The 47320-nt window shown below is 70.9% G+C and carries 40 protein-coding genes, 1 tRNA gene and 2 pseudogenes; 21 read left to right on the top strand and 22 right to left on the bottom strand.

Translation table 11 applies throughout. The features are described from left to right. The coding region (locus B9S57_RS19695) for a lysine N(6)-hydroxylase/L-ornithine N(5)-oxygenase family protein (protein WP_258036465.1) at positions 1-1279 on the top strand (1279 nt) is incomplete at its 5' end. A gap of 24 nt (positions 1280-1303) precedes the next feature. Here the strand turns inward: B9S57_RS19695 and B9S57_RS35600 are convergent. Next, complete coding sequence (locus B9S57_RS35600) at positions 1304-1831, bottom strand: hypothetical protein (protein WP_146057773.1); 528 nt, start codon at positions 1829-1831, stop codon at positions 1304-1306. A gap of 129 nt (positions 1832-1960) precedes the next feature. Between B9S57_RS35600 and B9S57_RS36255 the strand changes: the two genes are divergently transcribed. Then, positions 1961-2575 carry a S8 family serine peptidase gene (locus tag B9S57_RS36255; protein WP_308457408.1) on the top strand — a complete coding sequence of 205 codons (615 nt, stop codon included), beginning with the start codon at positions 1961-1963 and terminating at the stop codon, positions 2573-2575. A 122-nt stretch (positions 2576-2697) separates the two neighbouring features. Here the strand turns inward: B9S57_RS36255 and B9S57_RS19705 are convergent, their stop codons facing one another. Next, positions 2698-4509, bottom strand: a complete 1812-nt coding sequence (locus B9S57_RS19705; protein ID WP_103516875.1) for a bifunctional UDP-sugar hydrolase/5'-nucleotidase — start codon at positions 4507-4509, stop codon at positions 2698-2700. A 249-nt stretch (positions 4510-4758) separates the two neighbouring features. On the opposite strand from B9S57_RS19705, the gene pyk reads away from it, so the two are divergent. Then, entirely contained in the window at positions 4759-6192 is a 1434-nt protein-coding gene (gene pyk / locus B9S57_RS19710; RefSeq protein ID WP_103516876.1) for a pyruvate kinase, read from the top strand. A gap of 6 nt (positions 6193-6198) precedes the next feature. On the opposite strand, the gene B9S57_RS19715 is transcribed toward pyk, so the two are convergent. Then, a complete protein-coding gene (locus tag B9S57_RS19715) occupies positions 6199-6978 on the bottom strand; it encodes a hypothetical protein (protein ID WP_103516877.1) in 780 nt (259 codons plus the stop codon). A 110-nt stretch (positions 6979-7088) separates the two neighbouring features. Then, positions 7089-7161: transfer RNA gene (locus B9S57_RS19720), tRNA-Leu, on the bottom strand. A gap of 100 nt (positions 7162-7261) precedes the next feature. On the opposite strand from B9S57_RS19720, the gene B9S57_RS19725 reads away from it, so the two are divergent. Then, entirely contained in the window at positions 7262-7918 is a 657-nt protein-coding gene (locus tag B9S57_RS19725) for an ANTAR domain-containing response regulator (protein WP_103516878.1), read from the top strand. A gap of 74 nt (positions 7919-7992) precedes the next feature. Here the strand turns inward: B9S57_RS19725 and B9S57_RS19730 are convergent, their stop codons facing one another. From B9S57_RS19730 to B9S57_RS19760, 7 genes are all read right to left on the bottom strand, one after another. Beyond that, the gene (locus tag B9S57_RS19730) at positions 7993-8709 is read right to left on the bottom strand and encodes an ABC transporter ATP-binding protein (protein ID WP_103516879.1); all 717 of its coding nucleotides are present in this window, start codon (positions 8707-8709) and stop codon (positions 7993-7995) included. Beyond that, positions 8706-9611 carry an ABC transporter ATP-binding protein gene (locus tag B9S57_RS19735; protein WP_103516907.1) on the bottom strand — a complete coding sequence of 302 codons (906 nt, stop codon included), beginning with the start codon at positions 9609-9611 and terminating at the stop codon, positions 8706-8708. Before B9S57_RS19735 ends, B9S57_RS19730 begins: the two co-directional genes overlap by 4 nt. Before the next feature lie 5 nt (positions 9612-9616). Continuing rightward, complete coding sequence (locus B9S57_RS19740) at positions 9617-11335, bottom strand: branched-chain amino acid ABC transporter permease (protein ID WP_103516880.1); 1719 nt, start codon at positions 11333-11335, stop codon at positions 9617-9619. Positions 11336-11340: 5 nt separating this feature from the next. After that, a complete protein-coding gene (locus tag B9S57_RS19745) occupies positions 11341-12273 on the bottom strand; it encodes a branched-chain amino acid ABC transporter permease (protein WP_103516881.1) in 933 nt (310 codons plus the stop codon). Between the two features lie 109 nt (positions 12274-12382). Continuing rightward, positions 12383-13618, bottom strand: coding sequence for a branched-chain amino acid ABC transporter substrate-binding protein (locus tag B9S57_RS19750; protein ID WP_103516882.1), 1236 nt, complete (start codon positions 13616-13618; stop codon positions 12383-12385). A gap of 593 nt (positions 13619-14211) precedes the next feature. Continuing rightward, on the bottom strand, positions 14212-14682 hold the full coding sequence (locus B9S57_RS19755) for a PaaI family thioesterase (RefSeq protein WP_103516883.1): 471 nt from the start codon (positions 14680-14682) through the stop codon (positions 14212-14214). Between the two features lie 73 nt (positions 14683-14755). After that, complete coding sequence (locus B9S57_RS19760; protein ID WP_103516884.1) at positions 14756-17041, bottom strand: FdhF/YdeP family oxidoreductase; 2286 nt, start codon at positions 17039-17041, stop codon at positions 14756-14758. A gap of 237 nt (positions 17042-17278) precedes the next feature. Here B9S57_RS19760 and polA point away from each other — a divergent pair, with 237 nt between their 5' ends. Then, entirely contained in the window at positions 17279-19990 is a 2712-nt protein-coding gene (gene polA, locus B9S57_RS19765) for a DNA polymerase I (RefSeq protein WP_103516885.1), read from the top strand. 105 nt (positions 19991-20095) lie between these two features. Here the strand turns inward: polA and B9S57_RS19770 are convergent, their stop codons facing one another. Beyond that, positions 20096-20968 (bottom strand): DUF4184 family protein, encoded by an 873-nt coding sequence (locus B9S57_RS19770; RefSeq protein ID WP_103516886.1) that lies wholly within the window; start codon positions 20966-20968, stop codon positions 20096-20098. Positions 20969-21152: 184 nt separating this feature from the next. On the opposite strand from B9S57_RS19770, the gene B9S57_RS19775 reads away from it, so the two are divergent. Then, positions 21153-22856, top strand: coding sequence for a lytic transglycosylase domain-containing protein (locus tag B9S57_RS19775; protein WP_103516887.1), 1704 nt, complete (start codon positions 21153-21155; stop codon positions 22854-22856). Between the two features lie 153 nt (positions 22857-23009). Here B9S57_RS19775 and B9S57_RS19780 read toward each other — a convergent pair whose 3' ends face one another. Continuing rightward, positions 23010-23987: a hypothetical protein gene (locus tag B9S57_RS19780; protein WP_103516888.1), complete on the bottom strand. Its 978-nt coding sequence runs from the start codon at positions 23985-23987 to the stop codon at positions 23010-23012. 17 nt (positions 23988-24004) lie between these two features. Next, on the bottom strand, positions 24005-24304 hold the full coding sequence (locus B9S57_RS19785) for a hypothetical protein (protein ID WP_258036466.1): 300 nt from the start codon (positions 24302-24304) through the stop codon (positions 24005-24007). Between the two features lie 478 nt (positions 24305-24782). On the opposite strand from B9S57_RS19785, the gene B9S57_RS19790 reads away from it, so the two are divergent. After that, complete coding sequence (locus tag B9S57_RS19790) at positions 24783-25247, top strand: hypothetical protein (protein ID WP_103516890.1); 465 nt, start codon at positions 24783-24785, stop codon at positions 25245-25247. Between the two features lie 117 nt (positions 25248-25364). On the opposite strand, the gene hrpB is transcribed toward B9S57_RS19790, so the two are convergent. Then, on the bottom strand, positions 25365-27899 hold the full coding sequence (hrpB, locus tag B9S57_RS19795; RefSeq protein WP_103516891.1) for an ATP-dependent helicase HrpB: 2535 nt from the start codon (positions 27897-27899) through the stop codon (positions 25365-25367). Positions 27900-27955: 56 nt separating this feature from the next. Continuing rightward, entirely contained in the window at positions 27956-28780 is an 825-nt protein-coding gene (locus B9S57_RS19800; RefSeq protein WP_103516892.1) for a class I SAM-dependent methyltransferase, read from the bottom strand. Positions 28781-29176: 396 nt separating this feature from the next. Here B9S57_RS19800 and rpsA point away from each other — a divergent pair, with 396 nt between their 5' ends. Continuing rightward, complete coding sequence (rpsA, locus tag B9S57_RS19805; protein WP_103516893.1) at positions 29177-30691, top strand: 30S ribosomal protein S1; 1515 nt, start codon at positions 29177-29179, stop codon at positions 30689-30691. 127 nt (positions 30692-30818) lie between these two features. Here the strand turns inward: rpsA and B9S57_RS19810 are convergent. Next, positions 30819-31041: pseudogene (locus B9S57_RS19810) on the bottom strand (sheath polysaccharide-degrading enzyme); the annotation flags it as partial. 412 nt (positions 31042-31453) lie between these two features. Between B9S57_RS19810 and B9S57_RS19815 the strand changes: the two are divergent. The 3 genes from B9S57_RS19815 (at position 31454) to B9S57_RS19825 (ending at position 33479) form a co-directional block, all read left to right on the top strand. After that, complete coding sequence (locus B9S57_RS19815) at positions 31454-32392, top strand: PAC2 family protein (protein ID WP_258036467.1); 939 nt, start codon at positions 31454-31456, stop codon at positions 32390-32392. Between the two features lie 43 nt (positions 32393-32435). Continuing rightward, positions 32436-33038 carry a dephospho-CoA kinase gene (coaE, locus tag B9S57_RS19820; RefSeq protein ID WP_103516895.1) on the top strand — a complete coding sequence of 201 codons (603 nt, stop codon included), beginning with the start codon at positions 32436-32438 and terminating at the stop codon, positions 33036-33038. 72 nt (positions 33039-33110) lie between these two features. Beyond that, entirely contained in the window at positions 33111-33479 is a 369-nt protein-coding gene (locus tag B9S57_RS19825; RefSeq protein WP_103516896.1) for a tetratricopeptide repeat protein, read from the top strand. Between the two features lie 56 nt (positions 33480-33535). Here the strand turns inward: B9S57_RS19825 and B9S57_RS19830 are convergent, their stop codons facing one another. After that, on the bottom strand, positions 33536-33853 hold the full coding sequence (locus B9S57_RS19830; RefSeq protein ID WP_103516908.1) for a DUF6343 family protein: 318 nt from the start codon (positions 33851-33853) through the stop codon (positions 33536-33538). A gap of 106 nt (positions 33854-33959) precedes the next feature. Here B9S57_RS19830 and B9S57_RS19835 point away from each other — a divergent pair, with 106 nt between their 5' ends. The 3 genes and pseudogenes from B9S57_RS19835 (at position 33960) to B9S57_RS19845 (ending at position 36054) form a co-directional block, all read left to right on the top strand. Further along, positions 33960-35081, top strand: a complete 1122-nt coding sequence (locus B9S57_RS19835; RefSeq protein WP_103516897.1) for an ADP-ribosylglycohydrolase family protein — start codon at positions 33960-33962, stop codon at positions 35079-35081. A 65-nt stretch (positions 35082-35146) separates the two neighbouring features. After that, a pseudogene (locus B9S57_RS19840) lies at positions 35147-35434 on the top strand (SAM-dependent methyltransferase); the annotation flags it as partial. A gap of 146 nt (positions 35435-35580) precedes the next feature. Continuing rightward, positions 35581-36054 (top strand): DoxX family protein, encoded by a 474-nt coding sequence (locus B9S57_RS19845; protein WP_258036469.1) that lies wholly within the window; start codon positions 35581-35583, stop codon positions 36052-36054. On the opposite strand, the gene B9S57_RS19850 is transcribed toward B9S57_RS19845, so the two are convergent. Further along, a complete protein-coding gene (locus B9S57_RS19850; RefSeq protein WP_103516898.1) occupies positions 36048-36404 on the bottom strand; it encodes a hypothetical protein in 357 nt (118 codons plus the stop codon). The genes B9S57_RS19845 and B9S57_RS19850 overlap by 7 nt on opposite strands. A gap of 220 nt (positions 36405-36624) precedes the next feature. Here B9S57_RS19850 and B9S57_RS19855 point away from each other — a divergent pair, with 220 nt between their 5' ends. From B9S57_RS19855 to B9S57_RS34900, 4 genes are all read left to right on the top strand, one after another. Then, complete coding sequence (locus B9S57_RS19855; protein ID WP_181011410.1) at positions 36625-37671, top strand: slipin family protein; 1047 nt, start codon at positions 36625-36627, stop codon at positions 37669-37671. Between the two features lie 116 nt (positions 37672-37787). Then, the gene (locus B9S57_RS19860; protein WP_258036470.1) at positions 37788-40742 is read left to right on the top strand and encodes a DEAD/DEAH box helicase; all 2955 of its coding nucleotides are present in this window, start codon (positions 37788-37790) and stop codon (positions 40740-40742) included. After that, positions 40739-42016, top strand: coding sequence for an SWIM zinc finger family protein (locus tag B9S57_RS19865; RefSeq protein WP_103516899.1), 1278 nt, complete (start codon positions 40739-40741; stop codon positions 42014-42016). Before B9S57_RS19860 ends, B9S57_RS19865 begins: the two co-directional genes overlap by 4 nt. Before the next feature lie 72 nt (positions 42017-42088). Further along, on the top strand, positions 42089-42241 hold the full coding sequence (locus B9S57_RS34900) for a hypothetical protein (protein ID WP_219818574.1): 153 nt from the start codon (positions 42089-42091) through the stop codon (positions 42239-42241). A 282-nt stretch (positions 42242-42523) separates the two neighbouring features. Here the strand turns inward: B9S57_RS34900 and B9S57_RS19880 are convergent, their stop codons facing one another. The 3 genes from B9S57_RS19880 to B9S57_RS19890 all read right to left on the bottom strand — a co-directional run bounded on the left by B9S57_RS19880 (position 42524) and on the right by B9S57_RS19890 (position 44975). Next, positions 42524-43024 (bottom strand): DUF3574 domain-containing protein, encoded by a 501-nt coding sequence (locus tag B9S57_RS19880; RefSeq protein WP_103516901.1) that lies wholly within the window; start codon positions 43022-43024, stop codon positions 42524-42526. Between the two features lie 113 nt (positions 43025-43137). Next, on the bottom strand, positions 43138-43767 hold the full coding sequence (locus B9S57_RS19885) for a C39 family peptidase (RefSeq protein ID WP_103516902.1): 630 nt from the start codon (positions 43765-43767) through the stop codon (positions 43138-43140). Beyond that, a complete protein-coding gene (locus tag B9S57_RS19890; protein ID WP_103516903.1) occupies positions 43764-44975 on the bottom strand; it encodes a pyridoxal phosphate-dependent aminotransferase in 1212 nt (403 codons plus the stop codon). Before B9S57_RS19890 ends, B9S57_RS19885 begins: the two co-directional genes overlap by 4 nt. A gap of 67 nt (positions 44976-45042) precedes the next feature. On the opposite strand from B9S57_RS19890, the gene B9S57_RS19895 reads away from it, so the two are divergent. The 3 genes from B9S57_RS19895 to B9S57_RS19905 all read left to right on the top strand — a co-directional run bounded on the left by B9S57_RS19895 (position 45043) and on the right by B9S57_RS19905 (position 47172). After that, positions 45043-45741, top strand: a complete 699-nt coding sequence (locus B9S57_RS19895; protein WP_103516904.1) for a helix-turn-helix domain-containing protein — start codon at positions 45043-45045, stop codon at positions 45739-45741. Between the two features lie 64 nt (positions 45742-45805). Continuing rightward, entirely contained in the window at positions 45806-46357 is a 552-nt protein-coding gene (locus tag B9S57_RS19900) for a cupin domain-containing protein (protein WP_103516905.1), read from the top strand. Positions 46358-46509: 152 nt separating this feature from the next. Continuing rightward, positions 46510-47172 (top strand): uridine kinase, encoded by a 663-nt coding sequence (locus B9S57_RS19905; RefSeq protein ID WP_103516906.1) that lies wholly within the window; start codon positions 46510-46512, stop codon positions 47170-47172. The last annotated feature ends 148 nt before the right edge of the window (positions 47173-47320 follow it).

Consider the following 47320-nt stretch of genomic DNA (forward strand, 5'->3'; position numbering starts at 1 on the left):
CGCCTTCCACTGGCACCCCGGCCTCCTCATCGACGGCGCCACCCTCCAAGTCCCCTTCCTCGCCGACCTCACCACCCTCGCCGACCCCACCAGCCCCTGGACCTTCCTCAACTACCTCCGCACCCGCGACCGCCTCTACCCCTTCTACTTCGCCGAGCAATTCCACATCCACCGCGCCGAATACGACGCCTACTGCCGGTGGGTCAGCGAACAACTCCCCACCATCCACTTCAACCACCGCGTCGACGCCATCACCTGGAACACCGACCGCTCCCACTTCGAGGTCGACCACACCCGGCTCGGCCCCGACGGCGAAGCCCAGGCACCCGGCCGCACCCACACCCGCCACATCGCCCTCGGCGTCGGCACCGCACCCTTCATCCCCGAACCCCTCCGCCCCCTCGCCGAAGCCCCCGGCGTCCCCGTCATCCACTCCGCCGACTACCTCCACCACCGCGAAGAACTCCTCAAGGCCGACCACATCACCGTCATCGGCTCCGGCCAGTCAGGCGCCGAGATCTTCCTCGACCTCCTCCGCGCCCGCCCCGTAGGCATCGAGAAGATCCACTGGCTCGCCCGCACCCAGGCATTCGCACCCATGGAGTACTCAAAACTCGGCCTCGAACACTTCACCCCCGACTACACCCACTACTTCCACGCACTCCCCGAACACGTACGCGACACCCTCGTCCCCCAGCAGTGGCAACTCCACAAAGGCATCGACACCGACACCATCTCCGCCATCCACGACGAGCTCTACCGCCGCACCCTCAACGGCGGCTGGCCCGACGCCACCCTCACCCCCGGCGTCGGCGTCCGCACCGCAGGCCGCCTCTCCGGCAACGGCAACCGCATCGAACTCCACCTCGAACACACCCAACAGGCCACCCGCAGCCGCCTCACCACCGACGCCGTCGTCCTCGCCACCGGCTACCGCGAACGCCCCCTCGACACCCTCCTCACCGGCATCGCCCCCCACATCCGCCGCGACACCCAAGGACGCCCCCGCATCCACACCGACTTCCGCCTCGACCTCGACCCCACCCTCACCGGAAACATCTACGTACAGAACGCCGAACGCCACACCCACGGAGTCGGCGCCCCCGACCTCGGCCTCGCCGCCTGGCGCAGCGCCACCATCCTCAACAACCTCACCGGCACCGACCCCTACCCCCTCCCGCAGCGCACCGCCTTCACCACCTTCGGCCTCACCCCCCACACCGCCCCCGGAATCCCCTCGCAGGGCGCCACCCACACCCCGCTCACCCGGGCGAACTGACCGGCCCGAACACGCGAAGGGCGATCACCCACCTCCCCCGGAGGGAGGACGACGACCGCCCCTCGCACACCGCCCCCACACGCCGCCGGCCGGAGTCGGGCCCAACCGTGGTGACGCGCATGCCACCCCCAGCTGTATCCGGGTGCTCACACCAGCACGAAGGATCAACGCCTGGACGCGCCGTTGCACCGTGCGCGAGGAGAGCCCCAACTGGCCGGCCACCGCCGAGTCCGTAAGGCCGGCGAGCAACAGCCGCAGAATGCTCGAGTCCATCGCGTCAAGGCCGAGCCCGGTGGCACCGTAAGGCCTGCCCTGCTCCCACACGACCTCGAAGAGCGACCGAGCGATATTCACCAGACCGTCGCGCAACACCAGACTCGGGCTCACATCCGCACCCCGGCCCCGCAGAGGAAGCATCGCCACCTCACCATCACAGATGATCAACTTGAGCGGCACGTCCTTCACCGTGCGGACCTGCACGCCCTCCTCCAACGACTCGTTCAACTGCCCGATCATCTCCGGCGAGCTGAGGAACCGCTGGTCGATCACCACCCGCGAGCTCCGCACGGCAAGACCGCGACCGACGAGGGCGACGAACAGGAGACGAACCTCCCCTACGAGGACTTCGGCCGCGCCCCTCCCTGCCGCCCACCGGCACCTTCCCGGTGGTCCCGCTCCCTCGTGCGATCCGCTTCCCGCGGGCTCCCTCACCGGCAAGGCTCGTGGGGACCCGGCAACGAACTGGAGTTCAAACCCGACATCGCGGCTCCCGGCGGCTACATCCTCTCGTCCATGCCCCCGGACGCCGGCCCGTACGGCGTCATGTCCGGAACATCCATGGCCTCACCCCACGTCGCAGGCGTCGCAGCCCTCCTCCTCCAGCGCGACCCCCGACTGACCCCCGCCCGCGTACGATCCGTCCTCCAGGCGACCGCGACCCCCCTCGGCCTGACCGGAGACCCGGAACACGGCCCCGAACCCGTCGCACACCAAGGCTCGGGCCGTGTCGACGCCATGGCCGCCCTGCGCGCCGTGGACGGAGAACAGCCCTACGCCACCACCGCCGAACTGGCCCAAACGCGGCCGGACGGTCGCCACCCCCTACGACGAGCGCTGGGTCTCACGGAACGCCGGCGCGGGGACCGGGATGGACTTCCACGCCTGGGACGGCGCCCGCACGAACGGCACACCGGCACCTACCGGCTACGCCTGGTCTTCGACAAGGCCCTGGGTGACAAGGACCACGCGCCGCCCACGCAGACCTGGACCTCGCCGGAGGCGACACTCGTGCGCTGATCCCGCACGAGACCCTCGAACGGCCCACCGACCGGAAACGCCCCGGCTTCCGGAGCCCGTCGCACGACGTGCTCCGGAAGCCCGCGGCGCGGAGGCCCGCGGCGCGGAGGCCCGCGCCGGCCTCAGAAGACCGGCACTCCCTCACGCGTCAGACGCCAGTCCACCGACGCGAACTCCGCCGGATCCACCGAACCCTTCGCCTGCACCCACCCGATGATCGTGTTCCGGATCTCATCGGAATTCGCCCACAGCTGCTTCGCACCCGGCACATGCGGGAAATTACCCCCACCACTCGCCCGGTAGTTGTTCACCGCGAACACGAACCGCGCAGCCGGATCCACCGGTGCCCCATCGAACGACAACCCGACGATCCGAGAACCCACCGGCTTCGCGATATCGATGTCGTACGTGACCCCCGACACCACGTCATAGTTGTAATCCGGAATGTTCTCCGCATTCGTCAAATTCGACGTGTCCACCGGCGCACCCGCAGCCGTCCGCACGTAGTACCTCGCCGAATACTCCAGATAGTCCTTCAACTGCGCACCCGTCAGAAGCCTCGCCTCCAACGTGTTCTCGAACGGATACAACCCCGCGGCATCCTTGATCGTCACCTCACCCGCGGGAATCGCCGCCGAACGCGAGAAACACGCCGCCTGCGACAGCACCGGCAACGCCGCGTACTCCCCGCCCGCCAGCGCCTCCTCCACCGTCTCCGTCTGAACCAGGTTGATCAGATCGATCACCGGCTCGTCCTTCCACGGCGCGTCCGCCGTCGACATCGCCGCCACGGACGTACCGATCACCTGGTTCACGTACGCCACCACCTTGGTGTGCTCGTCACCGAGCATCGACGTGATCCGCGGGTCCTCCTCCACCGTGTTCGAGTTCAGCACCGAGGCGCCGACCTTCTCGACCGCCCAGCGGCCCTTCTCCCACACCAGGTCGAAGTCGAACAGTGTCAGCCGCTGCCCCCACTTCAACGGCTCCGAGAGGACGACCCGCTTCCCCGTCTCCTTGTTCGTCACGAAGTACTCAGGGATCTCCGAGTGCGCGTGACCCACCAGGATCGCGTCGATCCCCGGCACCTGCTCCGCCACCAGACCCGCCGCGTTCTCCACGTACGGCAACTGGTCCCCGTACGACGACGTACCCGACGAACCCGAATGCGCCGACACCACCACCACATCCGCACCCATCGAACGAAGCTTCGGCACCCACTTCGCCGCCTGCTCCTCAAGACCCGGGAACACCATCCTCCCGCCCACGTTCGCCTTGTCCCAGATCGCGATCCCGGGATTCGTCAACCCCAGCACCGCCACCCGCACATCGCGACCGTGCGGCGTACGCACCCGCTTGATCACATACGGCGCGAACGCCGGACGCAACGTCTTCGCGTCCAGCGCATTCGCCCCCAGGAGTGGGAAGTCGCACTGCTCCTCGAACTTCCGCAACACCGGAATCCCGTAGTTGAACTCATGGTTGCCGAGCGCCGCGGCGTCGTAACCGATCTTGTTCATCGCCTGGGCCATCGGATGCACCGGACCACGCTTCGCCGTGATCGGATCGATCTTCGCGTAGTAGTACGACAACTGCGTGCCCTGGATCGTGTCACCGGCGTCGATCAGCAACGTGTTCCGGCGGCCCCGGTCCTCCCGGATCTGATCCACCAACGTCGAGATCTTCGCCAGACCCACGTCGTTGTGCGCCGAGTCGTCGAACTCCTTGTCCGTGAAGTAGTCCCAGTTGAAGACGTTCCCATGCAGGTCCGTCGTCCCCATCACCGTGAACGAGTACCGCTTCGACGGACGGCCGTGCCCGTGTCCCTTCGACTCCGAGGCCGCCGCGGGCCCGGCACCGACCCCTCCGGCCAGCGCCACCCCGGCCCCCGCAACGGCCGAACTGCCCAGAAAGGTCCTACGGTTCAACGGCATCCTTGACTCCTCGCTCGATCGAACAACGCGCGTAGATTCTGGCCCAGCCGACCCCACCCGCAACACCCCACACAGGTTTCGATCCGGTGACCGGCAGCCCCCCGACACCCGACGGCACACCAGGGGCGTGCGCTCATCGGAGCACGCCGCCGCACAATTCAACAGTTAGCAATATCCCTTCACCCAGAGGCCGTTGAACAGTCATGCGCGGACAATTACCTACTCATAGGTAAGGTCTAGGCTCGAACCATGCGCCGAGCGAAAATCGTTTGTACCCTGGGACCCGCAACCGACACATACGAGCAGATCAAGGCACTCGTCGAAGCGGGAATGGACATCGCCCGCCTCAACCTCAGCCACGGCACCTACGCCGAACACGAACAGCGCTACCACCAGGTACGCAAAGCCTCCGAAGAAACCGGCCGCAGCGTCGGAATCCTCGCCGATCTTCAAGGCCCGAAGATCCGCCTCGGCCGCTTCGCCGAAGGTCCCGTACTCCTTGAACGCGGCGACGACTTCACCATCACCGTCGAACCCATGGAAGGCGACCGCACCACCTGCGGCACCACCTACGAAGGACTCGCCGCCGACGTCACCACCGGCGAACGCATCCTCATCGACGACGGCCGCGTCACCCTCGAAGTCACCGAGGTCGACGGACCCCGCGTCCACACCACCGTCATCGAAGGCGGCATGGTCTCCGACCACAAGGGACTCAACCTCCCCGGAGTCGCCGTCTCCGTCCCCGCACTCTCCGACAAGGACATCGCGGACCTCCGCTGGGCCCTGCGCACCGGCACCGACGTCATCGCCCTCTCCTTCGTACGGACCGGACGCGACATCGACGACGTCCACCGCATCATGGACGAGGAGGACCGCCGCCTCCCCGTCATCGCCAAGGTCGAGAAGCCCCAGGCCGTCGAGAACATCGACGACATCGTCGCCGCCTTCGACGGCATCATGGTCGCCCGCGGCGACCTCGGCGTCGAAATGCCCCTGGAACAGGTCCCGATCGTCCAGAAGCGCGCCATCAAGCTCGCCAAGCGCAACGCCAAGCCCGTCATCGTCGCCACCCAGATGCTCGACTCGATGATCGACAACTCCCGCCCCACCCGCGCCGAGGCCTCCGACGTCGCCAACGCCGTCATCGACGGCACCGACGCCGTGATGCTCTCCGGCGAGACCAGCGTCGGCAAATACCCCGTCGAGACGGTCCGCACCATGGCCCGCATCGTCGAGGCCGCCGAGGAGGACATCCTCGCCAAGGGCCTCCCGCCCCTCACCGACCGCAACAAGCCCCGCACCCAGGGCGGCGCGGTGGCCCGCGCGGCAGCCGAGATGGGCGACTTCCTCGGAGCCAAGTTCCTCGTCGCCTTCACCCAGAGCGGCGACACGGTCAAACGCCTCTCCCGCTACCGCTCCCCGATCCCGCTCCTGGCCTTCACCCCGGACGAGGCGACCCGCGCGCAGCTGAACCTGACCTGGGGCGTCGAGACGTTCCTCGGGCCGTCTGTGGAGTCCACGGACGCGATGGTGGCCCAGGTGGACGAGGAGCTGCTGCGGATCGGCCGCTGCCAGAAGGGCGACATCGTGGTCATCACGGCCGGCTCCCCGCCCGGCGTCGCGGGCTCGACGAACCTGGTACGGGTGCACCGCATCGGCGAGGACGACAGCCCGAAGTAACGGTCGTCAGTACTTCGGCCCGACGTGAGCGTCCATGAGGGCTACGGACGCCCGTCGGGCTACGGAGATGTTGTACTCCTTGCCTGCGCGGGTGCAGTGCGTCCACTCGATACCGAGCTTGTTCAGGGTGTCGGTGTAGATCCGGCGGATGTCGTCGGAGACGTTGGTGAACCAGTACCGGGGGTACTCGTATCGCTTCCGCTCGCCGCCGACGGTGCGAGTGGTCCAGTTCATGCTCCGGCAGCCGTCGGAGTGGATGAGGCCTCGGACGAGATTCCAAGGGTGGGCATCGACTATCTCCTGCTGCCAGGGCTCCAGGGTGATGGGGCGCTCGTGCTTCTTCCCTGGTCCGTGTTGAGGGAAGACGCATACCCAGTGCTTCGTGAAGGACTTGACCTCCACGCACCCCCCTCTGTGCCGCCGTCCAGTGCGAGGCAGAGGCATCACGCTGCGCATGGCTGCTTCGGCCTCATCGACCAATCCGGGCCATCCCTCGCCACAGAAGATCGATAAGTGGTGCTGTTTGGGCTTGGAGGTGATGTGTCCGTCGCCCAAGTAGAGGCCCAGCAGATAGGCGTATGCGCCGCGATCCACAGGCCGGTCGGTGCAGGCGGGGCAATCGGTCGGTTGTGTGTACTGGACTCCCCGCTGCTTGCGGTCCTCGTGCAGCCACCAGCCGACCGTTCCGCGAGGCACATCGAAAAGTTCTGCGACTGCTCGATTGGTGATCCCGCCCCTGAGGAGGGCGAGCGCTTCGTCGCGAATGGATGGGTTGTGCTGTTCCATGCACCGAGTGTCCGGTGGCATTCGTTGGCACGAACCAGATTCGAAGATGCGTTCACCGGCAAGGGTGAAGATCGCCAATATGCAGATCAACCTTGGAAAGGAAGGGAAAGTGCCCCGAGTCGGATTCGAACCGACGCTGAATGGGTTTTGAATCCATCGCCTCTTCCGCTGGGCTACCGGGGCTCCTTCGAAACGAAGGGTGCGGAAGACCCTCCGTGCCTCAAACATACCGTAACTAGGTAGGCTCTTGGGAGCAGCACCCCTGTCTTGATCAAGGAGCCCCGTGACCACCCCCGAGTCGCCCCAGCCCGTAGACGCCGTCGACGACGACAAGTCGCACGTCCCGCCGCTGACGACCCGCGTCGTCATCGCCGAGGACGAGGCCCTCATCCGCCTCGACCTCAAAGAGATGCTGGAGGAGGAGGGCTACTCGGTCGTCGGCGAGGCCGGGGACGGGCAGCAGGCCGTCGAGCTGGCCAGGGAGCACCGCCCCGACCTCGTGATCCTCGATGTGAAGATGCCCGTCCTGGACGGGATCTCCGCCGCCGAGAAGATCACCGAGGAGTCCATCGCCCCGGTTCTGATGCTGACGGCGTTCTCGCAGCGGGACCTGGTCGAGCGGGCCCGGGACGCCGGGGCGATGGCGTATCTGGTGAAGCCGTTCAGCAAGAGCGACGTGGTTCCGGCCATCGAGATGGCCGTGTCCCGGTTCGCGGAGCTGAAGGCGCTGGAGAGCGAGATCGCGGACCTGTCGCAGCGGCTGGAGACCCGGAAGCTGGTGGACCGGGCGAAGAGCATCCTGCAGACGGACTACGGCCTTTCCGAGCCGGCCGCGTTCCGCTGGATCCAGAAGACGTCGATGGACCGGCGGATGTCGATGCAGCAGCTGGCCGAGGCGCTGATCGAGGACGCCGACGAGAAGAAGAAGGCCGCCGAGTAGGCAGCCGCACAGGAGAAGGGCCCGCTCCCGGGACATCCCGGGAGCGGGCCCTTCTCGTGGGGCGTGGGTGGTGCTCAGTCCTCGCCGAGGTAGGCCTTGCGGACCGATTCGTCGTGGAGCAGGTCGGCGCCGGTGCCGGAGAGGACGACCCTGCCGACCTCCATGACGTGGCCCTGGTCCGCGAGGGAGAGGGCGGCCTGGGCGTTCTGCTCGACGAGGAGGATCGTCGTGCCGGACGCCTTGAGCTCGACGATGGTCTCCATGATCTTCTGCATCATGATCGGCGAGAGGCCCATGGAGGGTTCGTCGAGCATGAGGAGCTTGGGCTGGGACATGAGGGCGCGTCCCATGGCGAGCATCTGCTGTTCGCCTCCGGAGAGGGTTCCGGCGGCCTGCTTGCGGCGTTCCCCGAGGATGGGGAAGAGGTCGTAGGCGCGCTGGATGTCCTTCTCGATGCCCGCCTTGTCGGTGCGGAGGAAGGCGCCGAGGCGGAGGTTCTCCGTGATGGTGAGGCGGGGGAAGATGTGGCGGCCCTCGGGGGAGTGGGCGAGGCCGAGTGACACGATCTTGTGTGCGGGGATGCCGGTGAGGGGCTTCCCGTCGAAGAGGATGCGGCCGCCGGACGGCTTGAGGAGGCCGGAGAGGGTGCGCAGGGTGGTGGTCTTGCCGGCACCGTTGGTGCCGATGAGGGTGACGACCTGGCCGGCTTCGACGGTGAAGGAGATTCCCTTGACGGCTTCGATCTTGCCGTAGGCGACCCTGAGGTCTTCGACCTCGAGCAGTGCGGTCACTGGTCGTCCCCTTCTGTGCTGGTGGTGCGTTGGTCCGGGACCGCCTTGGGCTCGGTCGCCTCGGTGGTCGGGTCCGGGTCCGAGAGGGCTGTTGCGGTGGCCTTCTCGGGGGTGTCCGCTTCGAAGGGGGTGCCGAGGTAGGCGGCGACGACGCGTTCGTCGCTCTGGACGGTCTCGGGGGTGCCTTCGACGAGTTTCTCGCCTTGGACGAGGCAGGCGACGCGGTCGCAGAGGTTGAAGATGAAGCGCATGTCGTGCTCGATGACGAGGACGGCGATGCCCATGTCGCGGATGGCGAAGATGAGTTCTTCGGTGACGCGGGTTTCCTGCGGGTTCATGCCGGCGGTGGGCTCGTCGAGGAGGAGGAGTCCGGGGTCGCTGGCGAGTGCGCGTGCGATCTCCAGCTTGCGCTGGTCTCCGTAGGGGAGGTTGCGCGCGAGGTGGTCGGCCTTGTCCTGGAGGCCGATGAACTCGAGGAGTTCCATGGCGCGTGCGTGGGAGGCGGCTTCTGCCTTCTTGAATCCGGGGCCGCGCAGGAGGGCTGACCAGAGGCCTTCCTTGGTCCTGGTGTGGCGTCCGACGAGGACGTTCTCCAGGACGGTCATGTTGGCGAAGAGCCGGATGTTCTGGAAGGTGCGGGCGATCCCTGCCTGGGTGACGAGGTGGGGCTTGGGGGGCAGGACGGTGCCCTTGTAGCGGACCTTGCCCTCGGTGGGGACGTAGAGGCCGGTGAGGCAGTTGAAGAAGGTGGTCTTGCCCGCGCCGTTGGGTCCGATGAGGCCGACGATCTCGCCGGCGTTGACGGTGAGGTCGACGTCGCGTACGGCGGTGAGGCCGCCGAAGCGCATGGTGACGCCGCCGGCGTCGAGGACGGGCGTGGTGGTTTCGGTGGTGGTCGTCATGGTGTTCACGCCCCCGCCTTCACGGTGCCGACGCCGGATGCGGGCAGGGCGCCCTCGGGTGTGTCGAGTTGGTCGGTCTCGTGGTATTCGAGCTGGGCGCGCCGGTTGGCGATGAGGCCTTCGGGGCGGAAGCGCATCAGCAGGATGAGGGCGAGGCCGAAGCCGAGGAGCTGGTAGTCCTGGAGGAACTGCAGCTTCGCGGGGATCATGTAGAGGAGCGTGGCGCCGATGAGGGGTCCGCTGATGGTCCCCATGCCGCCGAGGATGACGGCGGCGAGGAGGAAGGCGGAGTTGGGGGGTACGGGTCCGGCGAAGACGTACATCTCGGGGACGACGGTGCTCTGTACGTGTGCCTGTACGGTGCCGGCGAGGCCGGCGAGGGTGGCGCCGAGTGCGAAGGCGATGAGTTTGACGCGGAAGCCGTTGATGCCCATGGCGGTGGCGGCGGTCTCGTCCTCGCGGATGGCGACCCAGGCGCGGCCGATGCGGCTGCTGCCGGCGCGGCTGAAGACGAGGACCACGAGGATCATCGCGAGCAGCATGAGCAGGTAGTAGTTGGCGTATCCGCCGAGTTCGATTCCCAGGACGGTGTGTGAGTCCCCGAAGTCGTATCCGAAGAAGTTGAGGTCGGGGATGTTGGGTACGCCGTTGGGGCCGTTGGTGATCTGGGGTCCGGATACGCCGTCGAGGTTGCCGACGGTGATGCGGAAGATCTCGCCGAAGCCGAGGGTGACGATGGCGAGGTAGTCGCCGCGGAGGCGGAGGGTGGGTGCTCCGATGACGACGCCGAAGACGAGGGAGGCGGCTGCTCCGGTGAGGACGGCTGCCCAGAAGGGGAAGTGGACGTCGAAGGCGGATGCGGTGGTGCCTGAGACGAGGGCGGCGGTGTAGGCGCCGACGCCGAGGAAGGCGACGTATCCGAGGTCGAGGAGTCCGGCGAGGCCGACGACGATGTTCAGTCCGAGTGCGACGGTCGCGAAGATCAGGATGTTGACCGCGATGAGGGTGAACTGGTCGGTGGTCTGGGTGAAGGGGAAGGCGGCGGCGGCGACGAAGGCGGCTGCCACGGCGATGGAGCGGTAGGTGGCGGTGAGTGCGGAGAGCCGGGCCATGAGGCCGGCTTTGAAGAGGGCGCCGGCGACGAAGCCTGCGGTGATCATGTAGCCGGTGAAGAGTTCGGCGTATTCGGTGCCGATGCCGTAGGTGACGACGAAGAGGCCGATGCCGAAGGCGGCGACGATGATGAGGATCTCGGCCCAGGAGGGGAGCTTTCTGGGCCGTGCGGCCTTGTGGGTGTCGTCGGGGAGGAGGAAGGCGGCGAGGGGGATGGCGGAGGCCACTGCCGCGATGAAGCCGCCGGGGTCGAGGTTGACGACGCCGCCGAGTTCCACGGCGATGGCGGCGACGGTGAACCAGGTGGTCGCGAAGGTGCCGAGGGCGAGGAGTTGGAGGGCCTTGGTGGTGCCGGTGGGTGCGAGCCAGCGGAGGCCTGGGGTGTCGAGGGCGGCGAGTGCGTACAGGAGTACGAGGGCGCCTGCGACGAGGGTGAGGACCTGGAGGCCGCCGGGGTAGCCGTAGACGGTGAGGTCGCCGGGGAACTCGTCGGTGTAGGTCCAGGCCGTGAAGGTGCTGGCGATGGTCGCGACGGCGCCGAGGGCGGTGAGGCGGCGCAGGCCGGTGGTCCGGGAGGCGGTGCCGTCGGGGGTGGTGGTGTCGGTTGTCATGGCTCTCACGCCCGATCCGCGACGCGCTCGCCGAGCAGGCCTTGTGGCCTGACGAGGAGGACGACGATGAGAAGTACGAATGCCCAGACGTTGGCCCAGGCGCCGCCGCCCAGTTGTTCCATGCCGGGGATGTGTTCGATGTAGGCGATGGAGAGGGCTTCGGCGAGTCCGAGGACGACTCCGCCGACCATGGCTCCGTAGATGTTGCCGATGCCGCCGAGGACTGCGGCGGTGAACGCCTTGAGTCCGAGGAGGAAGCCCATCTCCCAGCCGATCTGGCCCTTGTCGAGTCCGTAGGCGACGGCTGCGACGGCTGCGAAGGCGGCGCCGATGGCGAAGGCCATGACGATGATGCGATCGGTGTTGATGCCCATGAGCTTGGCCGTGTCGGGGTCCTGTGCGGTGGCCTGCATGGCGCGGCCGCTGCGGCTCTTGGAGACGAACATGCCGAGGGCGAGCATGCACAGGGGGGCGAGCACGAGGATGAAGGCGTCCGCGCGCTGGAGGTAGAGGTTGTCGAACAGCTGGAAGGAGCCTCCGTGGAATTCGGGGAAGCTGAGGGGCTTCTTCGCGTCGGGGTAGAAGCCCCAGACGAGCTGCTGGAGGACGATCGAGAGGCCGATCGCGGTGATGAGGGGGGCGAGTCTGGGGGCTCCGCGCAGGGGGCGGTAGGCGAAGCGTTCCGCGGCGGTTGCTACGGCGACGGAGGCGATGGCGCCGCCGACGATCATGAGAGGTATGGCCACCAGCAGGGCTGTTCCGCCTGGGAGCAGTGTGTAGGTGGTGAGGGCGCCGAAGCCCCCGATCATGAAGATCTCGCCGTGGGCGAAATTGATGAGCTGGACGATGCCGTAGACCATGGTGTACCCGATGGCTATGAGGCCATAGAGGGCGCCGAGGGCAAGGCCGTTGGCCAGCTGTTGCGGCAGTTCGTTCACCGCAGTGCCTCCGATGAGCTTGTCGGATATGACACCGCGCGAGGGTGCTGTTTGCACCCTCGCGCGGTCAGGAGCAGGTGGGACGTCGTCGGGCGGTGGTCCGGGGTGGTCAGTCCTCGAACGTGGCGCTCTTGACGTCCTTCCAGGCACCCTTCTGGACCTCGTAGACGGTGAGCTGCTTGTTGGTGGTGTCGCCGAACTCGTCGAAGGAGACCTTGCCGGTCACGCCGTCGAAGGAGACCTTGGACATGGCCTCGGTGACCTTGGCGCGGGCGTCCTCGGGGAGCTTGCCGTCGTTCTCGGCGGCGACGGCCTTGACGGCCTGGATGATGGCCCATCCGGCGTCGTAGGAGTAGCCGCCGTAGGCCGCGTACGGGTCCTTGTAGTTGCCGGCCTTGTAGTCCTCGATGAACTTCTTGGCGGTCGGGAGTGCTTCGACGGGGTAGCCGATGGAGGTGGCCAGGTCGCCGTCGTTGGCTTCACCGGAGGCGCTGATGAAGGCGGGGTCGAAGATGCCGTCGCCGCCCATGGTGGGGATCTTGGCGCCGGTCTTCTTGATCTGGTCGGAGAGCAGACCGCCTTCGGGGTACTGGCCGCCGTAGTAGACGGAGTCGGCGCCGGCGCTCTTGACCTTGTCGGCGGTGCTGGAGAAGTCGGTCTCCTTGACGGTGACGTGGTCGGTGCCGACGACCTTGCCGCCGAGGCGCTTGAACTCCTCGGAGAAGATGGCGGCGAGGCCGGCGCCGTAGGTCTGCTTGTCGTCGACGACGTAGACCTTCTTCTTCTTGGCGTCGTTGAAGAGGTACTGGGCGGCGAACTTGCCCTGGACGACGTCGGTGGCGCAGGTGCGGAAGTAGGTGTCGAAGACGCGCTTGCCGTTGCCGCCGGCCCAGTCGTCGCCCTGGCTGAGGGCGGGGTTGGTGTTGGCGGGGGAGACCTGGACGAGGCCGGCCTTGTCGAAGTCGCCCTGCATGGACTGGGCGACGCCGGAGTTCAGGGGGCCGACGGCGCCGATGACGTCCTTGTTGCCGACGAGCTTGGCGGCGTTGGCCTTTCCGGAGGCGGGGACGGCCTGGTCGTCGAGGGCTTCGATCTTGAATTCGATGCCGGGGACTTCGTTGTTCTTGTTGGCGATCTTCGCCGCGAGGTCCACGGAGTTCTTGATGCCCTGGCCGAGTGCGGAGAGGGAGCCGGTGAGCGGGGCGTCGACGCCGATGACGACGGTGGTCTTGGCGCCGCTGTCGCTGTCGCTCTTGCTGTCGTCGTCGCGCGATCCGCAGGCGGTGAGGGTGAGTGCACCGGTGGTGAGCACGGTGGTGAGGATGATCATAGAGCGGTGTCGCACGAAAGATCCTTTCCCTGGCGCGGCTTCCTCTGCGTGAGGTGCCGTGGATTCGCCGGGGCGTACTGGTGGATGCAGAGCCGTGCAGCGACGCGCCCGGCGGCGCGGTGACTGGCCGTGACTCTATGGGGAGGTGGGGAGGTGCGGGATGGGTCCGGTGATGATGTGACTGTCTTGTTATGCCGTGGGGAAGGCTTGTTGGCCGCAGTGTGGAGATGCGCGGCTTTTGCCCGAGGGGTGGAGTGACCGCATGGTGAGAACCCGCAGCTCTGCTAAGGGGCTTGGGGTGATCTTGGTGCTGTCGCGCGAATCGGGGCGCAACGGGCGTGGGGATGGTCGGCCGAGTGGGTGGGGCCGGGGTGTGCGGCGTTTTGTGTGTATTGCACACGTGTTACGCAGTGTTACATCCGTGCGAAGTGTTTGATGCGTCGCGGGGGTGGTCCTGCTGTTGAAGTGGCTCGTGGAACGGGATCGCCGGTCAGGGGTGTTGACGGTACGTGTCCGCCAACTCCGGTGAAACGTCTCGGATATGGGTCTGCCCGGTCCGGAATGCGGTGTGCTTTCCGGCCGGGCAGTGGGGTGTTGGGGTGGTGCGGTCAGCCTCCGGCGGGGCCGGCGGCGTCGCGGAGCAGGCAGGTGAGGCGGGCGGTGCAGACCCGCTTGTCGTGCTCGTCCGTGATGACGATCTCGTACGTGGCGGTGGAGCGGCCTCGGTGGACGGGGGTGGCGGTGCCGGTGACGAGGCCGCTGCGGGCGCCGCGGTGGTGGGTGCAGTTCAGGTCGACGCCGACGGCGATCTTGGTGGCGCCGCCGTGGAGCATGGAGCCGATGGAGCCGAGGGTCTCGGCGAGTGCGGCGGAGGCGCCGCCGTGGAGCAGTCCGTAGGGCTGGGTGTTGCCCTCGACGGGCATGGTGCCCACGACGCGTTCGGCCGAGGCCTCGACGATGGTGACGCCCATGCGCTCGCCGAGGTGTCCGGCGGAGAAGAGGGCCGGGAGGTCGACGCCGAGTGCCGCGTACTCGTCGATGATCTCCTGCGGGAACGTGGGTGCGGTGTGCTCGCCCATGGGGTCCGGCTCCGATCGTGTGCGGTCGTTCGTTGCTGTGTGCACTGTTCTTATCAGACGGCTGAGCATGCGCTTAGGGGCGTGGGGCTCCGTTCGTCTCGAAGCGGACGACCACCGACTTGCTGGCCGGGGTGTTGCTGGTGTCCGCGGTGGCGTCGAGGGGGACGAGGACGTTGGTCTCCGGGTAGTACGCGGCGGCGCAGCCCCGTGCGGTGGGGTAGTGGACGACGCGGAAGCCGGGGGCGCGGCGTTCGACGCCGTCCTTCCATTCGCTGACGAGGTCGGTGTAGGAGCCGTCGGCGAGGCCGAGGGTGTGGGCGTCCTCGGGGTTGACCATGACGATGCGGCGGCCTCCCCTGATACCGCGGTAGCGGTCGTCGAGGCCGTAGATCGTGGTGTTGTACTGGTCGTGGGAGCGCAGGGTCTGGAGCAGCAGCCGGCCCTCGGGGAGCGCGGGGTACTCGACGGGCGCGGCGGTGAAGTTGGCCTTGCCGGTGGTGGTGGGGAAGCGGCGTTCGTCGCGGGGGGCGTGGGGGAGGGTGAAGCCGCCGGGGCGTGCGACGCGGGTGTTGAAGTCCTCGAAGCCGGGGACGACGCGGGCTATGCGGTCGCGGATCGTGCCGTAGTCCTTCTCGAACTCCTCCCAGGGGGTGGTGGAGGCGGGTCCGAGGACGGCGCGGGCGAGGCGGGCGACGATGGCGGGTTCGGAGAGCAGGTGGGGGCTCGCGGGGGTGAGGTTGCCGCGTGAGGAGTGGACCATGCCCATGGAGTCCTCGACGGTGACGAACTGCTTCCCGCCGGCCTGGACGTCCTTGTCGGTGCGGCCGAGGGTGGGCAGGATCAGGGCGCGGGTGCCGGTGACGGCGTGCGAGCGGTTGAGTTTGGTGGAGACGTGCACGGTGAGGCGGGCGCGGCGCATGGCGGCTTCGGTGACTGCGGTGTCGGGGGTGGCGCCGACGAAGTTGCCGCCCATGGCGAAGAAGACCTTGGCGTCGCCGTCGCGGAGTGCCTGGATGGACCGTACGACGTCGTAGCCGTGGTGGCGTGGTGACGTGATGCCGAATTCCCGGTCGAGGGCGTCGAGGAAGGCGGGGGCGGGGCGTTCGAAGATGCCCATGGTGCGGTCGCCCTGGACGTTGGAGTGGCCGCGTACGGGGCAGACGCCGGCGCCGGGCCTGCCGATGTTGCCGCGCAGGAGGAGGAGGTTGACGACTTCGCGGATGGTCGGCACGGAGTGTTTGTGCTGGGTGAGGCCCATGGCCCAGCAGACGATGGTGCGCTCCGAGGCGAGGATCATGGCGAGCGCCGCCTCGATGGTGTCGCGGTCGAGGCCGGTGGCGGTGAGGGTCTCGTCCCAGTCGGCGTCGCGGGCGGCCGCGGCGAGTGCTTCGTAGCCGTGGGTGTGCTCGGTGACGAAGCCGGTGTCGACGGCTCCGTCGGTCTCGATGATCATCTTGTTGAGCAGGCGGAAGAGGGCCTGGTCGCCGCCGATGCGTATCTGGAGGAAGAGGTCGGTGAGGGCGGCGCCCTTGAGCATGCCGCGGGCCGTCTGGGGGTTCTTGAACCGTTCGAGGCCGGCCTCGGGCAGCGGGTTCACCGAGATGATCTTCGCTCCGGCGGACTTGGCCTGTTCGAGGGCGGAGAGCATCCGGGGGTGGTTGGTGCCGGGGTTCTGTCCGGCGACGATGATCAGGTCGGCCCCGTGGAGGTCCTCGAGGCTGACGCTGCCCTTGCCGATGCCGATGGTCTCGGTGAGCGCCGAGCCGGAGGACTCGTGGCACATGTTGGAGCAGTCGGGCAGGTTGTTGGTGCCGAACTCGCGGGCGAGGAGCTGGAGGAGGAAGGCGGCCTCGTTGCTGGTGCGGCCGGAGGTGTAGAAGAGCGCCTCGTCGGGCGAGGCGAGGGCGGTGAGCTCCTCGGCGACGATCTCGAAGGCGCGCTCCCAGGTCACGGCCTCGTACCGGTCGGAGCCCTCGGGCAGATACACGGGTTGCGTGATGCGTCCCTGCTGGCCGAGCCAGTAGCCGCTTCGGGCGGCCAGGTCGGCGACGGGGTGGGCGGCGAAGAAGTCGGGGGTGACGCGGCGCAGGGTCGCCTCCTCGGCGACGGCCTTGGCGCCGTTCTCGCAGAATTCGGCGGTGTGCCGCTTGTCGCCCTCGGGCCAGGCGCAGCCGGGGCAGTCGAAGCCGTCCTTCTGGTTGACCTTGAGGAGGGTCTGCGCGGTGCGTCGGACGCCCATCTGCTGCTGTGCGACGCGCAGGGTGTGGGCGACGGCGGGCAGTCCGGCGGCGGCGTGCCGGACCTCGTCGATCTGCGGCGCGTCCTGGACCGGGTCACCGGTCGGGGGCTTGGTGGCCATGATGCTCCCCTTCGAGCCTTCGGGCGCCCGGGCGCGGGCGGGCGTCGCGTCCGTGTGCGCGGTGGCGTCCTGTCGCGTCTGCTGACAGCTTCGCTGTCTTTCGATCCTGTCATGCACGGGTGCCGGCGTGCCCCGCGGGAAGCGGGGAGGGCCGGGGCCGGTCGCGTGGGCGTGGTGGTGGGGGATCGGGGTGGTGGCCGGTCGGGATTGTCAGTGGTCCGTGGCAGGATCGGGGGCGTGGCTGAGACGGCATCGAAGAACACGGCAGACAACCGACCGCGCCTGCTCCTCATGGACGGGCACTCCCTGGCGTACCGGGCGTTCTTCGCTCTGCCCGCGGAGAACTTCACGACGGCGACGGGGCAGCCGACGAATGCCGTGTACGGCTTCATGTCGATGCTGGCGAACACGCTGCGCGACGAGGCGCCCACGCATTTCGCGGTGGCGTTCGACGTGTCCCGCAAGACGTGGCGCGCGCAGGAGTTCCCCGAGTACAAGGCGAACCGTTCCAAGACCCCCGACGAGTTCAAGGGACAGGTCGAGCTGATCGGCGAGCTGCTGGACGCGATGCACGCGGACCGGTTCGCGGTGGACGGTTTCGAGGCGGACGACGTCATCGCGACGCTGGCCACGCAGGCCGAGGCGGCGGGCTTCGAGGTCCTGATCGTCACCGGTGACCGGGATTCGTTCCAGCTGATCACGGAGAACGTGACGGTGCTCTACCCGACGAAGGGCGTCTCGGAGCTGACGCGCTTCACCCCGGAGAAGGTCGAGGAGAAGTACGGGCTCACCCCGGCCCAGTACCCGGACTTCGCGGCGCTGCGGGGTGACCCGTCGGACAACCTCCCGGGCATCCCCGGTGTGGGGGAGAAGACGGCGGCGAAGTGGATCAACCAATTCGGTTCGTTCGCCGAGCTGGTCGAGCGGGCCGACGAGGTCAAGGGCAAGGCCGGCCAGAATTTCCGGGACCACCTGGACGCGGTGAAGATGAACCGTGTGCTGACCGAGATGGTCCGGGACGTCGAGCTGCCCAAGGGGCCGGCCGGGCTGGAGCGCGCGCCGTACGACCGCACGGCGGTCACCGGTGTGCTGGACATCCTGGAGATCCGTAACCCGAGCCTGCGCGAGCGGCTGCTCGCCGTCGACCCGGGTGCGGAGGAGGCCGGCCCGCCGGAGCCCTTGGCCGGGATCGAGCTGGACGGCGCGGTGCTGGGTTCGGGCGAGGTCGCACCGTGGCTGGAGGCCCATGGCGGGCAGCCCCTCGGCGTGATGACCGTCGACACCTGGTCGCTGGGGACCGGCACGGTCACCGAGGTCGCGCTCGCCGCCGCCGACGGGGCCGCCGCCTGGCTGGACCCGGCCGAGCTCGACGAGGCCGACGAGCAGGCACTGGCCTCCTGGTTCGCGGACCCCGCCCGGCCGAAGGTCCTCCACAACGCCAAGAACGCCCTGCGGGTCTTCCCCGAGCAGGGGTGGCGGCTGGAGGGCATCGCGATGGACACGGCGCTCGCCGCCTATCTGGTCAAGCCCGGCCGGCGTTCCTTCGCGCTGGACGCGCTGGCCGTGGAGTACCTCGGCCGTGAGCTGGCCCCCGCCCCCGCGTCCGACGGGCAGCTGGCCTTCGGCGCGGACGACCGCGCGGAGGCCGACGCGCTGATGGCGCAGGCCCGTGCGGTGCTGGACCTGGGGGACGCGTTCACGACGCGCCTGAAGGAGGTCGGCGCCACCGGGCTGCTCCACGACATGGAGCTGCCCACCTCGATCATGCTGGCCCGGCTGGAGCGGCACGGCATCGCCGCCGACCGCGCGCATCTGGAGGGCATGGAGCAGCAGTTCGCCGGCGCGGTACAGCAGGCGGTCAAGGAGGCGCACGCCTCGGTGGGCCGTGAGTTCAACCTCGGCTCGCCCAAGCAGCTCCAGGAAGTGCTCTTCGGCGAGCTGGCCCTGCCGAAGACGAAGAAGACGAAGACGGGATACACCACCGACGCGGACGCGCTGGCGTGGCTGGCCGCGCAGACCGAGCACGAGCTGCCGGTCATCATGCTGCGCCACCGGGAGCAGGCGAAGCTGCGGGTCACGGTCGAGGGCCTGATCAAGACGATCGCCGCGGACGGCCGTATCCACACCACGTTCAACCAGACGGTCGCGGCGACGGGACGGCTCTCCTCGACCGATCCCAACCTGCAGAACATCCCCGTCCGCACGGACGAGGGGCGGGCCATCCGCCGGGGCTTCGTCGTGGGCGAGGGCTTCGAGACGCTGATGACGGCCGACTACAGCCAGATCGAGCTGCGGGTGATGGCCCACCTCTCCGAGGACGCCGGTCTGATCGAGGCGTTCAGCTCCGGGGAGGACCTGCACACGACGGTCGCCTCGCAGGTGTTCGGCGTCGAGAAGACGGCCGTCGACGCGGAGATGCGCCGCAAGATCAAGGCCATGTCGTACGGACTGGCCTACGGGCTCTCCGCGTTCGGCCTCTCCCAGCAGCTGAACATCGACGCCGGTGAGGCGCGCGGGCTGATGGACACCTACTTCCTGCGGTTCGGCGGGGTGCGCGACTACCTGCAGCGTGTCGTGGAGGAGGCCAGGTCCACCGGGTACACCGAGACGATCCTCGGCCGTCGCCGCTACCTCCCGGACCTGAACAGCGACAACCGCCAGCGCCGCGAGGCCGCCGAGCGGATGGCGCTCAACGCGCCGATCCAGGGGACGGCCGCCGACATCGTGAAGGTCGCGATGCTGCACGTGGACCGGGCACTGACGGAGGCGGAGCTGACGTCACGGATGCTGCTCCAGGTCCACGACGAAATCGTCCTGGAGATCGCGAAGGGCGAGCGGCAGCAGGTCGAGGAGATCCTGCGCCGGGAGATGTCGACGGCCGTCGAGCTCCGCGCGCCCCTGGACGTCTCGGTCGGCGTCGGCAAGGACTGGGAGACGGCCGCGCACTAGAAGGGGCGTCGGGCCGTCGCGCTTGCGGCGGCCCGACGGCGGCGCCGATCAGGGCGACAGGGACCGCGACGGCCGGTGCCGGGCGGACGCCCAGGGCCGCGTGCGTCACTGAGCCGGGTGCCCGGCGCGGGTCTCCGCGGTGTCCGCCCGGGGCGTGGCCGGCGGCCGCGGACCGGACGGTTTCCGCAGCAGGCGCATCCACACCCCGTACAGCACCAGGCCCGCCGCCAGGCCTGCCCCCGCGCCGAAGCACGCGGTCGGAATGATGTCGAGGGGCGTGTCGATGTGCCCGAAGTAGGCGTACCAGCGGGCGCACCGGTGGGCGGTGCCCAGCAGGAGACAGAGCGCCAGGAGCGCACCCGCCCACCGGCGTTCGGTCCGGCCCAGCAACGGCACGGACACCGGCACCGGGACCGGCCCGGTGCGCCGCAGACCCGTGTACGTGAACCAGGCCAGGACCACCAGCGCCACGGCCGAACTGCCGTACTGGACGAGCTGGAAGACGGGGTGGCCGCCGACGCTCCGGCCGAGGACCGGGATCAGCTCCGTGCCCCACCGGTCGTGGTGGGTGAAGGCGTCCCACACGACGTGGGTGCCCGAGCCGATGACCGCCGACAGGAGGAACCACGCCGCCTCGGGGAGGACAGGCCGGCCGGGCTCCCGCCGCCGCCCCCGGACGAACGCGTGGACCTGGCCCTGCACCGTCCGGGGCAGCAGGGCGACGAGCGGTTCGCGCAGCAGCAGCCAGAGGGCCACCACCGCACCGGTGATGAGGACGTCCACGGTGAACACCCCCCACACGGCGTGGGTCACCTCCCCGAACTCCATCGCCCCGGGGACGACCGTGTCGGCGTAGTAGGTCACGTCGGGGGCGAACGACCCGGCGACGAGAGCGGAGGCGACCAGAGGGCCACGACCCGTACCGGACCTGCGGATTCCGGGGAGCACGGCGGCGGCGTGGCTCAGCGTGAACGGCATGGCGCCAGTATGCGTGAGCCCACGTCACCGCCCCGCGGCACCTTGACGACTTCACGGACGTGAAGCTGAGAAATCCGTAAGAACCGGTCAGGGGGCGGTGTTCGGGCGCGAGGAGTTGTCATAGGGTCGCCTGAGCCTCGCGCTGGGGAGCGCGGGCGCCGTCGACGGGGAGGGACCGACACGTATGGCAGCGCAATTCGGCCGGAGACTGCGCAGGGGGGCCACCACCACGGCGGTGGCGGCCGCTGCCGTGGCGGCACTCTCCGCCTCTCAGGCGCCCGCCGCACCGCACCCCGACGCAGCGGGCGACCGCGCGTCGGCCGGTGCGACACCACCCGGTGACGCGGCCACGGGCAACTCGCCCTACCACACGGACCTTCCGCCGCTCACCACACCCGACGCGCCCGGTGCGTCCGTGAACCTGCCCGTGACCGGCAGTGCCGAAGCGGGCATACCCGCCTCCGTCCTGGCCGCGTACAAGAAGGCCCAGCAGGAGCTCGCGAGCACCGACGCCGCGTGCCGTCTGCCGTGGCAGCTCCTCGCCGCGATCGGCAAGGTCGAGTCCGGCCAGGCCCGCGGCGGCAAGGTCGACGCGGACGGCACCACCCTCTCCCCGATCCTCGGCCCGGCCCTCAACGGCCAGGGCTTCGCCCTGATCAAGGACACCGACGGCGGGGCGTACGACGGCGACGCGACCCATGACCGTGCGGTCGGTCCGATGCAGTTCATCCCGTCCACCTGGGCGACCTGGGGCCAGGACGGCAACGGCGACGGACGCAAGGACCCCAACAACATCTACGACGCGGCGCTGGCCGCCGGCCGCTACCTCTGCGCCGGCGCCCGCGACCTGTCGCTCGCCACGGACCTCGACCGGGCGGTGCTGAGCTACAACCACTCGACGGAGTACCTGCGCACGGTGCGCTCCTGGTTCGACTACTACAAGCGCGGCAGCCACGAGGTCCCCGACGGCACGGGAGTTCTCCCGGCGGACACCGGCTCGGACACCGGCGCGGCCTCCCCGTCGCCCACCCCGAGCACCGGCCCGACGACACCCGGCACGAGCCCGTCGCCCACCCCGGACCCGACACCGCCGCCCACGACTCCGCCCACCACGCCCCCGACAACGCCTCCGACCACGCCGCCCACCGCGCCTCCGACAACGCCTCCGACCACGCCTCCGACCACTCCGCCCACGCCCCCCGCGACGCTCGGGAGCCTGGAGAACGCGGGCACCGGCACCCTCACCGCCACGGCCGGCGAGGCGTTCGCCGAGCGCGTCAAGGTCCGGGCGATGAGCACGCTGGGAGCCCCGCTCGCCAAGGCTTCGGTCACCTTCGCCGTCGTCGGCGACACCGACACCCGCTTCGCGGGCGGGAAGAGCACCGTGACCGTGACCACGGGGGCCGACGGCACCGTCACCGCCCCCGTCCTGACGGCCGGTGAGAAGGCGGGCTCCTTCAGGGTGACTGCCGCGGCCGGCACCACCAAGCCGCGCACCCTCACCTACACCGCGAGCGTCACCGCACGGGTCGCGGACACCATCGCCCGCACCGGCGACAAGGCTCTGACGGCCGCCCCCGGCACCGAGTTCGCCGACCGGGTCGAGGTCAGGGCGACGTACAAGGGCACAGGGGTGGCGGACACCGCCGTCACCGCCACGATGATCACCGATGCGGAGACGCCCGCCGAGAACGACAAGGGCCCGTACTTCAAGGGCGACGACGGCAACGCAGTCCGCACCCTGGACCTGACGACCGGAGCCGACGGGGTCCTCGCACTTCCGAAGATCTACGCCGACGACACGGCGGGCACCTACACGCTGCGGCTCACCACCGCGAGCGGCGCCACGCTGACCGTCGAGCTGAAGGTCGAGGCACCCGAGGCCTGAGCCGTACGGGACGGGCGACGAGGGGGCGCCCGGCACAGGCCGGGCACCCCCTCCTCCGTGGCCCTGGACTCCGACGGGATCGGCGTCCTCGCCGCCCACGCCATCCCACGCGGAGTGCCTCGCCGGTGACCACGTATCGGTTCTGAGGCTCCGTCAGCCCGGCCGCACACGTCGGGCGGGTTCGATGACCCCGTCGACGGCGGGGGCGTCGGTCCCGCTCGGCAGCGTGGTCAGCTTCAGATCGTCGAACACGGCCCGGATGTGATGACCGACGCCGTCCTGCCCTGACCCGCCCCAGTGCAGTCCCACGACCTGCCGTTTCTCGGCCGGGAGGGGTGCACTGCCGGGTGCGAGCAGGTACAGCGCGCCCGAGTCCCCACCCAGCGAGAAGTCACCGCCCTCGGCCTCGATCCACAGATCCGAGTGCGAGCCGCGGTAATCCGAGTCGAAGTCGATCAGGTCGACGGTGCCGAAGGTGAGTCCCGTCGCACGTCCCGTCTTCTGGACGCGCATGTCCAAGGTCGCCTCGACGATCTCGAAAACCGCAGGCCCTCCCTGAAGGACGGACGCACGGACGATCGACGCATCAGCAGGCTCGGCTATCGCGGCGTCCAGTGATCCTGTGCGCAGGACGGAGGCGATGCGGTCGTCCGGTGGAATTCCGCCGTCGTCACTCGAAGGCTGAATGATGCTCACCCCGGGGCGTGAGCCGAATACATGGGCGTTGGACAGCGCGACGACCTGCCAGGTCACGGTGTCCCATACCCATCCCCCCAGCGTGCCCGATCCGACGTGCGTTCCCACAGTTCCGACGCTCACCCCACCGGGAACCGGGCGGACCCTGTCCGTCTCCGGAACGGGTTTCGTGTGCTGCTGCACGTCTATGCGCACCGAGACATCTCGCCCGCTCCTCTCGCTGAAACACAACTCCTCGGGAAGCAATCGAGCGGGAGGAACGCTGCTCTCCGGCCGTTTCTCACGGAGATGCACGACGACGGCGTACTCGTCCGTCTTGTCTCCGGCCCGCCGACGTCGGCCCACCCCCACACCCTCCACGTCGGGGTGGGCCAGCAGTCGGGGACCGAAACGCGCCTTCGCCTCCCGGGCGATGCGCAGGTCGTCGTTCTCCATGCCGTCTGCCTCACGGGCTACTCGGGGCGCGCGCCCGCGTCTCCCGCGCCCGCGTCGCCGCCACCGGTCGCGGTCACGGGAGGACGACCACTGATCGAGTCGCACCCGCATTCAGGAGTGACCACCGCGCCCCCGTGATCGGCCTCTTCCGGAAGGGCGCTCCCCTTCGCGGCGACGAGTTCACTGATCACACGGACCGGTCGGATATCCATGGCAACCGTGTCGACACCGGCTTCGCCGAGGGCACCTCTCACCTCGTCCCACAGGTGGTGCTTCTCGATGAACCGGATGTGGCTGCGGAACGTGTCGACCGGCACGTCGGCAAACCTTTCGCCCTCACCTTTCGCCTGGTCAGAATAGTTTTTCACGACACCACTTCCTTAGTCGCTCTTCCTGCCACGGTCCCACGCCTCCTCTCCCCATGCACATCGGAACGGGGAGTCCGCAGCTCGGAGTTCGGGTGCACGGGAAGGGGCATTGCGCGCCGATATCCCGGAATCCGTGTGCAAGGGCCGCGCCGGAATTCTGCGATGTACGTCGATGATCCGCCCGCTGGACTCCTCATCCGGCATCGGACCAGCCGCAAAGCCCGGTGTGCGGTGTGGTGTGAGCGTCGTCCCCTCGGTGCGACGGGTCCGATCCGTGCGTTCGCACACCGTTCCTCGGTGTGCATCAATGGCCGTGACGGCGCTGAGGCTCCAGCAATGACCGGATGAGTGGACCTGCTTCCGGGGCACGGCCCACGGTGGGGAGCGTTCCGAGCAGCAGGGTTCGACCGCCAGGAGGAGGTTCCCCGTGAAGCTCAGCTACGACGAGGTCGTGCGGATGCTGCGCGACAGGCCCGAGAAGACGCGAACCTACGAAGTCGAATCCGGTGTCATCGAGCGACTCCCCACGGACACGCCGGCGTGCCTGCGTCCGATGAACGAGGACGAGGTGCGGGAACTGGCGGACTACCTTCAGGTCTCACCCTCCGCTCTGCGCGGGCCCTTCCACGTGGTCGACCACACGTGTTCCTCCTGCGCGCGCACCACGACGTTCCTCGACTTCGTCAAGACGGCGGTCGATGCCCAGGTGCACGGCCGTGACACGTTGCGGTCCGTCCTCACCGACGCCGAGGCGTCGTGGGTCACGGTCCGCGGCCGGGACGGCGGCCGACCGGTCATGTGCGCCGACTGCGGCGACGTCTTGCTGGGGGCACTCAAGTGCGGGGGTGGTGAATACTCCGAATACTCGTCGGCCACGTACGCCTACGCCTGACGTGCGCGGGGACCGTCAGCGGCGGCGAAGGCGCACCCTCCGCGCGCTCCCCGCTCCCCGTCGGGACCCCGTGGGTCCGCGCGCGGCGACGCCGCTGTCACTGCACAGGGCGAGGCCCTAGTCCCGGCGCAGCCGCGCCGTGGTGAAGCGGGTCGCCTCCATCGTCGTCGGGTCCTCGGGCCACGGGTGCTTCGGGTAGCGCCCCCGTAGCTCCGCCCGTACACCCTTGTAGCCCTCCCGCCAGAACGACGCCAGGTCCGCCGTCACCGCCGCCGGCCGTCCGGCGGGGGACAGCAGGTGGACCAGGACGGGCACCCCGGCCACCCGGGGCGTCTCGCGCAGTCCGAAGAGTTCCTGCAGCTTCACGGCGAGCACCGGCTGCTGACCGCCGTACTCCACCCGGATCCGTGAGCCGCTCGGCACCTCGATCCGCTCCGGGGCGAGCTCGTCGAGGCGGCCCGCGTCGCCCGTCGCCCACGGCAGCAGCCGCCGCACCGCCTGGCCCGCGTCGATCCGCGTCAGGTCCGAGCGGCGCCCGGCCCGTGACAGCTCAGGCTCCAGCCACTCGTCGGCGCGCGCCAGCAGCGCCCCGTCCGACACGTCGGGCCACGGCGCGCCCAGCACCCGGTGCAGGAACGCGAGGCGCAGCCGCAGCTGCTCGCTGTCCCGGTTCCACCGCAGCAGCCCAGGCCCCTCGCGGCGCAGCCCCTCCAGCAGTGCCCCGCGCACCAGCTCAGGGGCGGGCCGGCGCAGCGGGCGCACCGAGAGCTCGACGGCGCCGAGACGGTCCACGGAGCGTGCCACCACGTCGCCGCCCGCCCAGCGGACCTCCTCGCCGGAGAACCGCAGGTGCCCGGCGGCCACCAGCGCCGTGGACTCGTCGATGACGGCCGCGAGCCGCACCCGGGCCGATGCGGCATGGGAGGGCCGGTCCGCGACCGCGACCGCCAGCCAGGGCGCGCTGCGCAGCCGGGAGCCGTCCCGGAGCTCCGCGCCCGTGCCCGACGCCATGAGGAAGGCCCCCTCACCCCGGGCCCGTGCCACCCGCTCCGGGAACGCGAGCGCCGCCACCAGCCCCACGGCCGCGTCGTCGGACCCCACGGCGCCCGAACCGGTGGCGTTCGCGGAGCCCTTCGCGGAGTTCGTCGCGGTGCCGAGGGACTGCGAGAGCCGCCGCACCTCCTGCCGCCACCGTGCCGCGTAGCCGTCCCCTCCGCGCCGCGCCGTGCGCAGCGCGTGCGCCAGGTCGTCGCCGTACTCCCGCGGGGGCTCCTCGCTCAGCAGTGCCACGACTTCCGCGGCGGCGCGCCCGCCCACCTCGTCCGCGCCGTCCAGGAGGGCACGGGCCAGCCGGGGGTGCAGGCCGAGCCGGGACATCCGTACACCGCGGCTCGTCGCGCGCCCCTCCGTGCCGACCGCGCCGACCGCGCCCAGGACCTCCCGTGCCGCCGCCAGTGCGCCGGCGGGCGGCGTATCCAGGAGCGCGAGCCCGGACGCGTCGGGATCGCCCCAGCACGCGGCCTGCAGCGCGAACGCCGCCAGGTCGGCCACCTTGATCTCGGGGGAGGGGAACGGGGCAAGCCGCCCGTCCTCGGCCTCCTCCCAGCAGCGGTACACCGCGCCCGGAGCCTCACGACCGGCGCGGCCCGCGCGCTGGCGCCCCGCCGCCCGTGACGCCCGCACGGTCGTCAGGGCCGCGAGGCCTCGCGCGTGGTCGGTGCGCGGCTCCCGCGCCAGCCCGGAGTCCACGACGACCCGCACCCCGGGGACCGTCAGCGACGACTCGGCCACGGACGTCGCCAGCACCACCCGGCGCCCACCGGGGGAGCCCGCCAGGACCGCGTCCTGCACGGCGGCAGGGGCGCGTCCGTGGACCTGGAGCACCTCGGCGTCCACACCCGCGAGCTGTCCGGCCACCCGGCCGATCTCGCCGACACCGGGCAGGAAGCACAGCACGTCGCCGTCCCGCTCGGCCAGTGCCCTGCGCACCACCGCGGCCACGTGCGTCAGCAGGGCCGGGTCCACCCTCATCCCGTGCGGCGGGCGCACGGTGCCGGCCGGTGGCGCCCACACCACCTCGACCGGATGGGACACGCCGTGCGCCTCGACGACGGGCGCGTCGCCCAGCAGCCGTGCCCAGCCCTCGGCGTCGGTCGTCGCCGACGCGGCCACCAGGCGCAGATCGGGCCTGATCGTCCCGCGTACGTCGAGGAGGAACGCGGCGGCCGTGTCCGCGTCCAGGTGACGCTCGTGGCACTCGTCGATGACCACCACGTCGACCCCGGACATCTCCTGGTCGCGCTGCAGCCGCTGGAGCAGTACCCCGGTGGTCACGACCTCCACCACCGTGTCCGGCCCCACCGCCCGCTCACCGCGCACGGTGAAGCCGACCCGGCCGCCGGTCCGCTCGCCGAGCAGCCACGCCATCCGCCGCGCCGCCGCCCGCGCGGCGATCCTGCGGGGCTCGGCGACGAGCACCCTGCGCAGCGGCCCGCCGCCGGTCAGCCCGGCGAGCACCAGGGGTACGAGTGTCGTCTTGCCGGTCCCGGGCGGTGCGCAGAGCACGGCCGCCCCCCGCTCGTCGAGCGCCCGCTCCAGGGAGGGCACGGCGGTGCGCACGGGCAGCTGGGCGAGGGCGTCGGTACGGATCACACCCCCAGTCTCGTACGCCGGTGACGAGGCGGGGGCGGTGACCCGGCGCCGGAGCCTCAGGAGGCGGTCGCGCCCCGCTCGCAGACGAAGATCGCCGTCCCCGGGATCAGGTGGCCGCGCAGCGGGGACCAGCCGCCCCACTCCTGGCCGTTCCACGCCGGCCACTCCGGCTCCACGAGGTCGACCAGCCGGAAGCCGCCCGCCACGACGTCCCGCACGCGGTCGCCCAGCGTCCTGTGGTGTTCCACGTACACCGCGTCGCCGTTCTCGTCCTGCTCCACGTAGGGCACGCGGTCGAAGTAGGACGCGGAGACGGAGAGCCCCTCGGGCCCCGGCTCGTCGGGGAACGCCCAGCGGATCGGGTGGGTCACCGAGAAGACCCAGCGGCCCCCCGGGCGCAGCACCCGGTGCACCTCGCGGAACACCTGGACGGGGTCGGCGACGAAGGGAACCGCGCCGTAGGCGGAGCAGGCCAGGTCGAAGGAGCCGTCCCGGAAGGGGAGCCGGCCCGCGTCGGCCTCCACGAGGGGGACGCCGCCGCCGATGCGCAGGGCGTGCTGGAGCTGGCGGTGGGAGAGGTCCAGGGCCACCGGGCGGGCGCCCCGGGCGGCGAGCCAGCGCGAGCACTGGGCGGCGCCGGCCCCGATCTCCAGGACCTCCATGCCTTCGAGTTCCCCGGCCGGTCCCAGCAGGGCGGCCTCGGCCTCGTCGAGGCCCTCCGGGCCCCAGACGAAGCGGTCGTCTCCGAGGAAGGCCCCGTGGTCGCTCTGGTACTCGTCGGCGTTCCGGTCCCACCAGCCGCGGCTCGCCCGGCTGCTCTCCGGCCCACCGGCTTCCCGCCGGGTCGCTTTGGGTTCGGACCCCTGGATCTCTTGGTTCATCGTGCCCGTCGTTGTAGTTTGCCTTCACCCGCTTCGCGCGGGTGCCTCCACGGGCCGTACGTGTGAGCACGCCCGTGTGCGCGCGACACACCGCTGGGACCGATGTGGCCTCGGCGAACGCGAGTTGTGCCGGGATTGGGGTGTTGTGCCCCGGGTGTGCGCCTTCGCGCATTGACCCTGTCCGGCTGCCCCCGTATGCTACAAGTTGCGCTGCGAGCCTGCGCGCCTCAGACCTAGCAGGCCGCGCTCGCGTCTGTTGCATGTCCCCTCGGTTGTCGAGGTGCCTCTCCGGTCAGGTTGGGTGCCCTCCAGGCTGTCCGGCGTCTGCAGAGGCGATAAGGGCTTTCGGCGTAGCAGTACCTACGACTCTCTGTCCGTACCGGAGCCCTTTCCCACATGACGAGCAGCACCGAGACCACCGCCACCACTCCGCAGGTTGCGGTCAACGACATCGGCGACGCGGACGCGTTCCTCGCGGCGATCGACGAGACGATCAAGTACTTCAACGACGGCGACATCGTTGACGGAGTCATCGTCAAGGTTGACCGCGACGAGGTCCTCCTCGACATCGGTTACAAGACCGAAGGTGTCATCCCGAGCCGCGAGCTCTCGATCAAGCACGACGTCGACCCGAACGAGGTCGTCAAGGTCGGCGACGAGATCGAGGCCCTGGTTCTCCAGAAGGAGGACAAGGAAGGCCGCCTGATCCTCTCGAAGAAGCGCGCTCAGTACGAGCGTGCCTGGGGCACCATCGAGAAGATCAAGGAAGAAGACGGCATCGTCACCGGTACCGTCATCGAGGTCGTCAAGGGTGGTCTCATCCTCGACATCGGCCTCCGTGGCTTCCTCCCGGCGTCGCTCGTCGAGATGCGTCGCGTCCGCGACCTCCAGCCCTACGTGGGCAAGGAGCTCGAGGCCAAGATCATCGAGCTGGACAAGAACCGCAACAACGTGGTCCTGTCCCGCCGTGCCTGGCTCGAGCAGACCCAGTCCGAGGTCCGCCAGACGTTCCTCACGACCCTGCAGAAGGGTCAGGTCCGCTCCGGCGTCGTCTCCTCGATCGTCAACTTCGGTGCCTTCGTGGACCTGGGTGGCGTCGACGGTCTCGTGCACGTCTCCGAGCTGTCCTGGAAGCACATCGACCACCCCTCCGAGGTCGTCGAGGTCGGTCAGGAAGTCACCGTCGAGGTCCTCGACGTCGACATGGACCGCGAGCGCGTCTCGCTGTCGCTCAAGGCGACGCAGGAAGACCCGTGGCAGCAGTTCGCCCGTACGCACCAGATCGGGCAGGTCGTTCCCGGTAAGGTCACCAAGCTCGTTCCGTTCGGTGCGTTCGTGCGCGTCGACGAGGGCATCGAGGGCCTGGTCCACATCTCCGAGCTGGCCGAGCGCCACGTGGAGATCCCGGAGCAGGTCGTCCAGGTCAACGACGAGATCTTCGTCAAGGTCATCGACATCGACCTCGAGCGCCGTCGCATCAGCCTCTCGCTGAAGCAGGCCAACGAGGCCTTCGGTGGCGACCCGGCGTCGGTCGAGTTCGACCCGACCCTGTACGGCATGGCCGCGTCCTACGACGACCAGGGCAACTACATCTACCCCGAGGGCTTCGACCCCGAGACCAACGACTGGCTCGAGGGCTTCGAGTCGCAGCGTGAGGTCTGGGAGACGCAGTACGCCGAGGCGCAGCAGCGCTTCGAGCAGCACCAGGCCCAGGTCATCAAGTCGCGCGAGGCCGACGAGGCTGCCGCTGCCGAGGGCGCTGCCGCCCCGGCCGGCGCAGCCCCGGCTGCCTCCGGCGGCAGCGGTGGCGGCGGCTCGTACTCCTCGGAGTCCACGGACAACTCCGGCGCCCTGGCGTCGGACGAGGCCCTGGCTGCCCTGCGCGAGAAGCTGGCCGGCGGCCAGAGCTGACGCTCTGACCCCAGCCGTTCATCGGCTGCAGTAGCTGTAGAGCTGTAGGTGAGGCCCGTCCCCTTCGGGGGGCGGGCCTCACTCGTGTTCCCGGTGTCCTCGTGTCCCGCCGCGTGGACGGAAGGGGTCAGGGCGTCACGGCGATGTTCGTCAGCCCCTTGCCGCCGGTGCCCGTGTTGCTGCCGTACACGGTGGTGAGGCAGTTCGCGCTCCGGTCGGTGACGTTCACCGCGAGCTGTCCGGTGCCCGTGGCGCCCGTCAGGTCCGAGGTGTTGCCGCGGAAGACGGTCCCGCATCCCCAGCCCGCTCTGCTGGGTGTGGGTTGGACCCCGGCGAGGTGCTCGGCTCCCCGCCGACCGCCTCCGAGGTCTTCGCGAGCGGGGTCGGACGCTCAGGGAGGCGCGGGCCGTCGCCCAGGGCGTCAAGATCCACGGCGACAAGTACCGCACGGAACTCGCCACGTCCTTCTCCCACCACTGGCGCCAGGCCCCGTATCTGGAGGCATCCTGGCACTCGTTGTCCGGCGGACCCGACGCCCCCGCCTTCGCGCCGCTCAACAGCCCTGCCGGGCACGTGTACTTCGCCGGTGACTACCTCAGCCACACCGACGCCTGGCAGCATGGCGCGTTCACCTCCGCGCGGAAGGTGGTGACGGCGCTGCACCGCCGTGTCCTCGCCTGCCCGCGAGGAGCGCGGCGCGGGCGGGAATGCCGTGGCCGGGCGAGGTGTTCTTGTCCAGGAACACGAGGAGGAGCGGTAACCGTGCCTGATCCGCAGAGTTTGTACGAATGGGAGCCGAAGGGCCTGGCCGTGGTCGACATGGCGCTGGCCCAGGAGTCGGCCGGCCTGGTCATGCTCTACCACTTCGACGGATACATCGACGCGGGCGAGACGGGCGAGCAGATCGTCGACGGCCTGCTCGAGACGCTGCCCCACCAGGTCGTGGCCCGCTTCGACCACGACCGGCTCGTCGACTACCGGGCGCGGCGCCCGCTGCTGACCTTCAAGCGCGACCGGTGGGCGTCGTTCGAGGCGCCCACCCTGGATGTCCGGGTCGTGCAGGACGCCACCGGCGCACCCTTCCTGCTCCTGTCCGGACCCGAGCCGGACGTGGAGTGGGAGAGGTTCGCCGCCGCCGTGGAGCAGATCGTGGAACGGCTCGGCGTCCGCCTCGCGGTCAACTTCCACGGCATCCCCATGGGCGTTCCGCACACCCGCCCCGTCGGCATCACCCCGCACGGCAACCGCACGGACCTGATGCCCGGACACCGCAGCCCCTTCGACGAGGCGCAGGTGCCCGGCTCCGCCGAGGCGCTCGTCGAGTACCGGCTGATGGAGGCCGGGCACGACGTCCTCGGTGTCGCCGCCCATGTGCCGCACTACGTCGCCAGGTCCGCCTACCCCGACGCCGCGCTCACCGCCCTGGAGGCGATCACCGCGGCGACCGGACTGGTCCTGCCGGGCATCGCGCACACGCTGCGCACCGAGGCACACCGCACCCAGACCGAGATCGACCGCCAGGTCGGCCAGGGCGACGAGGAGCTCGTCTCCCTCGTCGAGGGACTGGAGCACCAGTACGACGCGGTCGCGGGGTCCGAGACGCGGGGCAACCTCGTCGCGGAGCCGGTCGATCTCCCCTCGGCGGACGAGATCGGCCTCGAATTCGAACGCTTCCTCGCGGAACGCGAAGGCGATTCCTGAGGGGACCTCCGGCCGCTCCCCGGCCGGAGGCTAGTCTCGGCACATGCTGAAAGTGGGCCTGACCGGCGGGATCGGCGCCGGCAAGAGCGAAGTGTCACGGCTGCTCGCACGCTACGGAGCCGTATTGATCGACGCCGACCGCATCGCCCGCGAGGTCGTCGAGCCCGGCACCCCCGGGCTCACGGCCGTCGTCGAGGCCTTCGGGCCCGGGATCCTGGAGCCCGGCGGGTCCCTCGACCGGTCGGCGCTCGGCTCGATCGTCTTCGCCGACCCCGAGCGCCTGGCCGCGCTCAACGCCATCGTCCACCCGCTCGTCGCAGCCCGTTCCGCCGAGCTGGAGCGGGCCGCGGGGGCCGGTGCGGTCGTCGTCCACGACGTCCCGCTGCTCACGGAGAACGGCCTCGCCCCCCTCTACGACCTGGTCGTGGTCGTGGACGCGCCCCCCGGGACCCAGCTCGCCCGGCTCGTACGGCTGCGCGGCATGGAGGAGTCCGACGCCCGCGCCCGGATGGCGGCGCAGGCCACCCGCGAGGAGCGGCTGTCCGTCGCCGACCTCGTCATCGACAACGACGGGCCGCTGGAGGACCTGGAACCGCAGGTCCGCACCCTCTGGTCGGAGCTCACCACCCGGGCCGCGACCGCCTGAGGCGGGATCCGGCCGGAATACGGGCACCCGGCCGGATGTTGAAGAGCGGCAGGCGAGGGGAAGGATGAAGCCGTGCCCGAGAGGAACCCGGAAACCCATGTCATCGACTTCCGCGCGGCGGAGCAGCTGCTCGCCGCACGGGACCCACGCGGCGCGGTCAAGCTGCTCGACTCGGTGATTGCCGCCCACCCGGAGAACACCGCCGCCCGACTGCTGCGCGCCCGGGCCTTCTTCGCCGCTGCCCAACTGCGCCCGGCCGAGCTCGAATTCGAGCTGGTCCTGGAGCGTGAGCCGGACAACGCGTTCGCGCACTTCGCCCTGGCCCGGACGTTCCAGCGAGCCGGCCGACCCGAACAGGCCACCCGCCACTTCCGTCTGGCCGCAGCTCTGGACCCCAACCCGGAGTTCCTGCGGGCCGCCCGCTTCGACGACCGCCCCTGACGGGGGAGTGACCCGGAGGGCGCCGGCCGTCGTCCGATCCGTCGGAGCTCAGGAGCTCAGGAGCTCAGGTCGCCCGGCGGCTCAGGGCGCGTATCCGCCCCGTGCGCGCCGCCCGCCCCGGTCCGGTCCGGTTCGTACGGAGGGACGTCCCGGCCGGGTTGGAAACGCGAGCCCTGCCGCATGTGCCGGACGACGACGAAGAGGTCCGTGACGGTGACCGCCAGGAGCACCGCGCAGGCCGTCGCCCAGCCGGCGCGCCCCGTCGCCAGAAAGGCCACCAGGCCGAACACGGCCCAGAGCATCCCCCATAGACTCAGCCACAGTCGCATCCGCAGGGCACTGCGAGCGGTGGACGGTTCACTTCCGGTACGCATCACCATCGCCTCTCCTCCAGCATGCCCCCGCGGTCCGGCGTACGGAAACCGGCGGGCGGGCGAAGGGGAGCGGGCAGCGGTGACGACGGCAGGGTGGGGACGGACGATGCGGGAGACGACGTCACGGGCCCCGGGCGCCGCCCGCCGGTCCAAGGTCAGGGGCGCACTGCTGGGCGGGGCGATCGGGGACGCGCTGGGCAACCCGGTCGAATTCCTCTCCCTGGACGGCATCCGCCGTGACCACGGGGAGCGGGGCGTGCGCGGCCCCGTCGCGGACGCCGACGGCGTCGTCGGACGGATCACGGACGACACCCAGATGACGCTCTTCACCGTCGAGGGCCTGATCAGGGCCCACGTCCGGGCCGCGTCCAAGGGCGTCGGAGGCGCGGAGGCCGAGATCGTCCGCCACGCCTATCTGCGCTGGCTCGACACCCAGAACCACCCCTCCCCGCCCCCGCGCCGAGGCGACGACCCCGTACGGACCGGCCTGCTCCGGCACCAGCCCTGGCTGTACGCGCGCCGCGCGCCCGGCAACGCCTGCCTGAGCGGCCTGGAGGCCGGCCGGGACCCGGCGCCCGGCGCGGCACTCACCCTCCCCGGCCCCGTCAATCCGCACTCCAAGGGCTGCGGCACGGTGATGAGGTCGGCCCCCTTCGGCCTGCTGGGCGCGGACGCGGCGACGGCCTTCTCGCTGGCCGCCAGGTGCGCGCTGATCACCCACGGCCATCCCACCGGGGCGTACGCGGCCGGGGCGCTCGCCGCGATCGTCACGCACCTGCTGGAGGGCGACTCGCCGGCGGGCTCCGTGCTGCGGGCCATGGAACTGCTGGGCCGGCGGCGCGGCCACGAGGAGACGACGGCCGCGCTGCGGGCGGCGGTCGACCTCGCCGCCCGCGGCCGGCCGACCGCCGAGCGCGTCGAGTCCCTGGGGGCGGGCTGGGTCGCGGAGGAGGCCCTGGCCGTCGCCGTGTACTGCGCGCTCGTGCTCCCGGAGGCCGGCGACGTCGGCGAGGCGCTGCTCCTGTCCGTCAACCACTCCGGGGACAGCGACTCCACCGGCTCCGTCTGCGGCAGTCTGCTGGGTGCGCACCACGGTGACGTGGGCCTGCCCGCCGAGTGGCTGGTCCTCACCGAGGGGCGGTCCGTGATCGCCGAGATCGCCGACGACCTGTGCATGGAGCTGGAGCAGCCGGTGGCATGGCCCGAGGGCCGCTACCCGCCGTACTGACGGCGCTGTTTGCACGGCGACGGAGAGGAACGCCGCCCCGTGCCGGTGCGTTCCGACGGGTATCGCTGATCCGGCGGGAGGGTGCCGACTACCACGTCGGTCTGCCCCGGGAGAGGGAGGACCTGGAGGCCGGCTGCACGATCAGGATCCTCTCGGCGGACCCCGTGGGGGACGGCGTGGACGAGGTCATGGCGGAGTACGTCTTGGAGGACGCCCGGTGGACCCGGACCTTCCGGTCGCGGGCGCTGTCCGCGGAGCAGTTCGAGGGGTGTCTGGACGAGGCCCGGCTGGTCGTCGACCGCTACCTCACCCCGGACGGCGTGTGGGTGCCGGCCCGCCCCGCGCAGCCCTGAAATAGCGGCGGAACGGGGGCCGGTGAGCCGATGAGTTCCGGAGTCCGGCGCGGTCTGACTCTCTGAAAGCGCCGGGAAGCGCGGGGGCGGCAGGAGCCGCCCCCGCACCGGTGCACGCCCCCTTGAGGCCCTCCGAGGAGACCGTCATGCCCGAATCCGCCATGCCCGAAGCCACCGCCGCCCCGCTCGCCCTGCCGGACGCCGCCTCCTCGCCGCGTCGCGGCGTGGGCCATGCCGCCCTGACCGGGGGCCGCCTGGTCCTCGCGCTGTTCCTGGGATTCAGCGCGGTGGCCAAGCTCACCGCCCACGCGTCGGCCGTCGAGTCCTTCGAACGGATGGGCTGGGGCAGCGGTGCGATGTACACGATCGGCGGCCTGGAGCTGGCCGGCGCACTGGCCCTGCTGGTCCCCCTGCTCGCCGGCGTGGCCGCCGTGGCCCTTGTCGGGCTGCTGGCCGGTGCGTCCGTCGTCCAGCTGACGCTGCTCGACCCCCCGAACGCCGTCATGCCCGCCCTGCTCGTCGTGCTGGTCGTCCTGATCGCCCGGGACCGGCGTGAGCGGACCCGGGAGCTGTTCGCGCTGCTCCGCGGGCGCGGCCGGCAGCCCCGCGCCGGTCAGTGAACGAAGCTGTAGCTGCGCCAGGGAAGGCTGCGCGGTGAGTTGACGTCGGTGAACGTCGTGGCCACGTAGGTGGTCCCGCCGCCGGAACAGTCGCGGGTGCGGTAGAGGATCATGTCGATCAAGGTCTCGTTGGCGACCTCGTTCGCACCGGCTGGGGCCATCCGGTGGCAGCCCTTGACCGACGGGCTGTTCACGCTGACGACCTTGTCCTCCTCGGTCTTGTACTGCACCGGGCCGACCGCCGTACGCCCGAGACCGGAGCAGCCGGTGGCGGCCAGGACGAGCAGGACCGCACCGGCGGCGATGCCGGTACGTCGGCGGAGAACGGTGGGGGGCGCGGTGACGGACATGGGCGGGGTCCTCGTCTGCTCGTCCGGCTCATCGGTACGTCACGGGGACGTGCTGGCGCTGGCCACCCTGCCCGGTCCCCGGGGAGTCGGCATCCCGTGCGGGGCCGGCCGGGGCCCCCGACACCCGGACGGGGGTTCGAGAAAGGGCCAATCGGGCATATCGTGTTAATAGGGCGTTATTGGTGGGTGTGGGAACGCACCCCGGAGGCAGGGGGCCGTGATGGTCCAGGTTCTGTTGATCGCACTGGTGGCGGTGTTCTCGGTCGGCCTCGTCTACTCCATGGCCGCGGCCCGCGTGGTCAAGCAGTACGAACGGGGCGTGGTGCTCCGGCTCGGCCGGCTCCACGACGCGGTGCGGTCCCCGGGGTTCACCATGATCGTCCCGGGTGTCGACCGGCTCCGTAAGGTGAACATGCAGATCGTGACGATGCCCGTGCCGGCCCAGGACGGGATCACGCGCGACAACGTAACGGTGCGGGTGGACGCCGTCATCTACTTCAAGGTGGTGGACCCGGCGAGCGCCGTGATCCAGGTGGAGGACTACCGCTTCGCGGTGTCCCAGATGGCGCAGACCTCCCTGCGGTCGATCATCGGCAAGAGCGACCTGGACGACCTGCTCTCCGACCGCGAGAAGCTGAACCAGGGGCTGGAGCTCATGATCGACAGCCCCGCCGTGGGCTGGGGCGTGCAGATCGACCGGGTGGAGATCAAGGACGTCTCCCTGCCGGAGACGATGAAGCGGTCCATGGCCCGGCAGGCCGAGGCCGACCGTGAGAGGCGCGCGCGGGTCATCAACGCCGACGCGGAACTGCAGGCCTCGAAGAAGCTCGCCCAGGCCGCCCAGCAGATGTCCACCCAGCCCGCGGCACTGCAACTGCGGCTTCTGCAGACCGTGGTCGCGGTCGCGGCGGAGAAGAACTCCACGCTGGTCCTGCCCTTCCCGGTGGAGCTGCTCCGCTTCCTGGAACGCGCACAGCAGGGACAGCAGCCGGCCGTCGCCGCAGAGCCGGGGACCCCTGGCCCGCCGGACCCGGCCCCCTCCGCCTCACCCCCCTCGGACGCGGACGCCTCCGCCGCCCACCCGGCCGTCGTGGACCCGGCCGTCACGGAGCAGACCTTCACGGACCAGCCGCTCCCGGACGCGCCCTTCGCGGGGCCGGGTCCGGAGCCGGACGGCGTGCCGGAGTTCGACCCGGAGACGCTCCCGGAGTTCGATCCGGAGCTGCGTTCCGGCCTGCCCCGCAGCGAGCCGTTCACCCCTCACTGACACGGCACCGCACCCGCCCCGCCTCTGGAAACACGGCCGGGGCGGGCCCTGTCACACCTCCCGCCTAAACTCGCCGGTACAGGAGAAGTGCGACCGGGCGGAAGGCGGGAGGGGCGGTGGACGTGGAGGGGCAGGAGCAGGACATCACCGTCGACCGGCTGCTGCGGTGCGCCGCGGTCTTCCTGCCGGGAGCGCCGCCCCGGGACGGCCGGATCGCCTTCTGGGACCCCGAAGGGACCGCAGGCCTCCCCGCTCCCGAAGGCCTCACCGACCCTGCGGGCACCGGAGCGTCATCCGCCGTGGCGGCTCCGCTCTCCGGCGCCGCGTCCCCCACCGAGGGGCCGGCGCGCCAGGTCACCGGGCTCGCTGTCGTCGGCCTGGACGGTCCGGAGGGTGTCCGCACCCGCACCGTGACCGCAGTGGTGCTTCCCGTCGCGGAGGCGGTGCCCCTCCTCGCCCATGCCCGGCACCGCGCCGCCGCCCATCCCGCCACGCGCGCGTGGGGCGCGGCGGCCCTCCACGCCCTCACCCTCGTCGCACGGGGCAGGCTGCTGCCCGGGCTGACGGCCGGGGACCACGACGCCTGGCGGGCCGGACCGCGCGACGCCGAGGACATCGCGCACCTCAGGGCCGTCGCCGCCTCGATGCCGCCCGAGGGGTACGCCGTCCCGCTGGACGGCACACCGTCCCGGGTCCCCGAACCCCGCGCCCTGATCGGCGCGTTCCTCGACGCCGTCGCCGACACCCTGCCCCGGACCCCCGCTGCGGCCCACGCCATGGGGGCGCCGTTCGCCGCCCGTGAGGCGCAGCACCTGCCGGACGCCCGGGCGTGGGCCGTGGAGGTGGCCGCGGGGCTCGACGCGGGGGTGCGCGTCTCGCTCCGGCTCGACCTCTCCGCGTACGACCTCTTCGACGCGCACGGGGAGGACGGGGCGGAGGACTCGGCCGGTCGGCAGGCCCCCCGGCGTGCCGCCGCCGCCATCACCCAGGTGCACAGCCTGGCCGATCCGACGTACGTCACCGACGCGGCCACGCTCTGGGCCGGCGGCGCGGGCGAGCCCTTCGGGCCGAGGGCCCGGATCGACGCCGTGCTCGCCCTGCGCCGCGCCGCCCGCATCTGGCCCCCGCTGGAGCGGCTGCTGGACCAGCCCGTCCCCGACGTGCTGGCCGTCACCGAGGACGAGCTCCAGGAGCTGATCGGCGCTGCCGGGGCACGGCTCGCGGCGGCGGGTGTCGCGGTCCACTGGCCGCGCGAGCTCGCCCGCTCGCTCACCGCTGCGGCGGTCGTCCGGCCCGCACCCGGCTCCGCCACCGACGGCACCTCGTTCTTCGACGCCGAGCAGCTCTTCGCGTTCAACTGGCAGCTCTCCCTCGGCGAGGACCGGCTCACCGAGGCGGAGATGGACACCCTGGCCGAAGCACACCGGCCGGTGGTGCGGCTGCGGGACCAGTGGGTCGTCGTCGATCCCGCGCTCGTCCGCAAGGCGCGCAAGCGCGAGCTCGGTCTCCTGGACCCGGTGGACGCCCTCGCCGTCGCCCTGACGGGCAGCGCCGAGGTCGACGGGGAGCAGGTCGAAGCCGTGCCCGCCGGAGCCCTCGCCGTGCTCCGCGAGCGGATCCTCGACGAGGACGCCACCCTCCCGGCACCCCCTGGTCTCGACGCCACCCTCCGGGACTACCAGCTGCGCGGACTGGCCTGGCTGGACCGGATGACCTCGCTGGGTCTGGGCGGCTGTCTCGCCGACGACATGGGGCTGGGCAAGACGATCACCGTCATCGCGCTCCATCTGCACCGTGCCCACGCCGCCCCCACCCTGGTCGTCTGTCCCGCCTCCCTCCTCGGCAACTGGCACCGCGAGATCAACCGTTTCGCCCCCGGTGTCCCCGTGCGCCGCTTCCACGGCACCGACCGCACCCTGGACGGCTCCGGAGGAGGGTTCGTCCTCACGACCTACGGCACCATGCGCTCCGGAGCGGAGCAGCTCGCCGGCCACACCTGGGGGCTCGTCGTCGCCGACGAGGCACAGCACGTGAAGAATCCGCACTCCTCGACGGCCAGGGCACTGCGCACCATCCCCGCCCCCGCCCGCGTCGCCCTGACCGGCACCCCCGTCGAGAACAACCTCTCCGAACTGTGGGCGCTGCTCGACTGGACCACACCCGGGCTGCTCGGCCCGCTGAAGGCGTTCCGCGCCCGGTACGCCAGGATCGTCGAGAACACCGGCACGGCGGCCGGCCTGGGCAACGAGGAGGCGGTCGAGCGGCTCTCCCGGCTGGTCCGCCCCTTCCTGCTCCGCCGCAAGAAGTCCGACCCGGGCATCGCCCCGGAGCTGCCGCCCAAGACCGAGACCGACCACCCCGTCTTCCTCACCCGTGAACAGGCCACGCTCTACGAGGCCGCCGTCCGCGAGACGATGGCGTTCATCGAGCAGTCGGAAGGCATCGCGCGGCGCGGACTGATCATGAAGCTGCTGGGCTCGCTCAAGCAGATCTGCAACCACCCCGCGCAGTATCTGAAGGAGGAGCCGACCCGGCTCACGGGGCGCTCCGGCAAACTGGCCCTGCTCGACGAGCTCCTCGACACCATCCTGTCCGAGGACGGCTCCGTCCTGATCTTCACCCAGTACGTGTCGATGGCCCGGCTCCTCTCCGCGCATCTCGCCTCCCGCGCCATCCCCTCCCAACTGCTGCACGGCGGCACCCCGGTCCCCGAGCGGGAACGGATGGTGGACGGCTTCCAGTCCGGCGAGGTCCCCGTCTTCCTGCTCTCGCTCAAGGCGGCCGGTACGGGGCTGAACCTGACGCGGGCCGCGCATGTCATCCACTACGACCGCTGGTGGAACCCGGCGGTGGAGGAACAGGCCACCGACCGCGCGTACCGCATCGGCCAGACCCAGCCCGTGCAGGTGCACCGGCTGATCGCCGAGGGCACGGTGGAAGACCGGATCAGCGAACTGCTGGAGTCCAAGCGGGCCCTCGCCGACGCGGTCCTCGGCTCCGGCGAGGCCGCCCTGACCGAGCTCAGCGACCGTGACCTGGCCGACCTCGTCTCGCTCCGGAGGGCGCCATGAGCCCCGGAGCGAGCGCCACGGCCCGCCCGGGCCCCGACGACCTGCGGCGCACCTTCGAAGCGGTGCCCGCCCGCACCTCCCCGGCCGACGGGCCCTTCGCGGACAGTTGGTGGGGCCGGGCCTGGGTGGACGCCCTGGAATCCCTGTCGATGGACGAGGGCCGGCTCGCCCGCGGCCGTACGTACGCGGACGGCGGCCAGGTCGCCGCGATCACCGTGACCCCCGGCCGGGTCATCGCCTACGTCCACGGCAGCCGCCCCCGCCCCTACCGCGCGGAGCTGCGCCTGCGCACCTTCCCGGCGGCCGACTGGGACACCCTCCTCGATGCCGTCGCCGCGCGGCCCGGACATCTGTCCGCGCTGCTCGACAAGGAGATGCCGCACTCCCTGGTCGACACGGCGGGCGAGGCCGGAATCCGTCTGCTGCCCGCCGCCGGCGACCTGGACCCTGACTGCTCCTGCCCGGACCGTGGCTGGCCCTGCAAGCACGTGGCGGCGCTCTGCTACCAGACGGCGCGGCTGCTGGACAGCGATCCGTTCGTCCTGCTGCTGATGCGTGGGAGGGGCGAGCGCGAGCTCCTCGACGAGCTGGGCCGCCGCAACGCCGAGCACTCCGCGCGCGAGCGCCCCGAGACCCCCGCCATGCCCTCGGTCGCCGCCGGCGAAGCCCTGGCCGGCCGGTTCCTTCCTCCGCTGCCCGCCCCTCTGCCCGTACCGACGTATCCCGGCGAGCCGCCCTCCTACCCGGAGCTGCCCGGTGCCCGCGATCCGCTCGGCCTCGACCACCTCGCCACGGACGCCGCGGCCCGGGCCCACGCGATGCTCACCGCGGGGGACGATCCGCTGGCGGGGCTCAGCACCTGGCAGGACGCCGTGCGGATCGCCGCGTCCCGCCCCACCGCAGGGCTCACCGCCACGACCCGGGCGCTCTATCGCGAGCTGGCCTTCGCCACCGGCCGCAGCACCACCGACCTGGCCCGCGCCGTCGCCGCCTGGCGGCAGGGCGGTGCCGAGGGGCTGGAGGTGCTGGAGACCGCCTGGGACCCTCCGGCCGGCCCGTTCGACCGGGCCCGGCCCGCCCTCGCCGCAGCCGCATTCCCGCGCTTCCAGCCCTGGCGCAACCATCTGACCAACACCGCCGGCACCCTCCAGCTCCGCTTCGGTCACGACAGCCGCTGGTACGGCTACGAGTCCGATCCGGGCGAGGACGACTGGTGGCCCCGGGCGGCGCCCGACCCCGACCCGGTCGCGGCGCTCACCGCGCTGCGGGGCTGACGCCGCGCGGCCCGGACCGTCAGACCCACCGCGACCAGGACCGCGCAGAGCGGCAGCATCACCCAACGCGCCGTGCGGAAGGACTCGTTCTCCTGGTCCGACATCCCGCGGTCCGCGCCGTGCGCGCCGGCCAGGTGCTCCCAGGCCATGGTGTCGATCCTCTCCGTGGTCAGCAGCGACGGGGACCGGCTGCCGGAGGGTAGTTTCCTGCGGCGGGAACTGTAGCGAACACCCGAGGGACGGCACCGTCCGGCCTACGACGGGTTCGGGCTGCACGGGGCGGTCCATCTGGCGCAGTCCGCCGCGTACCGCGGCTACGCCCGGGTGCCGTCACCGCCCCGCTGGTCGTCATCCCGTACTCCGTCCGGGCGCCGCGACGACTCGCGGCGGCCGACGCGCCGGTCGTGCGTGGCCGTTCGGCCGCCACCGGTCCGGCGCTGTTCCGGCCGCCGTGGCAGGGGTGCACGGACTCGCCCGTCTGATGAACAGGAGGGGAGTCAGGGGGACTCAGAAGTCGGCGAGGGTGCGCCCGTCCAGCCGGGCCACCGAGTCCTGCGCGTAGGCCTTCTCGTACGCGGTGCGGATCCGCTCGATCCGCGCGTCCAGCGGACGGGCCTGCGCAGCCGGGTACAGCAGGATGAGTTCGTACGAACGCTCCCGCTCGATCACTCCGTGGGAGTCGCGCCACTGCCCCCGGCCCTCCTGGACCGTGAGACCGTCCGGGAAGCGCGGGGTGACCTCGCGGTCGACGAACGAACGGAACTGCGCGCCGGTCACATCGGGCCCGCCGTCCGGTCGTTCGGTGCCGAAGATCAGGCGGGTCTCGACGTAGGCGGTGCCGCGTGCGGCGGGTACGGCCACGGCCGTGGACGCGTCGTCGCCGAGAGTGGCGTAGGCGATCGGTGCTCCGGCGGCCAGTGCCGCACAGGCCGCGACGGCGGCCGTGAGAGCGGTGCGCCGCCGGGGACGCTGCGGACGGGGCTCGGTCCCTGTGCGCGGACGGGGCACGGTGGTCTCCCGGGAACGGTGGGACGAGGTCGGCGCCCACCGTCGCACGGACGCCCCGCGAGCGCGGGGCGGGACATCCCGGACTCCGCCGGATCACACGTAAGGGTGAGCCGCTACCCGCGCGTTGCCGGAGGGCCGGGCAGGCAGATCCCGCGGCCCGCGAAGAAGCGCTCGAAGACCGGCACGGGAAGGTCGGCCGCACGGGTCGCGGCCGTGGTCCCCGAAGGGTTGTGGAAGTGGACCCCGGTCCCGTCGGCCGTGCGGGAGGTCAGCAGCACCAGATGGCCACCCCGCCCCGGAGCGGGCCGCTCCGGGTGCCGGATCCCGTAGTGCACGGAGGCCATCACCGCCCGCCCCTCGTCCAGCAGGTCCAGGATTCCGTCGGTGGAGAGGTGCCGGTGGACGACCGCGTCGAGACCGTGGACCTCGGACACGTACCGGGCGAAGGGAGCGTGGACCAGCCCCTTGATCACTCCGTCGGAGTCCTCCGTGTACGCGCCGTACTTCAACGCCCCGTCCCGCAGGGCGAACAGGTCGGGCGCCCCGGCGCCGAGGGCCATCCGCAGGCAGGTCACACCGCACAGGTGACCTGCCCAGCGGGCGTACTCGGCGGGGGACGCCGCACCCGAGTCCGCCCAGCCGGGATCCCCGGCCGGATCGAGGCCGCCCTCGACGATCGCCTCCACCAGGCCGGGCGAGGCGAACTGCGTGTGCACAGGGGCGTTGCAGGCCCGGCAGGTCACTGGCGGTATCCGTCCAGGAAGCGGCCGATGCGGCTGATCGCCGCGTCCAGGTCGTCGGCGTGCGGGAGCGTGAGGATACGGAAGTGGTCCGGGCGCGGCCAGTTGAAGCCGGTGCCCTGCACCACCTGGATCTTCTCCCGCAGCAGCAGGTCCAGGACGAACCGCTCGTCGTCGACGATGGCGTGGACCTTCGGATCGATGCGCGGGAAGGCGTACAGGGCGCCCTTCGGCTTCACGCACGACACCCCCGGGATCTCGTTGAGACGCTCCCAGGCCCGGTCGCGCTGCTCGTGCAGCCTGCCGCCCGGGGCGGTCAGCTCCTTGATCGACTGCCGGCCGCCGAGTGCCGCCTGGATCGCGTACTGGGCGGGGGCGTTGGGGCACAGCCGCATGGAGGCGAGCATCGTCAGCCCCTCCAGATAGCTGCGGGCGTGCTGCCGAGGGCCCGACACCACCATCCAGCCCGAGCGGAATCCCGCGACGCGGTACGTCTTGGACAGCCCGCTGAAGGTGAGGCAGAGGAGGTCGGGGGCCAGAGTGGCCACGCTGTGGTGCACGGCGTCGTCGTAGAGGATCTGGTCGTAGATCTCGTCGGCGAACACCATGAGCCCGTGCCTGCGCGCCAGATCGAGCATGCCGTCGAGGACCTCGCGGGAGTAGACCGCGCCCGTCGGGTTGTTCGGGTTGATGATCACCATGGCCCGGGTGCGGTCGGTGATCCTCGAGGCCATGTCGGCGAGGTCGGGGTTCCAGTCCGCGCCCTCGTCGCAGGTGTAGTGCACGGCCCTGCCGCCCGCGAGCGTGGTGACGGCGGTCCACAGCGGATAGTCGGGGCTCGGGATCAGGATCTCGTCGCCGTCCTCCAAAAGCCCCTGCACGGCCATGGAGATCAGCTCGGAGACCCCGTTGCCGAGGAAGATGTCGTCGACGTCGACGTCGACCAGCCCCATCGCCTGGTAGCGCTGGGCCACGGCCCGGCGCGCGGACAGGATGCCGCGCGAGTCGGTGTAGCCGTGTGCCTGGGGGAGCATCCGGATCATGTCCTGGACGATCTCCTCCGGCGCCTCGAAGCCGAAGAGCGCGGGATTGCCCGTGTTGAGGCGGAGCACGCTGTGGCCCGCCTCCTCCAGGGCGTTGGCCTGCTCGATGACAGGTCCCCGGATCTCGTAACAGACCTCGTTGAGCTTGCTGGACTGCCGGAACTCCATGCGTGCCTCCCCGACCTGGACTGTGATACTTGGTTTTACCAAGCTCGGGCTTGGAAAGTCCAACAACATGTCTAGACTGCGTCGCATGCCACGTCAGCAGCAGCCCGCACGCCCCGCCCGCCGCCGGAGCTACGACCAGTTCTGCGCCACCGCCCGTGCCCTCGACTCCGTCGGTGACCGGTGGACGCTGCTGATCGTCCGTGAACTGCTGGCCGGTCCGCGCCGCTACACGGATCTGCACGCCGACCTGCCCGGTGTCAGCACGGATGTGCTCGCCTCCCGCCTGAAGGACATGGAGCAGGGCGGTCTGGCCGTGCGCCGCCGGCTCCCGCCCCCGGCGGCCGCCGCGGTCTACGAGCTGACCGAGCACGGCCGCGGTCTGCTCCCCGTGCTCACCGCGCTCGCCGCGTGGGGCGCGCCCGCGCTCGGCGAGCGCCGCCCCACGGACGCGGTCAGGGCCCACTGGTTCGCCCTTCCGCTGCTGCGGGCGCTCGACGGCCTCACCCAGGACGGCGTTCTCGAGGTCCGGCTCCCGGAGGGGGGCTTCCACATCCGCACCGGCGAGCGGACGGAGGGCGGAGAGACGTACGGATACGGACCCGCCGACCGCCCCGACGCGTGCCTCCTGCTCGGCGCCGACGTCGCCCTGGAGCTCGGGCGCGGTGGGTGCACCCTCGCCGAGGCGGTCAGGAGCGGCCGGGCCGAGGTGCTGGGCGAGGGGCCCCTCGCCGCCGAAATCCGCGGCGGCCGATGCTCACGCGACTGACGCGTTCCCCTCGACTCGCCGCTACCGTGAATATGTTCATAGGGCGGATGCTGAGGAGTCGTTCATGGGGTTCGACGGCGCGGTCGGTGTGAAGCACGGGAAGAGCGCGAAGAGGCGGGCGGTGCTGCCGAAGCTCCTGCCCCTCGGTGTCTGCGTGGCCGCACTGGGCCTCGTGCCGGCGGCGGCGATCGCCACGCCGGGCAGCGGGGTGAGCGGGACCGTCGTCGCCAAGGGGACCTCCGAGGGCAGGCTCAAGGTGAAGACGCCCAAGGGCCGGACGGACGTCACCTTCCGGGAGATCACCGTGCAGCCCGGCGGCTCGACCGGCTGGCACACGCACAGCGGGCAGCTGATAGTCGTGGTCAAGTCGGGGACGCTCACCCGGACCCTCCACGACTGCTCGGTCCAGGTGACGCCCGCCGGAACGTCCTTCATCGAACCGTCCGGCGCCGGCCGCCGGCACACAGGGCACAACCTCGGGACCGAACCCGTCGTGCTGTGGGTGACCTACCTGCTCCCCGAGGGCAGCGAACTCTCCTACGACGCCGACGCGGCGGACTGCCCCGCGGCGAGGCGGCCGGAGGGGGCGGGTCAGTTGGCGGCCGTCTCGCCGTAGGCGCCGAACCCCGCCATGACCAGGCCGTCCCGGAAGGTCAGCACCTCGCTCCCGGATCGTGGGAGTTCCAGTCGTCCTGCCAGACGGTGGCGAAGCGACGGGCGAAGGCAAGGTCCATGCGGATCATCATGGGTCAGAGCGATGATGGATGCGTGCACTTTCAACCCATCACCCGGGAACGGCTGGCGCGCACCCTCGCCGCCCACGCCGACGGACTCGAGCCGGCCGACGGCGGGTCCTGGCTCAGGATCGGCGTCGACGGCGCCCCCGCCGCCCGTCCCGCGGGGCATGCGGGGGACCTCGCCGAGGCGCTGGGAGCCCGCGGGCGCCCGGTGCTCACCGTCCCCACCGGCGGATTCCTGCGCCCGGCCAGCCTGCGCTACGAATACGGCAAGGAGGACCCGGACTCCTACGCCGACAGCTGGTTCGACACAGGAGCGCTGTGGCGCGAGGTCTTCCGCCCGCTCGAGGCCGGCGGCAGCGGGCGCGTCCTGCCCGACCTCTGGAACCCCCGTACGGACCGGGCGACCCGCAGCCCGTACCAGGTGCTTCCCGAGGGTGGGGTGCTGATCCTGCACGGCCCGCTGCTCCTCGGCCACTGGTTCCCCTTCGACCTCGGGATCCACCTGAGCCTCTCCCCGGGCGCCTTGCGGCGGCGTACGGAGGAGGGCGAGCGGTGGACGCTTCCCGCCTTCGAGCGGTACGAGGAGGAGGTCGCCCCGGCCGAACGCGCGGACGTGGTCGTGCGGGCCGACGACCCGCACCATCCGGCGTGGACGGGGCTCTTGAAGGATCCGGGCGTGGGAGACCGGTGAGGCGCGTGTCCTGACGCCGCCCGTCCGGAGTTTGATCCGCGTCCCGGCGCGAGCGGCCCTGCGGGCCCCGGCGGTGTCAGGCCGGCCTGGCTCCGGGGTGTCAGGCCGGCCGGCCGCCCACCGTCGCCACCGCCTCGGCCCCGGCCCG

The sequence above is a fragment of the Streptomyces sp. SM10 genome, assembly GCF_002910915.1.
In the GTDB taxonomy this organism is placed as follows: Bacteria; Actinomycetota; Actinomycetes; order Streptomycetales; family Streptomycetaceae; genus Streptomyces.

Excerpts from the sequence above, each read along its gene's own strand:
- B9S57_RS19705 (WP_103516875.1), bottom strand. The coding sequence starts at position 4,509 with ATGCCGTTGAACCGTAGGACCTTTCTGGGCAGTTCGGCCGTTGCGGGG.
- pyk (WP_103516876.1), top strand. The coding sequence starts at position 4,759 with ATGCGCCGAGCGAAAATCGTTTGTACCCTGGGACCCGCAACCGACACA.
- B9S57_RS19715 (WP_103516877.1), bottom strand. The coding sequence starts at position 6,978 with ATGGAACAGCACAACCCATCCATTCGCGACGAAGCGCTCGCCCTCCTC.
- B9S57_RS19735 (WP_103516907.1), bottom strand. The coding sequence starts at position 9,611 with ATGACGACCACCACCGAAACCACCACGCCCGTCCTCGACGCCGGCGGC.
- B9S57_RS19740 (WP_103516880.1), bottom strand. The coding sequence starts at position 11,335 with ATGACAACCGACACCACCACCCCCGACGGCACCGCCTCCCGGACCACC.
- B9S57_RS19755 (WP_103516883.1), bottom strand. The coding sequence starts at position 14,682 with ATGGGCGAGCACACCGCACCCACGTTCCCGCAGGAGATCATCGACGAG.
- B9S57_RS19760 (WP_103516884.1), bottom strand. The coding sequence starts at position 17,041 with ATGGCCACCAAGCCCCCGACCGGTGACCCGGTCCAGGACGCGCCGCAG.
- B9S57_RS19770 (WP_103516886.1), bottom strand. The coding sequence starts at position 20,968 with ATGCCGTTCACGCTGAGCCACGCCGCCGCCGTGCTCCCCGGAATCCGC.
- B9S57_RS19775 (WP_103516887.1), top strand. The coding sequence starts at position 21,153 with ATGGCAGCGCAATTCGGCCGGAGACTGCGCAGGGGGGCCACCACCACG.
- B9S57_RS19780 (WP_103516888.1), bottom strand. The coding sequence starts at position 23,987 with ATGGAGAACGACGACCTGCGCATCGCCCGGGAGGCGAAGGCGCGTTTC.
- B9S57_RS19800 (WP_103516892.1), bottom strand. The coding sequence starts at position 28,780 with ATGAACCAAGAGATCCAGGGGTCCGAACCCAAAGCGACCCGGCGGGAA.
- rpsA (WP_103516893.1), top strand. The coding sequence starts at position 29,177 with ATGACGAGCAGCACCGAGACCACCGCCACCACTCCGCAGGTTGCGGTC.
- coaE (WP_103516895.1), top strand. The coding sequence starts at position 32,436 with ATGCTGAAAGTGGGCCTGACCGGCGGGATCGGCGCCGGCAAGAGCGAA.
- B9S57_RS19830 (WP_103516908.1), bottom strand. The coding sequence starts at position 33,853 with ATGCGTACCGGAAGTGAACCGTCCACCGCTCGCAGTGCCCTGCGGATG.
- B9S57_RS19835 (WP_103516897.1), top strand. The coding sequence starts at position 33,960 with ATGCGGGAGACGACGTCACGGGCCCCGGGCGCCGCCCGCCGGTCCAAG.
- B9S57_RS19845 (WP_258036469.1), top strand. The coding sequence starts at position 35,581 with ATGCCCGAATCCGCCATGCCCGAAGCCACCGCCGCCCCGCTCGCCCTG.
- B9S57_RS19850 (WP_103516898.1), bottom strand. The coding sequence starts at position 36,404 with ATGTCCGTCACCGCGCCCCCCACCGTTCTCCGCCGACGTACCGGCATC.
- B9S57_RS19855 (WP_181011410.1), top strand. The coding sequence starts at position 36,625 with ATGGTCCAGGTTCTGTTGATCGCACTGGTGGCGGTGTTCTCGGTCGGC.
- B9S57_RS19865 (WP_103516899.1), top strand. The coding sequence starts at position 40,739 with ATGAGCCCCGGAGCGAGCGCCACGGCCCGCCCGGGCCCCGACGACCTG.
- B9S57_RS19890 (WP_103516903.1), bottom strand. The coding sequence starts at position 44,975 with ATGGAGTTCCGGCAGTCCAGCAAGCTCAACGAGGTCTGTTACGAGATC.
- B9S57_RS19895 (WP_103516904.1), top strand. The coding sequence starts at position 45,043 with ATGTCTAGACTGCGTCGCATGCCACGTCAGCAGCAGCCCGCACGCCCC.
- B9S57_RS19900 (WP_103516905.1), top strand. The coding sequence starts at position 45,806 with ATGGGGTTCGACGGCGCGGTCGGTGTGAAGCACGGGAAGAGCGCGAAG.